This is a genomic window from Pseudomonas sp. B14(2017), assembly GCF_002113255.1.
Taxonomy (GTDB): domain Bacteria; phylum Pseudomonadota; class Gammaproteobacteria; order Pseudomonadales; family Pseudomonadaceae; genus Aquipseudomonas; species Aquipseudomonas putida_Z.
The window spans coordinates 113,550-160,467 of record NZ_NEJY01000019.1 but is presented as its reverse complement, the minus strand read 5'-3'; the positions used below and the strand labels follow the sequence as shown (position 1 = coordinate 160,467).

General features: G+C 58.7%; 53 protein-coding genes, 4 tRNA genes and 1 rRNA gene (1 of these 58 running past the window's edge). 56 read left to right on the top strand and 2 right to left on the bottom strand.

The window, feature by feature from the left end:
* The first annotated feature begins 7 nt into the window (after nt 1-7).
* The 51 genes from rrf (at nt 8) to bfr (ending at nt 36,922) form a co-directional block, all read left to right on the top strand.
* Nucleotides 8-123, top strand: a 5S ribosomal RNA gene (gene rrf, locus CAG34_RS20390).
* A gap of 289 nt (nt 124-412) precedes the next feature.
* On the top strand, nt 413-1,372 hold the full coding sequence (gene birA / locus CAG34_RS20385) for a bifunctional biotin--[acetyl-CoA-carboxylase] ligase/biotin operon repressor BirA (RefSeq protein ID WP_085592057.1): 960 nt from the start codon (nt 413-415) through the stop codon (nt 1,370-1,372).
* Entirely contained in the window at nt 1,362-2,111 is a 750-nt protein-coding gene (locus tag CAG34_RS20380; protein WP_085592043.1) for a pantothenate kinase, read from the top strand. Before birA ends, CAG34_RS20380 begins: the two co-directional genes overlap by 11 nt.
* 7 nt (nt 2,112-2,118) lie before the next feature.
* Nucleotides 2,119-2,544: a hypothetical protein gene (locus CAG34_RS20375; protein ID WP_025337487.1), complete on the top strand. Its 426-nt coding sequence runs from the start codon at nt 2,119-2,121 to the stop codon at nt 2,542-2,544.
* Between the two features lie 152 nt (nt 2,545-2,696).
* Nucleotides 2,697-2,780, top strand: a tRNA-Tyr gene (locus CAG34_RS20370).
* Nucleotides 2,781-2,804: 24 nt separating this feature from the next.
* Nucleotides 2,805-2,878 (top strand) — tRNA-Gly (locus CAG34_RS20365).
* 29 nt (nt 2,879-2,907) lie between these two features.
* A tRNA-Thr gene (locus CAG34_RS20360) sits at nt 2,908-2,983 on the top strand.
* 78 nt (nt 2,984-3,061) lie between these two features.
* Complete coding sequence (gene tuf / locus CAG34_RS20355) at nt 3,062-4,255, top strand: elongation factor Tu (RefSeq protein WP_013970626.1); 1,194 nt, start codon at nt 3,062-3,064, stop codon at nt 4,253-4,255.
* Nucleotides 4,256-4,309: 54 nt separating this feature from the next.
* Nucleotides 4,310-4,385 (top strand) — tRNA-Trp (locus CAG34_RS20350).
* Between the two features lie 44 nt (nt 4,386-4,429).
* Entirely contained in the window at nt 4,430-4,798 is a 369-nt protein-coding gene (gene secE, locus CAG34_RS20345) for a preprotein translocase subunit SecE (protein WP_003257081.1), read from the top strand.
* A 9-nt stretch (nt 4,799-4,807) separates the two neighbouring features.
* The gene (nusG, locus tag CAG34_RS20340; protein WP_003255501.1) at nt 4,808-5,341 is read left to right on the top strand and encodes a transcription termination/antitermination protein NusG; all 534 of its coding nucleotides are present in this window, start codon (nt 4,808-4,810) and stop codon (nt 5,339-5,341) included.
* 119 nt (nt 5,342-5,460) lie between these two features.
* Nucleotides 5,461-5,892, top strand: a complete 432-nt coding sequence (gene rplK, locus CAG34_RS20335; protein ID WP_003255500.1) for a 50S ribosomal protein L11 — start codon at nt 5,461-5,463, stop codon at nt 5,890-5,892.
* On the top strand, nt 5,892-6,587 hold the full coding sequence (gene rplA / locus CAG34_RS20330) for a 50S ribosomal protein L1 (protein ID WP_013970629.1): 696 nt from the start codon (nt 5,892-5,894) through the stop codon (nt 6,585-6,587). Before rplK ends, rplA begins: the two co-directional genes overlap by 1 nt.
* A gap of 197 nt (nt 6,588-6,784) precedes the next feature.
* Entirely contained in the window at nt 6,785-7,285 is a 501-nt protein-coding gene (rplJ, locus tag CAG34_RS20325) for a 50S ribosomal protein L10 (protein ID WP_003257082.1), read from the top strand.
* A 78-nt stretch (nt 7,286-7,363) separates the two neighbouring features.
* Nucleotides 7,364-7,735, top strand: coding sequence for a 50S ribosomal protein L7/L12 (gene rplL, locus CAG34_RS20320; RefSeq protein ID WP_013970630.1), 372 nt, complete (start codon nt 7,364-7,366; stop codon nt 7,733-7,735).
* Nucleotides 7,736-7,955: 220 nt separating this feature from the next.
* Nucleotides 7,956-12,029 (top strand): DNA-directed RNA polymerase subunit beta, encoded by a 4,074-nt coding sequence (gene rpoB, locus CAG34_RS20315; RefSeq protein WP_013970631.1) that lies wholly within the window; start codon nt 7,956-7,958, stop codon nt 12,027-12,029.
* A 64-nt stretch (nt 12,030-12,093) separates the two neighbouring features.
* Nucleotides 12,094-16,293, top strand: a complete 4,200-nt coding sequence (rpoC, locus tag CAG34_RS20310; RefSeq protein ID WP_075044428.1) for a DNA-directed RNA polymerase subunit beta' — start codon at nt 12,094-12,096, stop codon at nt 16,291-16,293.
* Between the two features lie 211 nt (nt 16,294-16,504).
* Entirely contained in the window at nt 16,505-16,876 is a 372-nt protein-coding gene (rpsL, locus tag CAG34_RS20305) for a 30S ribosomal protein S12 (RefSeq protein ID WP_003255492.1), read from the top strand.
* A gap of 106 nt (nt 16,877-16,982) precedes the next feature.
* Nucleotides 16,983-17,453, top strand: coding sequence for a 30S ribosomal protein S7 (rpsG, locus tag CAG34_RS20300; RefSeq protein ID WP_003246741.1), 471 nt, complete (start codon nt 16,983-16,985; stop codon nt 17,451-17,453).
* 30 nt (nt 17,454-17,483) lie between these two features.
* The gene (fusA, locus tag CAG34_RS20295) at nt 17,484-19,631 is read left to right on the top strand and encodes an elongation factor G (protein ID WP_025337489.1); all 2,148 of its coding nucleotides are present in this window, start codon (nt 17,484-17,486) and stop codon (nt 19,629-19,631) included.
* A gap of 27 nt (nt 19,632-19,658) precedes the next feature.
* Nucleotides 19,659-20,852, top strand: coding sequence for an elongation factor Tu (gene tuf, locus CAG34_RS20290; RefSeq protein WP_013970626.1), 1,194 nt, complete (start codon nt 19,659-19,661; stop codon nt 20,850-20,852).
* 141 nt (nt 20,853-20,993) lie between these two features.
* A complete protein-coding gene (gene rpsJ / locus CAG34_RS20285) occupies nt 20,994-21,305 on the top strand; it encodes a 30S ribosomal protein S10 (RefSeq protein ID WP_003186070.1) in 312 nt (103 codons plus the stop codon).
* 80 nt (nt 21,306-21,385) lie between these two features.
* Nucleotides 21,386-22,021 (top strand): 50S ribosomal protein L3, encoded by a 636-nt coding sequence (rplC, locus tag CAG34_RS20280; protein WP_003257089.1) that lies wholly within the window; start codon nt 21,386-21,388, stop codon nt 22,019-22,021.
* A gap of 12 nt (nt 22,022-22,033) precedes the next feature.
* On the top strand, nt 22,034-22,636 hold the full coding sequence (gene rplD, locus CAG34_RS20275) for a 50S ribosomal protein L4 (protein ID WP_008089819.1): 603 nt from the start codon (nt 22,034-22,036) through the stop codon (nt 22,634-22,636).
* Nucleotides 22,633-22,932, top strand: a complete 300-nt coding sequence (gene rplW / locus CAG34_RS20270) for a 50S ribosomal protein L23 (RefSeq protein WP_003255484.1) — start codon at nt 22,633-22,635, stop codon at nt 22,930-22,932. The genes rplD and rplW overlap by 4 nt, the downstream gene beginning before the upstream one ends.
* A 14-nt stretch (nt 22,933-22,946) precedes the next feature.
* Nucleotides 22,947-23,771: a 50S ribosomal protein L2 gene (rplB, locus tag CAG34_RS20265; RefSeq protein ID WP_015268750.1), complete on the top strand. Its 825-nt coding sequence runs from the start codon at nt 22,947-22,949 to the stop codon at nt 23,769-23,771.
* Nucleotides 23,772-23,787: 16 nt separating this feature from the next.
* Nucleotides 23,788-24,063, top strand: a complete 276-nt coding sequence (gene rpsS, locus CAG34_RS20260) for a 30S ribosomal protein S19 (RefSeq protein WP_003255482.1) — start codon at nt 23,788-23,790, stop codon at nt 24,061-24,063.
* 11 nt (nt 24,064-24,074) lie between these two features.
* Nucleotides 24,075-24,407 (top strand): 50S ribosomal protein L22, encoded by a 333-nt coding sequence (gene rplV, locus CAG34_RS20255; RefSeq protein ID WP_003103908.1) that lies wholly within the window; start codon nt 24,075-24,077, stop codon nt 24,405-24,407.
* Between the two features lie 13 nt (nt 24,408-24,420).
* Nucleotides 24,421-25,107 (top strand): 30S ribosomal protein S3, encoded by a 687-nt coding sequence (rpsC, locus tag CAG34_RS20250; RefSeq protein ID WP_003255481.1) that lies wholly within the window; start codon nt 24,421-24,423, stop codon nt 25,105-25,107.
* A 12-nt stretch (nt 25,108-25,119) separates the two neighbouring features.
* Nucleotides 25,120-25,533 carry a 50S ribosomal protein L16 gene (rplP, locus tag CAG34_RS20245; protein WP_003255479.1) on the top strand — a complete coding sequence of 138 codons (414 nt, stop codon included), beginning with the start codon at nt 25,120-25,122 and terminating at the stop codon, nt 25,531-25,533.
* Entirely contained in the window at nt 25,533-25,724 is a 192-nt protein-coding gene (gene rpmC, locus CAG34_RS20240) for a 50S ribosomal protein L29 (RefSeq protein ID WP_002555481.1), read from the top strand. Before rplP ends, rpmC begins: the two co-directional genes overlap by 1 nt.
* Nucleotides 25,725-25,726: 2 nt before the next feature.
* Nucleotides 25,727-25,993: a 30S ribosomal protein S17 gene (rpsQ, locus tag CAG34_RS20235; RefSeq protein WP_003255478.1), complete on the top strand. Its 267-nt coding sequence runs from the start codon at nt 25,727-25,729 to the stop codon at nt 25,991-25,993.
* Between the two features lie 23 nt (nt 25,994-26,016).
* Nucleotides 26,017-26,385: a 50S ribosomal protein L14 gene (gene rplN / locus CAG34_RS20230; RefSeq protein ID WP_002555479.1), complete on the top strand. Its 369-nt coding sequence runs from the start codon at nt 26,017-26,019 to the stop codon at nt 26,383-26,385.
* Nucleotides 26,386-26,396: 11 nt separating this feature from the next.
* Nucleotides 26,397-26,711, top strand: a complete 315-nt coding sequence (gene rplX / locus CAG34_RS20225) for a 50S ribosomal protein L24 (RefSeq protein ID WP_016715319.1) — start codon at nt 26,397-26,399, stop codon at nt 26,709-26,711.
* 20 nt (nt 26,712-26,731) lie between these two features.
* On the top strand, nt 26,732-27,271 hold the full coding sequence (gene rplE / locus CAG34_RS20220; protein ID WP_003257095.1) for a 50S ribosomal protein L5: 540 nt from the start codon (nt 26,732-26,734) through the stop codon (nt 27,269-27,271).
* Nucleotides 27,272-27,284: 13 nt separating this feature from the next.
* Complete coding sequence (gene rpsN, locus CAG34_RS20215; protein ID WP_013970638.1) at nt 27,285-27,590, top strand: 30S ribosomal protein S14; 306 nt, start codon at nt 27,285-27,287, stop codon at nt 27,588-27,590.
* A gap of 209 nt (nt 27,591-27,799) precedes the next feature.
* Nucleotides 27,800-28,192, top strand: a complete 393-nt coding sequence (gene rpsH / locus CAG34_RS20210) for a 30S ribosomal protein S8 (RefSeq protein WP_009681971.1) — start codon at nt 27,800-27,802, stop codon at nt 28,190-28,192.
* 12 nt (nt 28,193-28,204) lie between these two features.
* Nucleotides 28,205-28,738, top strand: coding sequence for a 50S ribosomal protein L6 (gene rplF / locus CAG34_RS20205; protein WP_009681972.1), 534 nt, complete (start codon nt 28,205-28,207; stop codon nt 28,736-28,738).
* 10 nt (nt 28,739-28,748) lie between these two features.
* On the top strand, nt 28,749-29,099 hold the full coding sequence (rplR, locus tag CAG34_RS20200) for a 50S ribosomal protein L18 (protein WP_009397496.1): 351 nt from the start codon (nt 28,749-28,751) through the stop codon (nt 29,097-29,099).
* Nucleotides 29,100-29,102: 3 nt separating this feature from the next.
* Complete coding sequence (gene rpsE, locus CAG34_RS20195; RefSeq protein WP_003255465.1) at nt 29,103-29,603, top strand: 30S ribosomal protein S5; 501 nt, start codon at nt 29,103-29,105, stop codon at nt 29,601-29,603.
* Between the two features lie 2 nt (nt 29,604-29,605).
* Entirely contained in the window at nt 29,606-29,782 is a 177-nt protein-coding gene (gene rpmD, locus CAG34_RS20190; protein ID WP_003255463.1) for a 50S ribosomal protein L30, read from the top strand.
* A 3-nt stretch (nt 29,783-29,785) separates the two neighbouring features.
* On the top strand, nt 29,786-30,220 hold the full coding sequence (gene rplO / locus CAG34_RS20185; protein WP_003257107.1) for a 50S ribosomal protein L15: 435 nt from the start codon (nt 29,786-29,788) through the stop codon (nt 30,218-30,220).
* Complete coding sequence (gene secY / locus CAG34_RS20180; protein ID WP_003257108.1) at nt 30,221-31,552, top strand: preprotein translocase subunit SecY; 1,332 nt, start codon at nt 30,221-30,223, stop codon at nt 31,550-31,552.
* Between the two features lie 28 nt (nt 31,553-31,580).
* Nucleotides 31,581-31,697 carry a 50S ribosomal protein L36 gene (gene rpmJ / locus CAG34_RS20175; protein ID WP_002555468.1) on the top strand — a complete coding sequence of 39 codons (117 nt, stop codon included), beginning with the start codon at nt 31,581-31,583 and terminating at the stop codon, nt 31,695-31,697.
* 131 nt (nt 31,698-31,828) lie between these two features.
* Nucleotides 31,829-32,185 carry a 30S ribosomal protein S13 gene (gene rpsM, locus CAG34_RS20170; RefSeq protein ID WP_003257112.1) on the top strand — a complete coding sequence of 119 codons (357 nt, stop codon included), beginning with the start codon at nt 31,829-31,831 and terminating at the stop codon, nt 32,183-32,185.
* Between the two features lie 18 nt (nt 32,186-32,203).
* On the top strand, nt 32,204-32,593 hold the full coding sequence (rpsK, locus tag CAG34_RS20165) for a 30S ribosomal protein S11 (RefSeq protein WP_003255454.1): 390 nt from the start codon (nt 32,204-32,206) through the stop codon (nt 32,591-32,593).
* A 15-nt stretch (nt 32,594-32,608) separates the two neighbouring features.
* Nucleotides 32,609-33,229 (top strand): 30S ribosomal protein S4, encoded by a 621-nt coding sequence (rpsD, locus tag CAG34_RS20160; protein ID WP_003257114.1) that lies wholly within the window; start codon nt 32,609-32,611, stop codon nt 33,227-33,229.
* A gap of 22 nt (nt 33,230-33,251) precedes the next feature.
* Nucleotides 33,252-34,253, top strand: coding sequence for a DNA-directed RNA polymerase subunit alpha (gene rpoA / locus CAG34_RS20155; RefSeq protein WP_003255452.1), 1,002 nt, complete (start codon nt 33,252-33,254; stop codon nt 34,251-34,253).
* 42 nt (nt 34,254-34,295) lie between these two features.
* On the top strand, nt 34,296-34,682 hold the full coding sequence (gene rplQ / locus CAG34_RS20150) for a 50S ribosomal protein L17 (protein ID WP_003255451.1): 387 nt from the start codon (nt 34,296-34,298) through the stop codon (nt 34,680-34,682).
* A 172-nt stretch (nt 34,683-34,854) separates the two neighbouring features.
* Nucleotides 34,855-36,294, top strand: a complete 1,440-nt coding sequence (locus CAG34_RS20145) for a catalase (protein WP_085592041.1) — start codon at nt 34,855-34,857, stop codon at nt 36,292-36,294.
* 163 nt (nt 36,295-36,457) lie between these two features.
* Nucleotides 36,458-36,922: a bacterioferritin gene (gene bfr, locus CAG34_RS20140; RefSeq protein WP_003257116.1), complete on the top strand. Its 465-nt coding sequence runs from the start codon at nt 36,458-36,460 to the stop codon at nt 36,920-36,922.
* A 115-nt stretch (nt 36,923-37,037) separates the two neighbouring features.
* Here bfr and uvrA read toward each other — a convergent pair whose 3' ends face one another.
* Nucleotides 37,038-39,872, bottom strand: coding sequence for an excinuclease ABC subunit UvrA (gene uvrA, locus CAG34_RS20135; RefSeq protein ID WP_025337492.1), 2,835 nt, complete (start codon nt 39,870-39,872; stop codon nt 37,038-37,040).
* Nucleotides 39,873-40,001: 129 nt separating this feature from the next.
* Between uvrA and CAG34_RS20130 the strand changes: the two genes are divergently transcribed.
* Nucleotides 40,002-41,396, top strand: a complete 1,395-nt coding sequence (locus CAG34_RS20130; protein ID WP_015268752.1) for an MFS transporter — start codon at nt 40,002-40,004, stop codon at nt 41,394-41,396.
* A 9-nt stretch (nt 41,397-41,405) separates the two neighbouring features.
* On the top strand, nt 41,406-41,948 hold the full coding sequence (locus CAG34_RS20125; protein ID WP_021783897.1) for a single-stranded DNA-binding protein: 543 nt from the start codon (nt 41,406-41,408) through the stop codon (nt 41,946-41,948).
* Nucleotides 41,949-42,282: 334 nt separating this feature from the next.
* Here CAG34_RS20125 and CAG34_RS20120 read toward each other — a convergent pair whose 3' ends face one another.
* Complete coding sequence (locus tag CAG34_RS20120) at nt 42,283-43,665, bottom strand: PLP-dependent aminotransferase family protein (RefSeq protein ID WP_085592039.1); 1,383 nt, start codon at nt 43,663-43,665, stop codon at nt 42,283-42,285.
* Between the two features lie 199 nt (nt 43,666-43,864).
* Here CAG34_RS20120 and CAG34_RS20115 point away from each other — a divergent pair, with 199 nt between their 5' ends.
* From CAG34_RS20115 to fdnG, 3 genes are all read left to right on the top strand, one after another.
* Nucleotides 43,865-44,650: a TSUP family transporter gene (locus tag CAG34_RS20115; RefSeq protein WP_085592055.1), complete on the top strand. Its 786-nt coding sequence runs from the start codon at nt 43,865-43,867 to the stop codon at nt 44,648-44,650.
* 21 nt (nt 44,651-44,671) lie between these two features.
* On the top strand, nt 44,672-45,433 hold the full coding sequence (locus CAG34_RS20110) for an SDR family NAD(P)-dependent oxidoreductase (RefSeq protein ID WP_085592037.1): 762 nt from the start codon (nt 44,672-44,674) through the stop codon (nt 45,431-45,433).
* Nucleotides 45,434-45,705: 272 nt separating this feature from the next.
* Nucleotides 45,706-46,918 carry the beginning of a formate dehydrogenase-N subunit alpha gene (fdnG, locus tag CAG34_RS20100; RefSeq protein WP_143516518.1) on the top strand. Its footprint extends 1,856 nt past the window's final position, so only the first 1,213 of its 3,069 coding nucleotides appear in the window; the start codon lies at nt 45,706-45,708; the stop codon falls past the right edge of the window.

Here is a 46,918-nt window from a genome sequence, read left to right as displayed (position 1 = left end):
AGAATTTCTTGACGACCATAGAGCATTGGAACCACCTGATCCCATCCCGAACTCAGCAGTGAAACGATGCATCGCCGATGGTAGTGTGGGGTTTCCCCATGTGAGAGTAGGTCATCGTCAAGATTCATTTCGCAAAACCCCTATCTGCGCATGCAGGTAGGGGTTTTGTCTTTCTGGCCTAAACCCCAGACCTGCACAACCCTCCTCTGTGGGAGCGGGTTCACCCGCGAACACCGGCATAGCCGGTGCCATCCACCGCGTCGCCCGCTTCGCGGCTAAAGCCGCTCCCGCAGGTATGGCGCGGGTCCAGGGTATGCTGTGGAAGTGGCCTTCACCCCGCCGGCAGCCCTTTTCCTATGCAAGCCAACAGCCCATAGCTATCATGCCTGCCTTATTCCAAGTCGAGACTGGCATGCTGAAGTTGTTGAATCTCCTCAAGGATGGTCGGTTCCATTCCGGAGAAGCTCTGGGGTCGGCCCTCGGGGTAAGTCGCAGCGCCGTTTGGAAGCAGCTGCAGCACCTGGAGAGCGAACTGAACCTCACCATTCACAAGGTTCGTGGGCGCGGCTATCAGTTGGCGGCGCCACTGGCTTTGCTCGATGCGCAAGCGATTGCCGGGTTTGCCGAAGGCGAGCAGTGGCCCGTTTTCATCCACGAAACCATCGACTCGACAAATGCCGAAGGCCTGCGGCTCGCCGGGGAAGGGCAGACCGCTCCATTTCTGGTCCTGGCCGAGCGCCAGAGCGCCGGCCGTGGTCGTCGCGGTCGGCAGTGGGTCAGCCCGTTTGCCGAAAACCTCTATTACAGCCTGGTACTCCGTGTGGATGGCGGCATGCGCCAGCTCGAGGGCTTGAGCCTGGTGGTGGGGTTGGCGGTAATGCGTACCCTGCAGGCGTTTGGGGTTAAGGATGTGGGGCTCAAATGGCCCAACGATGTCCTCGTTCGCGGGCAGAAGATCACCGGTATCCTCCTGGAGTTGGTGGGTGACCCGGCAGATGTCTGTCATGTGGTGCTGGGTATCGGCATCAATGTGAACATGCAGGTCAACGATCAGGTCGACCAGGTGTGGACCTCGATGCGCCGCGAAGTAGGGGCGGCAGTCGACCGTAACCGGCTGGTAGCGTTGCTCAGTCAGCAATTGCAGCACGAATTGGCACGGCATCGTCGCTACGGGTTTGCCGCATTCCAGGAAGAATGGGAGCAGGCGCACCTCTGGCAGGGGCGCAATGTTTCTCTGGTTGCCGGTAGCACGCGTATTGATGGCGTGGTTCTTGGCGTCGACGGGCAGGGCGGCTTGCGCCTTGAGGTGGGCGGGGTGGAAAAGAGCTTCAGTGGTGGTGAGCTCAGTTTGAGGTTGCGTGATGATTCTTGAGCTCGATTGCGGTAACAGCTTCATCAAGTGGCGGGTAATCCACGTCGCTGATGCAGCGATTGAAAGCGGCGGTATCGTCGACTCCGATCAGGCGCTGGTGGCCGAAGTGGCTGCGCTGGCTTCGGTACGTCTGACCGGCTGCCGCATTGTAAGTGTGCGCAGTGAGGAAGAAACCGATGCGCTTTGCGCGCTGATTGCCCAGGCATTTGCCGTGCAAGCGCGCGTGGCGCACCCCGCCCAGGAAATGGCGGGTGTGCGCAATGGCTATGACGACTACCAGCGCCTGGGCATGGACCGTTGGTTGGCGGCGCTGGGAGCATTTCACCTGGCCAAGGGCGCTTGCCTGGTCATTGACCTGGGCACCGCTGCCAAAGCGGATTTCGTTGCGGCGGACGGTGAGCACCTGGGTGGCTACATCTGCCCGGGTATGCCATTGATGCGTAGCCAGTTGCGTACTCACACCCGGCGTATCCGTTATGACGATGCCTCGGCCGAGCGTGCATTGGCCAGCCTGGCGCCAGGTCGCTCGACGGTCGAGGCGGTCGAGCGCGGTTGCGTGTTGATGCTCCAGGGTTTTGCGCGTACCCAGCTCGAGCAGGCGCGTGTGTTGTGGGGGGGCGATTTCACGGTGTTCCTCACAGGTGGCGATGCGCCGCTGGTTAGGGAGGCCGTGCCCCAGGCGCGTGTCGTGCCTGACCTGGTTTTCGTAGGCCTGGCTATGGCCTGCCCATTGGATTGAGGTGCCTATGCGTTGGTTGTTTCTGCTGTTACTGGTGCTCAACGTCTTCTATTACGTGTGGCACCAGCAGGAAGCCCCGCTGAAGGTCAAGGAAGTCGCGCCCCTGTCGCTGTACAAGGGGAATCAGCAAGAAATCCGCCTGTTGCGCGAAACGGGGGTGTCGGCGCCACCCAAGCGCCGGGATGAGTGCCTGGTGGTCGGTGGCGTGATGGGGCAGGGCCAGCTCGATGCACTGCGTCAGCGCCTGTTGAGCCTGGATATTGCCACGCTGCCGGTGGTGGGGCAGCTGCCAGGGGCGGATGGTCGTTGGCTCAAGGTTGCCCCGGAAAGCGAGCGTTTGCTGGACCAAACCGTGCTCGCGACTCTTTCCAACGATTTCAAAGACTTAAAACACAAAATTATTTTCTGCCAGGGTATTGCAACTGGCGAATAGCTTGATAGAATGGCGCCCGCTTCACAGGGAACACCACTCAGGTGGCAGAACTGGAAGCGGTGTCAAAGCAGCTAAGTTTCAGATTTGATTGAAAAAATTTGAAAAAACGCTTGACACTAGGACGGCAGACAAATAGAATGCCGGCCACATCTGGAGGGATTCCCGAGCGGTCAAAGGGGACGGACTGTAAATCCGTTGCGAGAGCTTCGAAGGTTCGAATCCTTCTCCCTCCACCAGTTTTAGCGAGAGCCGCAAGCTCCGCGGGTATAGTTTAGTGGTAGAACCTCAGCCTTCCAAGCTGATGATGCGGGTTCGATTCCCGCTACCCGCTCCAAGTTTGCTGGATTTTGCACAAAGTGTTTCGCTCTTGTAGCTCAGTTGGTAGAGCACACCCTTGGTAAGGGTGAGGTCAGCGGTTCAAGTCCGCTCAAGAGCTCCATATAAACAAGGCAGATATGAAAATATCTGCCTTTGTTTTATCAGCGCAAGACTATTTCTTCTGCGGAGGATTGTATCGATGGCTAAGGAAAAGTTTGATCGTTCCCTTCCCCACGTTAACGTCGGCACTATCGGCCACGTTGACCACGGTAAGACCACTCTGACCGCAGCTCTGACTCGCGTCTGCTCCGAAGTTTTCGGTTCGGCAGTCGTTGAGTTCGACAAGATCGACTCGGCTCCGGAAGAAAAAGCGCGCGGTATCACCATCAACACCGCTCACGTCGAGTACAACTCGAACATTCGTCACTACGCTCACGTTGACTGCCCAGGTCACGCTGACTACGTGAAGAACATGATCACCGGTGCTGCCCAGATGGACGGCGCGATCCTGGTTTGCTCGGCCGCCGATGGTCCGATGCCACAAACCCGTGAGCACATCCTGCTGTCCCGTCAGGTAGGCGTTCCTTACATCGTGGTCTTCCTGAACAAGGCTGACCTGGTAGACGACGCTGAGCTGCTGGAACTGGTCGAGATGGAAGTTCGCGACCTGCTGTCCACCTACGACTTCCCAGGCGACGACACCCCGATCATCATCGGTTCGGCTCGTATGGCCCTGGAAGGCAAAGACGACAACGAAATGGGTACTACCGCTGTCAAGAAGCTGGTAGAAACTCTGGATGCCTACATCCCTGAGCCAGTTCGTGCCGTTGATCAGCCGTTCCTGATGCCGATCGAAGACGTATTCTCGATCTCGGGTCGTGGTACCGTTGTTACCGGTCGTATCGAGCGTGGTATCGTCCGCGTTCAGGATCCGCTGGAAATCGTTGGTCTGCGTGACACCACCACCACCACCTGCACCGGTGTTGAGATGTTCCGCAAGCTGCTGGACGAAGGTCGTGCTGGCGAGAACTGCGGCGTTCTGCTGCGTGGTACCAAGCGTGACGACGTTGAGCGTGGCCAGGTTCTGGTCAAGCCAGGTTCGGTCAAGCCGCACACCAAGTTCACCGCAGAAGTCTATGTTCTGTCGAAGGAAGAAGGCGGTCGTCACACTCCGTTCTTCAAAGGCTACCGTCCTCAGTTCTACTTCCGTACCACTGACGTGACCGGTAACTGCGAACTGCCGGAAGGCGTTGAAATGGTAATGCCAGGTGACAACATTCAGATGACTGTCACCCTGATCAAGACCATCGCAATGGAAGACGGTCTGCGCTTCGCTATCCGTGAAGGCGGTCGTACCGTCGGCGCCGGCGTCGTAGCAAAAATTATTGAATAAGTAGTTGATTTACTTGATCAGGCTGGTATAATGGCCGGCCTGATACAGCGTTACAGGTCAGTAGCTCAATTGGCAGAGCGACGGTCTCCAAAACCGTAGGTTGGGGGTTCGATTCCCTCCTGACCTGCCATTTCACCTCGGTGTGATGGCTTTCTTCTCACAGGATCCTCCTCGATGACTCCCAAAACTGAAGCCCAAGAATCGCGTTTTGATCTGTTCAAGTGGCTGGCTGTAGTGGCTTTGGTGGTTGTCGGCGTAGTGGGTAACCAGTATTACTCCGCCTCCCCGATCCTGTATCGCGTCCTTGCACTTCTCGTCCTGGCTGCTGTCGCGGGCTTTGTAGCTCTGCAGACTGCGAAGGGCAAGTCGTTCTTTGCGCTGGCGAAGGAAGCTCGTACCGAGATTCGTAAAGTCGTGTGGCCGACCCGCCAGGAAACCACCCAGACCACGCTGATTGTCGTGGCTGTCGTGCTGGTTATGGCACTGCTGCTGTGGGGTCTTGATTCCCTGCTCGGCTGGGCGGTCTCCTTGATCGTTGGCTAAAGGTGTCCCGTGGCTAAGCGTTGGTATGTTGTGCATGCTTACTCGGGTTACGAGAAGCATGTAATGCGCTCCCTGATCGAGCGCGTCAAGCTGGCTGGCATGGAAGACGGTTTCGGCGAGATCCTGGTCCCGACCGAAGAAGTCGTCGAAATGCGCAACGGCCAGAAGCGCAAGAGTGAGCGTAAATTCTTCCCTGGCTATGTACTGGTCCAGATGGAGATGAACGAAGGGACTTGGCACTTGGTCAAGGACACCCCTCGTGTGATGGGCTTTATTGGTGGCACCGCAGACAAGCCTGCGCCGATCACCGATAAAGAAGCAGAGGCTATCCTGCGTCGCGTTGCCGACGGTAGCGACAAGCCGAAGCCGAAGACGCTGTTCGAGCCGGGTGAAGTGGTTCGAGTCATTGACGGTCCGTTCGCTGACTTCAATGGTAGTGTCGAAGAGGTTAACTACGAAAAGAGTCGCCTGCAGGTAGCGGTGCTCATTTTCGGTCGCTCTACTCCGGTGGAGCTCGAGTTCAGCCAGGTCGAAAAGGTCTAGGCGGACGAAGCATCCCATACCCCGCAGCCCTGTGTGCTGCGGGGTTTTGTCGTCACTGGGATAAAACGCAAGTCATCCGGGGAGCCAACAGGCGTTCGTACCCGATTTTGGAGTAGCTCATGGCTAAGAAGATTCAGGCTTACATCAAGCTGCAAGTTAAGGCCGGCCAGGCCAACCCAAGCCCACCCGTTGGTCCAGCACTGGGTCAACACGGTGTGAACATCATGGAATTCTGCAAGGCCTTCAACGCCCGTACCCAGGGTCAAGAAGCCGGCCTGCCGACTCCTGTGATCATCACTGTCTACAGCGACCGTAGCTTCACCTTCGAGACCAAGAGCACCCCTGCCTCGGTTCTGCTGAAGAAAGCTGCTGGCCTGACCAGTGGTTCGGCTCGCCCGAACACCGTTAAAGTCGGTACCGTTACCCGTGCTCAGCTGGAAGACATCGCCAAAGCTAAACAGGCTGATCTGACTGCCGCTGACCTGGACGCTGCTGTACGCACCATCGCTGGCTCTGCCCGCAGCATGGGCCTGAACGTGGAGGGTGTGTAATGGCTAAGCTGACCAAACGCCAAAAGGCAATCGCCGAGAAAATCGAAGCAGGCAAGGCCTACAACTTCGAAGAAGCGGCCACTCTGCTGGCTTCGCTGCCGGCTGCCAAGTTCGTAGAATCCTACGACATCGCCGTTAACCTCGGTGTTGACCCGCGTAAATCCGACCAGGTCGTACGCAGCGCTACCGTGCTGCCGCACGGCACTGGCAAGACCGTTCGCGTTGCTGTCTTCACCCAGGGTCCAGCTGCTGAAGCCGCTCTGGCTGCCGGCGCTGACCGCGTAGGCATGGACGATCTGGCTGCCGAAATGAAAGGCGGCGACCTGAACTATGACGTCGTTATCGCATCGCCTGATGCCATGCGCGTTGTAGGTCAGCTGGGTCAGGTTCTGGGTCCTCGCGGCCTGATGCCTAACCCGAAAGTTGGTACCGTGACCCCAGACGTAGCCGGCGCCGTCAAGAACGCCAAGGCTGGTCAGGTTCGCTACCGTACCGACAAGAACGGTATCATCCACACCTCCGTTGGCAAGGTCGGCTTCGAAGCCGGCAAGCTGAAGGAAAACGTTGAAGCCCTGATCGCTGATCTGAAGCGTATCAAGCCAGCTTCCTCGAAAGGTATCTACGTCAAGCGCGTTACCCTGAGCACCACCATGGGCCCAGGTCTGGTCATCGATCAGAGCTCGCTGAACGTGTAAGAACATGGTGGCGCGACCTGTCGCGCCACCAGCAAAAATTGGGGTCCCTGCCTGGCGGGGGCTATCCAAGACCGTAGGCGGCGCAAGCCTTAAAACACCAGCCCACGCAGATGGTGCTCCCGATTCGTTACCGAATCAGACACCAAAACGACATCCGGCTCCGGCCAGATGAAACGGTAAAAACCAGGAGTAAACCCGTGGCAATTAAACTCGAAGACAAGAAGGCCATCGTCGCTGAAGTCAACGAGGCTGCCAAAGTCGCTCTGTCCGCTGTCGTGGCTGATGCCCGTGGTGTGACTGTAGGCGCAATGACCGGACTCCGTAAAGAGGCCCGCGAAGCTGGCGTTTACGTACGTGTCGTACGTAACACCCTGCTGAAGCGCGCTGTTGAAGGCACCGAATTCTCGATCCTCAACGACGCGTTCAAAGGCCCGACCCTGATTGCTTTCTCCAACGAACACCCGGGCGCTGCTGCTCGTCTGTTCAAAGAGTTCGCCAAGGGTCAGGACAAGTTCGAGATCAAGGCAGCTGCGTTTGACGGCAAGTTCCTTGCCGCTAACCAGATCGACGTGCTGGCAACCCTGCCAACTCGCGACGAGGCTATCGCACAGCTGATGAGCGTAATCCAAGGTGCAACCAGCAAGCTGGCTCGTACCCTGGCAGCTCTGCGCGACCAGAAAGAAGCTGCTGCTGCCTAAGGCACGCGCAACTCTTTCAAAATCATACGTTTAATTTGATGGCTGCGTAGGCTGTCACCCCAATACAGGATTGAAGTCATGTCTCTGACTAACGAGCAAATCATCGAAGCAATCGGCCAGAAAACTGTTCTGGAAATTGTTGAACTGATCAAAGCGATGGAAGAAACCTTCGGCGTTACCGCTGCTGCCGCTGTTGCCGCTGGCCCAGCCGCTGGCGCTGCTGCCGCTGTTGAAGAACAGACCGAGTTCAACGTCGTTCTGACCGAAGCTGGCGACAAGAAAGTAAACGTGATCAAGGCCGTTCGTGAACTGACCGGTCTGGGCCTGAAAGAAGCCAAAGAGAAAGTCGACGGCGCTCCTCAGGTTATCGCTGAAGGCGTTTCGAAAGAAGCCGCTGAAGACGCGAAGAAGAAGCTGGAAGAAGCTGGCGCTAAAGTCGAGCTGAAGTAATCTCGACCTTGCGACTCCAGTCCGAGCGTTGAGCGAAGGGCTGATGGCTGGTGGCTTATGCCACCGGCCTTTTTCCGTTATTGGTGGCCGGTCAGGCCGGCCCCGATAACAAGCTGCAAGACACCCATGTGGGTGGCGCAAACCAAGGGGTTTGCACGATTTTCTGGCTGCTCCCGCCGGGAGAAGCCAAACAAGCAGGTGACCAAGCTGGGGAACGCTGATGGCTTACTCATACACTGAGAAAAAACGTATCCGCAAGGACTTTAGCAAGTTGCCGGACGTCATGGATGTGCCTTACCTCCTGGCCATCCAGCTGGATTCGTATCGCGAATTCCTGCAAGCGGGAGCATCCAAGGATCAGTTCCGCGACGTCGGCCTGCACGCGGCCTTCAAATCGGTATTCCCGATCATCAGCTACTCCGGCAATGCTGCCCTGGAGTACGTAGGCTATCGCCTGGGCGAACCCGCCTTCGATGTGAAGGAATGTGTCCTGCGTGGCGTGACCTTCGCGGTCCCACTGCGGGTCAAGGTGCGCCTGATCATCTTCGACAAGGAATCGTCGAACAAAGCGATCAAGGACATCAAAGAGCAAGAAGTCTACATGGGTGAAATCCCCCTGATGACTGAGAACGGTACCTTCGTTATCAACGGTACCGAGCGTGTGATCGTTTCCCAGCTGCACCGTTCGCCTGGTGTGTTCTTCGACCACGACCGTGGCAAGACTCACAGCTCCGGCAAGCTGCTGTACTCCGCTCGCATCATCCCTTACCGCGGCTCCTGGCTGGACTTCGAGTTCGACCCGAAGGACTGCGTGTTCGTACGTATCGACCGTCGCCGCAAACTGCCGGCCTCGGTGCTGCTGCGTGCCCTGGGTTACAGCACTGAAGAAGTGCTGAACACCTTCTACACCACCAACGTGTTCCACATTTCCGGCGAGAAACTCAGCCTGGAACTGGTACCGCAGCGTCTGCGTGGTGAGGTTGCAGTCATGGATATCCATGACGAAACCGGCAAAGTCATCGTCGAGCAGGGCCGCCGTATTACCGCGCGCCACATCAACCAGCTCGAGAAGGCCGGCGTCAAGCAGCTGGACGTTCCTATGGAATACGTCCTGGGCCGCACTACCGCCAAGGCCATCGTGCATCCGGCTACCGGCGAGATCCTGGCCGAATGCAACACCGAGATGACCACCGAACTGCTGATCAAGGTCGCCAAGGCACAGGTTGTCCGTATCGAGACCCTGTACACCAACGACATCGATTGCGGTCCGTTCATCTCCGATACCCTGAAGATCGACACCACCAGCAACCAGCTGGAAGCCCTGGTCGAGATCTACCGCATGATGCGTCCTGGCGAGCCGCCAACCAAGGATGCTGCCGAGACCCTGTTCAACAACCTGTTCTTCAGCGCCGAGCGTTACGACCTGTCCGCCGTTGGCCGCATGAAGTTCAACCGTCGTATCGGTCGTACCGAGATCGAAGGTTCGGGCGTGCTGAGCAAGGAAGATATCGTCGAGGTTCTGAAGACCCTGGTCGACATCCGTAACGGCAAAGGCATCGTCGACGACATCGACCACCTGGGTAACCGTCGCGTACGTTGCGTCGGCGAGATGGCCGAGAACCAGTTCCGCGTTGGCCTGGTGCGTGTCGAGCGCGCGGTCAAGGAACGCCTGTCGATGGCGGAAAGCGAAGGCCTGATGCCGCAAGACCTGATCAACGCCAAGCCGGTTGCGGCGGCGGTGAAAGAGTTCTTCGGTTCCAGCCAGCTGTCCCAGTTCATGGACCAGAACAACCCACTCTCCGAGATTACCCACAAGCGCCGCGTCTCCGCACTCGGCCCAGGTGGTCTGACCCGTGAGCGTGCCGGCTTCGAAGTCCGTGACGTACACCCGACCCACTACGGCCGTGTGTGCCCGATCGAGACCCCTGAAGGTCCGAACATCGGTCTGATCAACTCCCTGGCTGCCTATGCCCGCACCAACCAGTACGGTTTCCTGGAAAGCCCGTACCGTGTGGTGAAGGAAGGTGTGGTCAGCGACGACATCGTGTTCCTGTCGGCCATTGAAGAAGCGGATCACGTCATCGCCCAGGCTTCGGCCGCGATGAACGAGAAGAAGCAACTGATCGATGAGCTGGTAGCTGTTCGTCACCTGAACGAATTCACCGTCAAGGCGCCGGAAGACGTCACCCTGATGGACGTTTCGCCGAAGCAGGTTGTTTCCGTCGCTGCGTCGCTGATTCCGTTCCTCGAGCACGACGACGCCAACCGTGCATTGATGGGTTCGAACATGCAGCGTCAGGCTGTACCGACCCTGCGCGCCGACAAGCCGCTGGTAGGTACCGGCATGGAGCGCAACGTTGCCCGTGACTCCGGTGTCTGCGTGGTTGCTCGCCGCGGTGGCGTGATCGACTCGGTCGACGCCAGCCGTATCGTTGTTCGCGTTGCTGACGACGAAGTTGAAACCGGCGAAGCAGGTGTGGATATCTACAACCTGACCAAGTACACCCGTTCGAACCAGAACACCTGCATCAACCAGCGTCCGCTGGTGAGCAAGGGTGACAAGGTTCAGCGTGGCGACATCATGGCCGACGGCCCGTCCACCGACATGGGTGAACTGGCACTGGGTCAGAACATGCGCATCGCGTTCATGGCGTGGAACGGCTTCAACTTCGAAGACTCCATCTGCCTGTCCGAGCGTGTGGTCCAGGAAGACCGCTTCACCACCATCCACATCCAGGAACTGACCTGTGTGGCGCGTGACACCAAGCTTGGCCCAGAGGAAATCACTGCGGACATCCCGAACGTGGGTGAAGCTGCACTGAACAAGCTGGACGAAGCCGGTATCGTCTACGTGGGTGCCGAAGTCGGCGCTGGCGACATCCTGGTCGGCAAGGTAACGCCAAAAGGCGAAACCCAGCTGACTCCGGAAGAAAAACTGCTGCGCGCAATCTTCGGTGAGAAGGCCAGCGACGTTAAGGACACCTCCCTGCGCGTGCCAACCGGCACCAAGGGTACCGTCATCGACGTACAGGTCTTCACCCGTGATGGCGTCGAGCGCGACAGCCGCGCCCTGGCCATCGAGAAGATGCAGCTGGACGAGATCCGCAAGGACCTCAACGAAGAGTTCCGCATCGTCGAAGGTGCAACCTTCGAGCGTCTGCGTTCTGCCCTGAACGGCCAGGTGGTCGACGGTGGCGCGGGCCTGAAGAAAGGCACCGTGATCACTGACGAAGTACTGGACGGTCTGGAGCACGGCCAGTGGTTCAAACTGCGCATGGCCGAAGATGCACTGAACGAGCAGCTGGAAAAGGCTCAGCAGTACATCGTCGATCGTCGCCGTCTGCTGGACGACAAGTTCGAAGACAAGAAGCGCAAGCTGCAGCAGGGTGATGACCTGGCACCGGGCGTACTAAAGATCGTCAAGGTTTACCTGGCAATCCGCCGTCGCATCCAGCCGGGTGACAAGATGGCCGGTCGTCACGGTAACAAGGGTGTCGTCTCGGTAATCATGCCGGTCGAAGACATGCCGCACGACGCCAACGGTACTCCGGTCGATGTCGTACTGAACCCGCTGGGTGTACCTTCGCGTATGAACGTCGGTCAGATCCTCGAAACCCACCTGGGCCTGGCGGCCAAAGGTCTGGGCGAGAAGATCGACCGCATGATCGAAGAGCAGCGCAAGGCCGCTGAACTGCGCGTGTTCCTGACCGAGGTCTACAACGAGATCGGCGGTCGTCAGGAAAACCTGGACGAGTTCACCGACGAAGAGATCCTGGCCCTGGCCCACAACCTGAAGAAGGGCGTGCCAATGGCTACCCCGGTCTTCGACGGTGCCAAGGAGCGCGAGATCAAGGCCATGCTGAAGCTGGCCGACCTGCCAGAGAGCGGCCAGATGGTGCTGTTCGATGGCCGTACCGGCAACAAGTTCGAGCGTCCTGTGACCGTTGGTTACATGTACATGCTCAAGCTGAACCACTTGGTGGACGACAAGATGCACGCGCGTTCCACTGGTTCCTACAGCCTGGTTACCCAGCAGCCGCTGGGTGGTAAGGCGCAGTTCGGTGGTCAGCGTTTCGGGGAGATGGAAGTGTGGGCGCTGGAAGCATACGGCGCGGCATACACCCTGCAAGAAATGCTCACAGTGAAGTCGGACGACGTGAACGGCCGTACCAAGATGTACAAGAACATCGTGGATGGCGATCACCGTATGGAGCCGGGCATGCCCGAGTCCTTCAACGTGTTGATCAAAGAGATCCGTTCGCTCGGTATCGATATCGATCTGGAAACCGAATAACACGTGACGCGAAGGGGAGTGGGGCAGGTAATGCCCGCTCCCTGCTCCGCCAGGAGGAAAGGCCTTGAAAGACCTACTGAATTTGCTGAAAAACCAGGGTCAAGTCGAAGAGTTCGACGCCATCCGCATCGGTCTGGCGTCGCCTGAAATGATCCGTTCGTGGTCGTTCGGTGAAGTTAAGAAGCCGGAAACCATCAACTACCGTACGTTCAAGCCTGAGCGTGACGGCCTGTTCTGCGCCAAGATCTTTGGCCCAGTCAAGGACTACGAGTGCCTGTGCGGCAAGTACAAGCGCCTCAAGCACCGCGGCGTGATCTGCGAGAAGTGTGGCGTTGAAGTTGCCCTGGCAAAAGTTCGTCGTGAGCGCATGGCGCACATCGAACTGGCCTCGCCGGTTGCCCACATCTGGTTCCTGAAGTCGCTGCCGTCCCGTATCGGCCTGCTGATGGACATGACCCTGCGTGACATCGAGCGCGTGCTCTACTTCGAGAGCTACGTCGTTATCGACCCGGGCATGACCACCCTGGAAAAAGGCCAGCTGCTGAACGACGAGCAGTACTTCGAAGCGCTGGAAGAGTTCGGTGATGACTTCGACGCCCGCATGGGTGCCGAGGCTGTCCGCGAGCTGCTGCACGCTATCGACCTGGAGCACGAGATTGGTCGCCTGCGCGAAGAGATTCCGCAGACCAACTCGGAAACCAAGATCAAGAAGCTGTCCAAGCGCCTGAAGCTGATGGAAGCGTTCCAGGGTTCGGGCAACCTGCCTGAGTGGATGGTCCTGACCGTCCTGCCAGTGCTGCCGCCGGACCTGCGTCCGCTGGTACCGCTGGATGGCGGCCGCTTCGCGACCTCCGACCTGAACGACCTGTATCGTCGGGTGATCAACCGTAACAACCGTCTGAAGCGCCTGCTGGATCTGTCGGCGCCGGACATCATCGTGCGCAACGAAAAGCGCATGCTGCAGGAAGCGGTCGACGCCCTGCTGGACAACGGCCGTCGCGGTCGCGCCATCACTGGCTCGAACAAGCGTCCGCTGAAGTCCCTGGCCGACATGATCAAAGGTAAGCAAGGTCGCTTCCGTCAGAACCTGCTCGGTAAGCGTGTGGACTACTCTGGCCGTTCGGTAATTACCGTAGGCCCGACCCTGCGTCTGCACCAGTGCGGTCTGCCGAAGAAGATGGCCCTCGAGCTGTTCAAGCCGTTCATTTTCGGCAAGCTGGAAATGCGTGGTCTGGCGACCACCATCAAGGCTGCCAAGAAGATGGTCGAGCGCGAGCTGCCAGAGGTGTGGGACGTGCTCGCGGAGGTGATCCGCGAACACCCCGTGCTGCTCAACCGTGCACCGACCCTGCACCGTCTGGGTATCCAGGCATTTGAACCGGTTCTGATCGAAGGTAAGGCTATCCAGCTGCACCCGCTGGTCTGTGCCGCGTACAACGCCGACTTCGACGGTGACCAGATGGCCGTTCACGTGCCGCTGACCCTGGAAGCCCAGCTCGAAGCGCGCGCGCTGATGATGTCGACCAACAACATCCTGTCGCCAGCCAACGGTGAGCCAATCATCGTTCCGTCGCAGGACGTGGTACTGGGTCTGTACTACATGACCCGTGAGGCCATCAACGCCAAGGGCGAAGGTCGCGTGTTCGCCGACCTGCAGGAAGTCGACCGCGTATTCCGCGCCGGCGAGGCTGCCCTGCACGCGAAAATCAAGGTTCGTATCAACGAAACCGTGAAAGAGCGTGACGGTTCCGTGGTCAAGAACACCCGCATCGTCGACACCACCGTCGGCCGTGCGCTGCTGTTCCAGGTTGTACCGGCAGGCCTGCCGTACGACGTGGTCAACCAGCCGATGAAGAAGAAGGCGATCTCCAAGCTGATCAACCAGTGCTACCGCGTGGTTGGTCTGAAAGAGACCGTAATCTTCGCTGACCAGCTGATGTACACCGGTTTCGCGTACTCGACCATTTCCGGCGTTTCGATCGGTGTTAACGACTTCGTTATCCCGGACGAGAAAGCTCGCATCATCGGTACCGCTACCGACGAAGTGAAGGAAATCGAGAGCCAGTACGCCTCCGGCCTGGTAACCCAGGGCGAGAAGTACAACAAGGTCATCGACTTGTGGTCGAAGGCGAACGACGAAGTGTCCAAGGCGATGATGGCCAACCTCTCGAAAGAGAAGGTCATTGACCGCGAAGGCAAGGAAGTCGAGCAAGAGTCCTTCAACTCGATGTACATGATGGCTGACTCCGGTGCGCGGGGTTCCGCAGCCCAGATCCGTCAGCTGGCCGGTATGCGTGGCCTGATGGCCAAGCCGGACGGCTCCATCATCGAGACGCCGATCACTGCGAACTTCCGTGAAGGTCTGAGCGTTCTGCAGTACTTCATTTCGACCCACGGTGCTCGTAAGGGTCTGGCGGATACCGCACTGAAGACTGCGAACTCCGGTTACCTGACTCGTCGTCTGGTAGACGTTGCCCAGGATCTGGTGGTTACCGAGATCGACTGCGGTACCGACCAGGGTCTGCTGATGACTCCGCACATCGAAGGCGGCGACGTTGTAGAGCCGCTGGGTGAGCGTGTACTGGGTCGTGTTATCGCCCGTGACGTGTTCAAGCCAGGCACCGAGGACGTCATCGTTCCGGCCGGTACCCTGGTCGACGAGAAGTGGGTCGAGTTCATCGAGCTGAACAGCATCGACGAAGTGATCGTGCGTTCGCCGATCAACTGCGAAACCCGCTACGGCATTTGCGCCAAGTGCTACGGCCGTGACCTGGCTCGCGGTCACCAGGTGAACATCGGTGAAGCTGTCGGCGTTATCGCCGCCCAGTCGATCGGTGAGCCGGGTACCCAGCTGACCATGCGTACGTTCCACATCGGTGGTGCTGCAAGCCGTACTTCGGCTGCCGACAGCGTCCAGGTGAAGAACGGCGGTATGGTGCGTCTGCACAACCTCAAGCAGGTTGAGCGTGCCGATGGCAACCTGGTTGCCGTATCGCGTTCGGGTGAGTTGGCCATCGCCGACGAATTTGGCCGTGAGCGTGAGCGTTACAAGCTGCCTTACGGTGCGGTGATTTCGGTCAAGGAAGGTGACAAGGTCGAAGCTGGCGCCATCGTCGCCAAGTGGGACCCGCACACCCACCCGATCGTTACCGAGCTGAAAGGTACCGTGACCTTCGTGGGCATGGAAGAAAACATCACCATCAAGCGTCAGACCGATGAGCTGACCGGCTTGACCAACATTGAAGTACTGGACGTCAAGGATCGCCCTGCCGCAGGCAAGGAAATCCGTCCGGCAATCAAGATGGTCGACGCCGCTGGCAAGGACCTGTACCTGCCAGGTACCGACGTACCTGCCCAGTACTTCCTGCCGGCTAACGCCCTCGTCGGCGTGGCTGACGGTGCTCAGATCGGTGTTGGTGACGTTATCGCGCGTATCCCGCAAGAAACGTCGAAGACCCGTGACATCACCGGTGGTCTGCCGCGTGTTGCCGACCTGTTCGAAGCGCGCCGTCCGAAAGAGGCCTCGATTCTGGCTGAAGTCAGCGGCACCATCGCGTTCGGCAAGGAGACCAAAGGCAAGCGTCGTCTGGTCATCACCCCGACCGACGGTAGCGATCCGTACGAAGAGCTGATTCCGAAGTGGCGCCACCTGAACGTCTTCGAAGGCGAACAGGTAAACCGCGGCGAAGTTATCTCCGACGGCCCGAGCGATCCGCACGACATCCTGCGTCTGCTGGGTGTGAGCGCGCTGGCGAAGTACATCGTCAACGAGATCCAGGACGTTTATCGTCTGCAAGGCGTTAAGATCAACGACAAGCACATCGAGACCATCCTGCGTCAGATGCTGCGCAAGGTCGAGATCTCCGAGTCGGGCGATTCCAGCTTCATCAAGGGCGACCAGATGGAACTGACCCAGGTACTGGTAGAGAACGAGCGTCTCGCCGCCGAGGACAAGTTCATCTCCAAGTTCACCCGCGTGCTGCTGGGTATCACCAAGGCCTCGCTGTCGACCGAGTCGTTCATCTCCGCGGCTTCCTTCCAGGAAACCACCCGCGTACTGACCGAAGCGGCGGTAACCGGCAAGCGCGACTACCTGCGCGGCCTGAAAGAGAACGTGGTCGTGGGTCGTCTGATCCCGGCCGGTACTGGTCTGGCCTACCACAGCGAGCGTAAGCGTCGCCGTGATGCCGACAAGCCGCTGCGTGTGAGCGCCAGTGAGGTGGAAGCCGCACTGACCGAAGCGCTGAACTCCAGCGGTAATTAAGTACAGGGCAGGGCCCCGGCAAGCCCCGAGCGATCAGCGGCGACATGAAATGTTGCCGATGATCGGGCGGGGAGGGCCGGGGCCTCGTCTTGACTGGGTGCAAGATCCTCTTTAGACTTTTGTACCCTTAAATTTGGTGAGGCTCCGTCTCGCCAATTTTTGGCTTTCTTGCAAGACAATAGAGTCGCAAGACAATCAGTGGAGCTAGTAGATGGCAACTATCAACCAGCTGGTACGTCAGCCGCGTAAGCGTTCGGTCGAGAAGTCCGACGTTCCTGCGCTGCAGAACTGCCCGCAGCGTCGTGGCGTGTGCACCCGCGTGTACACCACCACGCCGAAAAAACCTAACTCGGCACTGCGTAAAGTATGCCGTGTGCGTCTGACCAACGGTTTCGAGGTTTCCTCGTACATCGGTGGTGAAGGCCACAACCTGCAAGAGCACAGCGTCGTCCTGATCCGTGGCGGCCGTGTAAAAGACTTGCCAGGTGTTCGTTACCACACCGTTCGCGGCTCTCTGGATACTTCGGGCGTTAAAGGCCGTAACCAGGGTCGTTCGAAGTACGGTACCAAGCGTCCGAAGTAATCGGTCGTTTGCAGACATCCATTTTTTTGAGTCGATAAGAGTAAGGTCGGGCGTAGGTCGAATGACCTGGTCCCGGGCTAACCTGAAGACCGTTTGAGGGCTTATCATGCCAAGACGTCGTGTAGCAGCAAAACGTGAGATCCTTGACGATCCGAAGTACGGATCCCAGATCCTCGCCAAGTTCATGAACCACGTGATGGAAAGCGGCAAGAAGGCCGTAGCCGAGCGCATCGTTTACGGTGCCCTGGATACCGTCAAAGCACGCAAGAACAGCGACCCCCTGGAAATCTTCGAGAAAGCTCTCGACGCCATCGCTCCGCTGGTCGAAGTTAAGTCCCGCCGTGTCGGCGGTGCCACTTACCAGGTTCCGGTTGAAGTTCGTCCATCCCGTCGTAACGCTCTGGCAATGCGCTGGCTCGTAGACTACGCCCGCAAGCGCGGCGAGAAGTCGATGGCTCTGCGCCTGGCCGGCGAGCTGCTGGATGCTGCTGAGGGCAAGGGTGCTGCAGTCAAGAAGCGTGAAGACGTGCACCGTATGGCCGAGGCCAACAAAGCGTTCTCGCACTACCGCTTCTAATTCAAGCATCAATCATTTTGCGAGGGCTTTATGGCTCGTACTACAGCAATTAACCGCTACCGTAACATCGGTATCTGCGCCCACGTTGACGCGGGCAAGACTACCACTACCGAGCGGATCCTGTTCTACACAGGTCTGAGCCACAAGATGGGCGAGGTGCACGACGGCGCCGCGACCACCGACTGGATGGTGCAGGAGCAGGAGCGCGGTATCACCATTACCTCCGCTGCCGTTACCACCTTCTGGAAAGGTTCCCGTGGTCAGTACGACAACTACCGCGTAAACGTCATCGATACCCCCGGCCACGTTGACTTCACCATTGAAGTAGAGCGTTCGCTGCGTGTACTCGACGGCGCGGTCGTTGTGTTCTGCGGTACCTCCGGCGTTGAGCCGCAGTCCGAAACCGTATGGCGTCAGGCCAACAAGTACGGCGTTCCACGTGTTGTATACGTGAACAAGATGGACCGTGCTGGTGCCAACTTCCTGCGCGTTGTCGGCCAGATCAAGAACCGCCTGGGTCACACCCCGGTTCCGGTCCAGCTGGCTATCGGTGCAGAAGACGACTTCCAGGGTCAGGTCGACCTGATCAAGATGAAAGCCATCTACTGGAACGAAGACGACAAGGGCACCACCTACCGCGAGGAAGAAATTCCTGCGGATATGGTCGAGCTGGCTAACGAGTGGCGCAACAACATGGTTGAAGCCGCCGCCGAAGCCAACGAAGAGCTGATGAACAAGTACCTTGAAGAAGGTGAGCTGACCGTCGAGGAAATCAAGGCAGGCCTGCGCGCGCGCACCCTGGCCAGCGAGATCGTTCCGGCTGTCTGCGGTTCGTCGTTCAAGAACAAGGGCGTTCCCCTGGTTCTCGATGCCGTGATCGACTTCCTGCCTGCTCCGACCGAAATCCCGGCGATCAAGGGTATCCACCCTGACCTGATCGACGTGCCGAAGGACGAAGTCAAGCCTGAGCAGTTCGACGAGCGTCACGCTGACGACAACGAGCCGTTCTCGGCTCTGGCGTTCAAGATTGCCACCGACCCGTTCGTTGGTACTCTGACCTTCGTTCGCGTTTACTCGGGCTTCCTGACCTCCGGTGACTCCGTCATCAACTCGGTCAAGGGCAAGAAAGAGCGCGTTGGTCGTATGGTGCAGATGCACGCCAACCAGCGTGAAGAGATCAAAGAAGTACGTGCGGGCGACATCGCCGCTCTGATCGGCATGAAGGACGTCACCACTGGTGACACCCTGTGCAACGCCGACAAGCCGATCATCCTCGAGCGTATGGACTTCCCAGAGCCTGTGATTTCGCTCTCCGTAGAGCCGAAAACCAAGGCTGACCAGGAGAAGATGGGTATCGCACTGGGCAAGCTGGCTCAGGAAGACCCGTCGTTCCGCGTCAAGACCGACGAAGAAACTGGTCAGACCATCATCTCCGGTATGGGTGAGCTGCACCTGGACATCCTCGTTGACCGCATGAAGCGCGAGTTCAACGTCGAAGCCAACATCGGCAAGCCGCAGGTTTCGTACCGCGAGAAGATCACCAAGTCCAACGTCGAGATCGAAGGCAAGTTCGTTCGTCAGTCGGGCGGTCGTGGTCAGTTCGGTCACTGCTGGATCCGTTTCTCGGAGCCGGATCAGGACGACAAGGGCAACATCACCGAAGGTCTGGTGTTTGCCAACGAAGTCGTTGGTGGTGTGATTCCTAAGGAATACATCCCTGCGATCCAGAAGGGTATCGAAGAGCAGATGAAGAACGGCGTTGTTGCCGGCTATCCTCTGATCGGCCTGAAGGCCGCGGTATTCGACGGTTCGTACCACGACGTCGACTCCAACGAAATGGCGTTCAAGATTGCTGCTTCGATGGCAACCAAGCAACTGGCCCAGAAAGGCGGTGGCGTGGTTCTCGAGCCGATCATGAAGGTCGAAGTTGTAACCCCGGAAGACTACCTGGGTGACGTGATGGGTGACCTGAACCGTCGTCGTGGTCTGGTCCAGGGTATGGATGAGTCGGTCTCTGGCCGTGTCGTCCGCGCTGAAGTTCCGCTCGGAGAAATGTTCGGTTACGCAACCGACGTTCGTTCCATGTCTCAGGGTCGCGCAAGCTACTCCATGGAATTCTCCAAATACGCCGAAGCTCCGTCGAACATCGTCGAAGCACTCGTTAAAAAACAAGGCTAATCCCCTTTAGGCAAGAGGTTCACTGTCGTGGCTAAAGAAAAATTTGATCGTTCCCTTCCCCACGTTAACGTCGGCACCATCGGCCACGTTGACCACGGTAAGACCACTCTGACCGCAGCTCTGACTCGCGTCTGCTCCGAAGTTTTCGGTTCGGCAGTCGTTGAGTTCGACAAGATCGACTCGGCTCCGGAAGAAAAAGCGCGCGGTATCACCATCAACACCGCTCACGTCGAGTACAACTCGAACATTCGTCACTACGCTCACGTTGACTGCCCAGGTCACGCTGACTACGTGAAGAACATGATCACCGGTGCTGCCCAGATGGACGGCGCGATCCTGGTTTGCTCGGCCGCCGATGGTCCGATGCCACAAACCCGTGAGCACATCCTGCTGTCCCGTCAGGTAGGCGTTCCTTACATCGTGGTCTTCCTGAACAAGGCTGACCTGGTAGACGACGCCGAGCTGCTGGAACTGGTCGAGATGGAAGTTCGCGACCTGCTGTCCACCTACGACTTCCCAGGCGACGACACCCCGATCATCATCGGTTCGGCTCGTATGGCCCTGGAAGGCAAAGACGACAACGAAATGGGTACTACCGCTGTCAAGAAGCTGGTAGAAACTCTGGATGCCTACATCCCTGAGCCAGTTCGTGCCGTTGATCAGCCGTTCCTGATGCCGATCGAAGACGTATTCTCGATCTCGGGTCGTGGTACCGTTGTTACCGGTCGTATCGAGCGTGGTATCGTCCGCGTTCAGGATCCGCTGGAAATCGTTGGTCTGCGTGACACCACCACCACCACCTGCACCGGTGTTGAGATGTTCCGCAAGCTGCTGGACGAAGGTCGTGCTGGCGAGAACTGCGGCGTTCTGCTGCGTGGTACCAAGCGTGACGACGTTGAGCGTGGCCAGGTTCTGGTCAAGCCAGGTTCGGTCAAGCCGCACACCAAGTTCACCGCAGAAGTCTACGTTCTGTCGAAGGAAGAAGGCGGTCGTCACACTCCGTTCTTCAAAGGCTACCGTCCTCAGTTCTACTTCCGTACCACTGACGTGACCGGTAACTGCGAACTGCCGGAAGGCGTTGAAATGGTAATGCCAGGTGACAACATTCAGATGACTGTCACCCTGATCAAGACCATCGCAATGGAAGACGGTCTGCGCTTCGCTATCCGTGAAGGCGGTCGTACCGTCGGCGCCGGCGTCGTAGCCAAAATCATCGAGTAATCACTCGACCGATTGAAAAAACCCCCGCTCAGCGGGGGTTTTTTTTATTGGGTTGACACTAAATTGGGGCGTCTATAGAATCACGCCTCCTTTTAGCGGGCGTAGTGCGTCCGTTGGGAACAGCCTGGAGTCTGAAATCCAATGCAAAATCAGCAAATCCGTATCAGGTTGAAGGCTTTCGACCATCGCCTGATCGACCAATCCACCCAGGAAATCGTGGAAACCGCGAAACGTACTGGTGCACAAGTGCGTGGTCCAATTCCACTGCCTACCCGCAAAGAGCGTTTCACCGTTCTGGTCTCCCCGCACGTCAACAAAGACGCGCGTGACCAGTACGAGATTCGCACTCATAAGCGTGTTCTGGACATCGTCCAGCCAACGGATAAAACCGTTGACGCGCTGATGAAGCTTGATCTGGCGGCAGGTGTGGAAGTACAGATCAGCCTCGGCTAAGACTTCGGTCTGGTCGTGTAACGCTCTGAAATGGGCGGCCATAGCGGGTGAAAGCCCCGTACACTCATGAGGTTTACAACATGACTATTGGTGTAATCGGTCGCAAGTGCGGTATGACCCGCATTTTCACCGAAGAAGGTGTCTCCATTCCGGTCACGGTCATCGAGATCGAGCCGAATCGTGTCACCCAGTTCAAAACTGAAGAAACCGATGGCTACCGTGCAGTGCAAGTCACTGTCGGCGAGCGTCGTGCTTCGCGTGTGACTGCCGCTCAGGCAGGTCACTTCGCCAAGGCCAACGTTGCCGCTGGTCGCGGTGTCTGGGAGTTCCGTCTTGAAGAAGGCGATTTCCAGGCTGGCGATCTGATCAAAGCTGAACTCTTCACTGCAGGCCAGCTGGTAGACGTTACTGGTCAGTCCAAAGGTAAAGGCTTCGCCGGTACCATCAAGCGCTGGAACTTCCGTGGCCAGGACAACACCCACGGTAACTCCGTGTCGCACCGTGTCCCAGGTTCCATCGGCCAGTGCCAGACTCCTGGTCGTGTGTTCAAGGGCAAGAAAATGTCCGGTCACATGGGCGCCGAGCGCGTGACTGTTCAGTCCCTGGAAGTAGTTCGCGTAGACGCTGAGCGCAACCTGCTGCTGGTCAAGGGTGCCGTTCCAGGCGCTACTGGCGGCGACGTGGTTGTACGTCCAGCTGTCAAGGCTCGCGGTTAAGGGGAAACTGACATGCAACTCAATGTAAATGACGCTCAGGCGATCGAAGTTTCCGAACTGACTTTCGGTGGCGAATTCAACGAGACGCTGGTACACCAAGCAGTCGTGGCCTACATGGCCGGCGGCCGTCAGGGCACCAAGCAGCAGAAGACCCGTTCCGACGTGGCTGGTGGCGGTAAGCGCCCATGGCGTCAGAAGGGTACTGGCCGTGCTCGTGCTGGTACCACTCGTGGTCCGATCTGGCGTGGCGGTGGTGTAACCTTCGCAGCTCGCCCTCAAGATCACTCGCAGAAGCTCAACAAGAAGATGTATCGCGCAGCCCTGCGCTCCATCCTCGCTGAGCTGGTGCGTAGCGACCGTCTGGTCGTGGTTCAGGACTTCGCTGTTGAAGCACCGAAAACCAAAGATCTGCTGAACAAGCTGAACGGCATGGGTCTGAACGACGTACTGATCGTTTCCGACGCTGTTGATCAGAACCTGTACCTGGCTGCTCGCAACCTGCCGCACGTCGACGTACGTGACGTACAAGGTTCCGACCCGGTCAGTCTGATCGCATACGAGAAAGTGTTGATCACTGTCTCGGCCGTGAAGAAATTCGAGGAGCTGCTGGGATGAACCAGGAACGCGTATTCAAAGTCCTCCTTGGTCCGCACGTTTCCGAGAAGGCTACCGTTCTGGCTGAGAAAAAAGGCCAGTTCGTATTCAAGGTTGCTACCGATGCAACCAAGCTGGAAATCAAGAAAGCTGTCGAAGGCCTGTTCAACGTAAAAGTTGAAAACGTGTCGACTGTTAACGTTCTGGGTAAAACCAAGCGTACCGCACGTGGTCTGGGCAAGCGTAATGACTGGAAGAAGGCGATCGTCTCCCTTCAGCCAGGCCAAGATCTCGATTTCAGCAGCAGTGCTGAGTAAGGAAGGGGTGCATCATGGCAATCGTTAAATGCAAACCGACTTCCCCTGGCCGCCGTTTCGTGGTCAAGGTGGTCAACCAGGAGCTGCACAAAGGCGCTCCTCACGCACCGCTGATCGAGAAGAAATCGAAGTCTGGTGGTCGTAACAACAATGGCCGCATCACCACTCGTCACGTTGGTGGTGGTCATAAGCAGCATTACCGTCTGGTCGACTTCCGTCGCAACGACAAAGATGGCATCCCAGCCACTGTCGAGCGTATCGAATACGACCCGAACCGTACTGCTCACATCGCCCTGCTGTGCTACGCAGACGGTGAGCGTCGCTACATCATCGCCCCTAAAGGCGTGAGCGCTGGCGACCAGCTGATCGCAGGTGCCCTGGCCCCAATCAAGGCCGGTAACTCCCTGCAGCTGCGCAACATCCCAGTAGGTAGCACCATTCACGGCATCGAACTGAAGCCGGGTAAAGGTGCTCAGATCGCTCGTTCCGCTGGTGCTTCGGCTCAGCTGATCGCTCGTGAAGGCGTCTACGTGACTCTGCGTCTGCGTTCCGGTGAGATGCGTAAAGTACTGGCTGAGTGCCGTGCGACCCTGGGCGAAGTCTCGAACTCCGAGCACAGCCTGCGTTCGCTGGGTAAAGCTGGTGCCAAACGCTGGCGCGGCGTTCGCCCAACCGTTCGTGGTGTTGCCATGAACCCGGTTGACCACCCACATGGTGGTGGTGAAGGTCGTACCTCCGGTGGTCGTCATCCGGTATCGCCATGGGGCTTCCCAACCAAGGGTGCGAAGACCCGTGGTAATAAGCGTACCGACAACATGATCGTCCGTCGTCGCAAGTAACTAGAGGGATACGACAGTGCCACGTTCTCTGAAAAAAGGTCCTTTTATCGATCTTCACCTGCTGAAGAAGGTCGAAGTGGCGGTGGAGAAGAACGATCGCAAGCCAGTTAAAACCTGGTCGCGCCGTTCGATGATCCTGCCACAAATGGTCGGTCTGACCATCGCGGTACACAACGGTCGTCAACATGTCCCAGTTCTGGTGAACGAAGACATGGTCGGCCACAAACTGGGCGAGTTCGCCGGTACCCGCACCTATCGCGGGCACGTGGCTGACAAGAAAGCCAAGCGTTAAGGGGTAAGGAAATGGAAGTAGCCGCTAAGTTGTCGGGCGCTCGCATCTCCGCCCAGAAAGCCCGCTTGGTCGCCGACCAGATCCGCGGGAAGAAGGTGGGCGAAGCGCTCAACCTGTTGGCCTTCAGCAGCAAAAAAGCCGCTGAAATCATGAAGAAAGTCCTCGAGTCGGCCGTTGCCAACGCCGAACACAACGAAGGCGCAGACGTTGATGACCTGAAGGTCTCCACCGTCTTCGTCAACGAAGGGCGTTCGCTGAAGCGCATCATGCCACGTGCCAAAGGCCGTGCTGATCGCATCGTCAAGCGGTCTTGCCATATCACTGTCAAGGTTGCGGACAAGTAACGGAGTCGATCAGATGGGTCAGAAAGTACATCCCACTGGCATTCGCCTGGGAATCGTCAAGGAGCACACCTCCGTCTGGTACGCAGACGGTGCTACTTACGCAGATTACCTGTTGAAGGATCTGAAAACGCGTGAGTACCTCCAGGACAAACTAAAAAGCGCGTCCGTAAGCCGTATCGATATTCATCGTCCGGCTCAAACTGCACGCATCACCATCCACACCGCTCGTCCCGGTATCGTTATCGGTAAGAAAGGTGAAGATGTCGAGAAGCTGCGTCAGGACCTGACCAAGCAGATGGGTGTGCCTGTGCACATCAACATCGAAGAGATCCGCAAGCCGGAACTCGACGCTATGCTGGTTGCGCAGAGCGTAGCTCAGCAGCTGGAACGCCGCGTAATGTTCCGTCGCGCCATGAAGCGCGCCGTACAGAACGCCATGCGTATTGGTGCCAAGGGCATCAAGATCCAGGTGAGCGGTCGTCTCGGCGGTGCTGAGATTGCTCGTACCGAGTGGTATCGCGAAGGTCGTGTGCCTCTGCACACCCTGCGTGCCGATATCGACTACAACACCTACGAAGCTCACACCACTTACGGTGTGATCGGTGTGAAGGTTTGGATCTTCAAAGGCGAAGTTATTGGTGGTCGCCAAGAAGAACTGAAACCACAAGCACCAGCGCCTCGTAAAAAAGCTGCTAAGTAAGGGGTACGCCAAATGTTGCAACCAAAGCGTACAAAATTCCGCAAGCAGATGACTGGCCACAACCGTGGTCTGGCACTGCGCGGTAGCAAAGTCAGCTTCGGCGAATTCGCCCTGAAAGCTGTTGCTCGCGGTCGCCTCACCGCTCGCCAGATCGAGTCCGCACGTCGTGCGCTGACCCGTCACGTAAAACGTGGCGGTAAGATCTGGATCCGTGTGTTCCCGGACAAGCCGATCTCCAAGAAGCCTCTCGAGGTTCGTATGGGTAAAGGTAAGGGTTCCGTGGAATACTGGGTTGCCCAGATTCAGCCAGGCAAGGTCCTGTATGAAATCGAGGGTGTTTCTGAAGAGCTGGCGCGCGAAGCTTTCGCCCTGGCTGCTGCAAAGCTGCCTCTCGCCACCTCCTTTGTTAAGCGGACGGTGATGTGATGAAAGCGAATGAACTTCGTGAAAAATCGGCACAGCAACTGAATGAGCAACTGCTCGGCTTGCTGCGCGACCAGTTCAATCTGCGTATGCAGAAAGCAACTGGCCAGTTGGGGCAGTCGCACCTGCTCTCGCAAGTTAAGCGTGACATCGCTCGCGTGAAAACTGTGCTCAACCAGCAGGCAGGTAAGTGATCATGGCTGAAGCTGAAAAAACCGTCCGTACGCTGACTGGCCGTGTCGTCAGCGACAAAATGGACAAGACCATCACCGTTCTGATCGAGCGTCGCGTAAAGCACCCGATCTACGGTAAATACGTTAAGCGTTCGACTAAGCTGCACGCGCACGACGAAGCCAACCAGTGCAAGATCGGCGACAAGGTTTCCATCCGTGAAACCCGTCCGCTGGCCAAGACCAAGTCCTGGGCACTGGTTGAAGTCCTCGAACGCGCTGTTGAAGTCTAAGGGCTAGGGGTCGGAGAAATTTTATGATTCAGACTCAATCCATGCTCGATGTGGCCGATAACAGCGGCGCTCGTCGCGTCATGTGCATCAAGGTGCTCGGCGGTTCGCACCGCCGTTACGCCGGCATCGGTGACATCATCAAGGTAACCGTCAAGGAAGCAATTCCGCGCGGTAAGGTCAAGAAAGGCCAAGTGATGACTGCTGTTGTCGTGCGCACCCGTCACGGTGTTCGTCGCGCTGACGGTTCCATCATTCGTTTCGACGGCAACGCTGCTGTTCTGCTGAACAACAAGCAAGAGCCGATCGGCACTCGCATCTTCGGGCCAGTGACCCGTGAACTTCGTACTGAGAAGTTCATGAAGATCGTCTCGCTCGCCCCTGAAGTGCTGTAAGGAGATCCGACATGCAAAAGATTCGTCGTGACGACGAGATCATCGTGATCGCCGGCAAAGACAAAGGTAAGCGCGGTAAGGTGCTGAAGGTTCTGGCTGATGACCGTCTGGTCGTTGGTGGTGTGAACCTGGTCAAGCGTCATACCAAGCCTAACCCGATGGCGGGCGTACAGGGCGGTATCGTCGAAAAAGAAGCGCCTCTGCACGCTTCCAACGTTGCCATCTTCAACGGCGAAACCAACAAGGCTGACCGCGTTGGTTTCAAAGTAGAAGACGGTAAAAAAATTCGTGTCTTCAAGTCGACCCAAAAAGCGGTTGATGCTTGAACACTGCTAGGTAGAAGACCATGGCACGACTGAAAGAGATTTACCGGAACGAAATCGCTCCTAAGCTTAAGGAAGAACTTAAGCTGTCGAACGTGATGGAAGTTCCGCGCGTTACCAAGATCACCCTGAACATGGGTCTGGGCGAAGCGATCGGCGACAAGAAAGTCATCGAGCACGCTGTTGCCGACCTGGAAAAGATCACCGGTCAAAAGCCGGTCGTGACTTTCGCTCGTAAATCCATCGCGGGCTTCAAAGTCCGTGAAGGCTGGCCGATCGGTGTCAAGGTGACCCTGCGTCGCGACAAGATGTACGAATTCCTGGACCGCCTGCTGGCGATCTCCCTGCCTCGGGTTCGCGACTTCCGCGGCCTGAATGCCAAGTCCTTCGATGGCCGTGGCAACTACAGCATGGGCGTGAAAGAGCAGATCATCTTCCCGGAAATCGACTACGACAAGATCGATGCTCTGCGCGGTTTGGACATCACCCTGACCACCACTGCTCGTTCGGACGACGAAGGCCGCGCTCTGCTGCGTGCTTTCAAGTTCCCGTTCCGCAACTGATTGGAGTAGGAAAATGGCCAAGAAGAGCATGAAAAACCGCGAGCTGAAGCGTCAGCTCACGGTAGCCAAGTACGCCAAAAAGCGTGCCGAGCTGAAAGCGACCATCGTCAACCTGAACGCCTCTCCTGAAGAGCGTTTCGCTGCCGTTGTCGCCCTGCAGAAGCAGCCACGTGATGCCTCCGCTTCGCGTCTGCGCAACCGTTGCCGCCTGACCGGTCGTCCTCACGGTGTATACCGTAAGTTCGGCCTGGGCCGTAACATGCTGCGTCAAGCTGCAATGCGCGGTGACGTACCAGGTCTGGTCAAGGCCTCCTGGTAATCGCTGCAGGCTGGATCCCGGCGGAAGGGGAGCAATCTTCCGACCGCCGGTGACCTCGCCAACAAACAAGCCCCTATATGGGGCTTGTTTCGTTTCTACCTTGTGTCTAGAATGACCGGCTCACCTGAGCCTGGGTTTTTTGCCCTGTCCGCTCGGGTGGTTGTGATAGCCGCAAGGCTAATAATTCTTGTATCAGGAGCATCTAGCCCATGAGTATGCAGGACCCGTTAGCGGACATGCTAACTCGCATCCGTAATGCCCAGATGGCTGAAAAGTCCGTCGTAAGCATGCCTTCCTCCACCCTGAAGGTCGCGGTTGCCAAAGTTCTGAAAGACGAAGGTTACATCGCCGGCTACCAGGTAACTGGTGAGGCCAAGCCTTCCCTGTCGATCGAACTGAAGTACTTCGAAGGCCGTCCGGTCATCGAGGAACTGAAGCGCTCCAGCCGTCCAGGCCTGCGCCAGTACAAGTCCGTCGCAGAGCTGCCGAAAGTACGTGGCGGTCTGGGCGTGTCTATCGTCTCCACCAACAAAGGTGTGATGACTGATCGCGCTGCACGCGCTGCCGGTGTCGGCGGCGAAGTTCTGTGCACAGTGTTCTAAGGGGAGATAGGCATGTCTCGCGTCGCTAAGAACCCCGTTAAGCTGCCAGCAGGCGTCGAAGTCAAATTCGCCGGCCAGCAGCTTTCGGTGAAGGGTGCCAAAGGCACTCTCGAACTGAACGTTCACTCGTCTGTTGAAGTTACCGAAGAGTCTGGCGAGCTGCGTTTCGTCGCTCGCAACGGTGACCAGCAAGCTCGCGCCATGGCCGGTACCACCCGCGCTCTGGTGAACAACATGGTCCAGGGCGTAAGCCAAGGCTTCGAGCGCAAGCTCCAGCTGGTCGGTGTTGGTTACAAGGCACAGGCCAAGGGCACCGTCCTGAACCTGGCCCTGGGCTTCTCGCACCCAGTGGACTACGAACTGCCAGCCGGTATCACCGCTGAAACCCCAAGCCAGACCGACATCCTGATCAAGGGTATCGACAAGCAGCTGGTGGGTCAGGTGGCCGCTGAAATCCGCGACTTCCGTCCGCCAGAGCCTTACAAAGGCAAGGGTGTGCGTTACGCGGACGAAGTAGTCCGTCGTAAAGAAGCCAAGAAGAAGTAGGGCCTAGCAAATGACCGACAAAAAAGTTACTCGACTGCGTCGCGCTCGCAAAGCACGTCTCAAGATGCACGAACTCGAAGTCGTGCGCCTGTGCGTGTTCCGCTCCTCGCAGCACATCTACGCCCAGGTCATTTCGGCCGACGGCAGCAAGGTTCTGGCAAGCGCCTCGACCTTGGACAAAGAACTGCGTGATGGCGCCACTGGCAACATCGACGCGGCCACTAAGGTTGGCAAGCTGGTAGCTGAGCGTGCGAAAGCCGCCGGTGTATCTCAAGTTGCCTTTGACCGTTCCGGCTTCAAGTACCATGGCCGCGTCAAAGCGCTGGCTGATGCTGCTCGTGAAGGCGGGCTGGAGTTCTAAGTTATGGCAAATAACGATCAAAAGCGCGACGAAGGCTACATCGAGAAGCTGGTTCAAGTTAACCGCGTTGCCAAAACCGTAAAAGGCGGCCGTATCTTCACCTTCACCGCGCTGACCGTGGTAGGTGATGGTAAGGGCCGTGTTGGCTTCGGCCGTGGCAAGTCGCGCGAAGTACCAGCCGCGATCCAGAAAGCCATGGAAGCTGCTCGCCGCAACATGATCCAGGTTGACCTGAAGGGCACCACCCTGCAGTACGCCACCAAGGCTGCCCACGGCGCCTCGAAGGTTTACATGCAGCCTGCCTCGGAAGGTACCGGTATCATCGCCGGTGGCGCAATGCGTGCTGTCCTGGAAGTTGCTGGTGTTCAGAACGTTCTGGCCAAGTGCTACGGTTCGACCAACCCGGTGAACGTGGTTTACGCCACCTTCAAGGGTCTGAAAGCCATGCAATCTCCTGAATCCATTGCTGCCAAGCGCGGCAAGAGCGTCGAGGAGATCTTCTGATCATGGCAACCGTAAAAGTAACGCTGATCAAGAGCGTCTCGGGCCGTCTGCCTAACCACAAGCTGTGCGTTAAGGGCCTGGGTCTGCGTCGCATCGGTCACACTGTAGAAGTCCAGGATACTCCCGAAAACCGCGGGATGATCAACAAGGCTTACTACATGCTGAAGGTCGAGGGTTAATCGATGAAACTCAATGATCTGAGTCCAGCGCCGGGTTCCCGTCGCGAGAAGCATCGTCCAGGTCGTGGTATCGGTAGCGGTCTGGGTAAGACCGGCGGCCGTGGCCACAAAGGTCAGACTTCCCGTTCGGGTGGTTCGATCGCTCCTGGCTTCGAAGGCGGTCAACAGCCGCTGCACCGTCGTCTGCCGAAGTTCGGCTTCGTTTCCCTGAAAGCCATGGACCGCGCCGAAGTGCGTCTGTCCGAGCTGGCCAAGGTGGAAGGCGACGTGATCTCCGTGCAATCCCTGAAGGATGCCAACGTGATCGGCCAGAACGTACAGCGCGTGAAAATCATGCTGTCTGGCGAAGTCACTCGCGCAGTCACCATCAAGGGTATCGCAGCCACCAAGGGTGCGCGTGCGGCTATCGAAGCAGCTGGCGGCAAGTTCGAGGAATAAATGGCTAAGCAAGGTGCTCTCTCTTCGCTCGGTAAGGGCGGGATGTCGGAACTCTGGGCTCGTCTGCGCTTTCTGTTCATGGCGATCATCGTCTATCGGATAGGTGCGCATATCCCGGTTCCTGGCATCAATCCAGACCGTCTGGCGGATCTGTTTCGGCAGAATGAGGGGACCATTCTTAGCTTGTTCAACATGTTTTCCGGTGGCGCGCTCGAGCGCATGAGCATCTTTGCACTGGGGATCATGCCGTACATCTCGGCATCGATCATCATGCAGCTGATGACGGCGGTCAGCCCGCAACTGGAGCAGTTGAAGAAGGAAGGTGAAGCTGGCCGTCGCAAGATCAGCCAGTACACCCGCTACGGCACCGTTATCCTGGCACTGGTTCAAGCCATTGGCATGTCCATTGGCCTGGCCAACCAGGGCGTGGCGTTTTCTGTAGGCCTGGGCTTCCATGTCGTCGCCGTCTCCACCTTCGTGGCGGGCGCGATGTTCATGATGTGGCTGGGCGAGCAGATCACCGAGCGCGGTGTGGGCAACGGTATCTCGATGTTGATCTTCGCGGGTATCGTTGCCGGTCTTCCGAGAGCAATCGGGCAGTCTTTCGAGTCTGCACGCACAGGCGATATCAACATTTTCGCCCTGGTCGCTATCGGTTTGCTGGCAGTAGCGATTATCGGCTTCGTGGTGTTCATTGAGCGTGGTCAGCGTCGTATCGCCGTTCACTACGCCAAGCGTCAGCAGGGCCGCAAGGTCTTCGCTGCGCAGACCAGCCACTTGCCGCTGAAGGTGAACATGGCGGGGGTTATCCCGGCCATTTTCGCGAGCAGCATTCTGCTGTTCCCGGCTTCGCTGGGTGCCTGGTTCGGTCAGTCCGAAGGTATGGGCTGGCTGCAGGACATCTCGCAGTCGATCGCTCCTGGTCAGCCGTTGAACATTCTGCTGTTTAGTGCAGGGATCATTTTCTTCTGCTTCTTCTACACAGCGCTGATGTTCAACCCGAAAGACGTAGCGGAAAACCTGAAGAAGTCCGGTGCCTTTATTCCGGGTATCCGTCCTGGTGAGCAGTCGGCACGCTACATTGATGGCGTTCTGACCCGTCTGACCATGTTCGGTGCTCTTTACATGATGGCCGTCTGCCTTCTGCCCCAGTTCCTGGTGGTGGCAGCAAATGTGCCGTTCTACCTTGGCGGGACCTCGTTGCTGATTGTGGTAGTGGTTGTGATGGACTTCATGTCCCAAGTACAATCGCACCTCGTTTCGCACCAGTACGAATCCCTGATGAAGAAAGCCAACCTGAAAGGCTACGGTGGCAGCGGTCTGCTGCGCTGATACGCCCCTAAGGTTCGAGGAGTCGGTAATGAAAGTTCGTGCATCGGTGAAAAAGCTGTGCCGTAACTGCAAGATCATCCGTCGCGAAGGCGTCGTACGAGTGATCTGCAGCGCGGAACCGCGTCACAAACAGCGCCAAGGCTGAGTGTGATCTGCGCTTCAAACCCAGCAGCTAGTGTGCTGCTGGGTTGATTATTCGTTTCTACAGCGATATTATCTCGCGCCCTATTTCTTGGCTTCCGGGGCGTAGGTAGCTGTCAATTGGAGTCCCACTGAATGGCCCGTATTGCAGGCGTCAACATTCCAGATAACAAGCATGCTGTTATCTCGCTGACCTACATCTATGGTGTCGGTCGCACAACTGCACAGAAGATCTGTGCAGACGCTGGTGTAAACCCAGCCGCTAAGATCAAGGATCTGAGCGACGAGCAAATCGAAACCCTGCGTGGCGAAGTCGCGAAGTTCACCACCGAAGGTGACCTGCGTCGTGACATCAACATGAAGATCAAGCGCTTGATGGACCTGGGTTGCTACCGCGGCCTGCGTCATCGTAAAGGTCTGCCGGTTCGCGGTCAGCGCACCAAGACCAACGCACGCACCCGTAAGGGCCCGCGTAAGCCGATCCGCAAGTAATCGCCCAGGAATATAGACATGGCAAAACCTGCTGCTCGTCCTCGTAAGAAAGTCAAAAAGACAGTGGTTGATGGCATCGCCCACATCCATGCCTCTTTCAACAACACCATCGTGACCATCACCGACCGTCAGGGCAACGCTTTGTCCTGGGCGACCTCCGGTGGTTCGGGTTTCCGTGGTTCGCGCAAATCCACCCCGTTCGCAGCCCAGATCGCTGCTGAGCGTGCTGGTCAAGCTGCGCTGGAATACGGTCTGAAGAACCTCGACGTAAACGTCAAGGGTCCAGGTCCAGGTCGTGAGTCCGCCGTTCGTGCACTGAACAGCTGCGGCTACAAGATCGCCAGCATCACCGACGTGACGCCAATCCCGCACAACGGGTGCCGTCCGCCGAAGAAGCGTCGCGTGTAATCAGGAGACAGATAAATGGCACGTTACATTGGTCCAAAATGCAAACTGTCTCGTCGTGAAGGCACTGACCTGTTCCTGAAGAGCGGCGTTCGCGCTCTGGAATCGAAGTGCAACATCGAAGCAGCCCCAGGTATCCACGGCCAGCGCCGTGGCCGTCAGTCCGACTACGGTACCCAGCTGCGCGAGAAGCAAAAAGTTCGTCGTATCTACGGTGTTCTGGAGCGTCAGTTCCGCGGTTACTACCAGGCTGCAGCCTCGAAAAAAGGCGCAACCGGTGAGAACCTGCTGCAACTGCTCGAGTGCCGTCTGGATAACGTCGTCTACCGTATGGGCTTCGGCTCGACTCGTTCCGAGTCCCGTCAGCTGGTTTCGCACAAAGCGATCAGCGTCAACGGTAAGACTGTAAACATTCCATCCTACCAAGTTCGTCCGGGTGACGTGGTCGCGGTTCGCGAGAAGTCGCTGAACCAGCTGCGCATTGTTCAAGCCCTTGAACTGTGCGCCCAGCGTGGCCGCGTTGAGTGGGTTGACGTGGATGCTGCTAAAAAGTCGGGCGTTTTCAAGAACGTTCCTGCTCGCAGCGACCTGTCTGCCGACATCAACGAGAACCTGATTGTCGAGCTCTACTCCAAGTAAGGGCTAGAAAATAGGTGCATCCATGCAGATTTCGGTAAATGAGTTCCTGACTCCCCGCCACATTGATGTGCAGGTAGTCAGTCCGACCCGCGCCAAGATTACGCTCGAGCCTCTCGAGCGTGGTTTCGGCCATACCCTGGGCAACGCGCTGCGCCGCATCCTGTTGTCCTCCATGCCTGGCTGTGCAGTAGTCGAGGCCGAGATCGACGGCGTACTCCACGAGTACTCCGCGATCGAAGGTGTTCAGGAAGACGTCATTGAAATCCTGTTGAACCTGAAAGGCCTGGCTATCAAACTGCACGGTCGTGACGAAGTTACGCTGACCTTGTCGAAAAAGGGTTCGGGGGTGGTTACCGCTGCCGATATTCAGCTGGATCACGATGTCGAGATCGTCAACCCCGATCACGTAATCGCGAACCTGGCGTCGAACGGCGCCCTGAACATGAAGCTCACTGTAGCTCGTGGTCGTGGTTACGAGCCGGCCGACTCCCGTCAAACCGACGAAGACGAAAGCCGTAGCATTGGCCGTCTGCAGTTGGACGCTTCGTTCAGCCCGGTGCGTCGTATCGCCTATGTGGTCGAGAACGCCCGTGTTGAACAGCGTACCAACCTGGACAAGCTGGTCATTGATCTGGAAACCAACGGCACCCTGGACCCTGAAGAGGCTATCCGCCGCGCTGCGACCATCCTGCAACAGCAGCTGGCCGCGTTCGTCGACCTCAAAGGTGACAGCGAGCCTGTCGTAGTCGAGCAGGAAGACGAGATCGATCCGATCCTGCTGCGTCCGGTTGACGACCTGGAACTGACTGTACGTTCGGCCAACTGCCTCAAGGCGGAGAACATCTACTACATCGGCGACCTGATTCAGCGTACCGAAGTAGAGCTGTTGAAGACTCCTAACCTGGGCAAGAAGTCCCTGACTGAAATCAAGGACGTCCTGGCCTCTCGTGGTCTGTCTCTCGGCATGCGCCTCGACAACTGGCCGCCTGCAAGTCTTAAGAAAGACGACAAGGCGACCGCCTGATCGTCGTAATCACCGAACGTAGTGTTTGGTAAGGAATGAATCATGCGTCATCGTAAAAGTGGACGTCACCTGAGCCGTACCAGCTCTCACCGCAAGGCTATGTTCCAGAACATGGCAGTGTCGCTGATCGAGCACGAGCTGATCAAAACCACCCTGCCGAAAGCCAAGGAACTGCGCCGCGTTGCCGAGCCGCTGATTACCCTGGCCAAGGAAGACAGCGTAGCTAACCGCCGTCTGGCCTTCGATCGTACCCGTTCGAAGTCCGCTGTTGGCAAGCTGTTCAACGACCTGGGCAAGCGTTACGCCACCCGTCAGGGCGGCTACCTGCGCATCCTGAAGTGCGGTTTCCGCGCTGGCGACAACGCTCCTATGGCGTACGTCGAGCTGGTTGATCGTCCGGTCGGCGGTGCTGTAGAAGCTGCTGAGTAAGACGTTCTGTCTGCTACAAAGAACCGGGCCTAGTGCCCGGTTTTTTGTTTCAAGATGTATTGTTTATTTCTATTGATGCAAGTCATGTAATGCATTTGTTCTTGTAACCTTGCTCGTCAATACTCTCTCCAGAGCCGATTAGCCGGCGCTTGAAGACCGATAAGGAGAGCCCATGAGCAAGATTCTCACCACCGCCAGCGGTGCACCTGTAGCAGACAACCAGAATTCCCGTTCCGCCGGCCCGCGCGGCCCGCTGCTGCTCGACGACTTCCACCTGATCGAGAAGCTCGCCCACTTCAACCGCGAGAACATTCCTGAGCGCCGCGTACACGCAAAAGGCTCGGGCGCCTACGGCACCTTTACCGTCACCCGCGATATCACCGATTACACCAGTGCCAAGTTGTTTGAACAGGTTGGCAAGCAGACCGAAACCTTCCTGCGCTTCTCCACCGTTGGTGGTGAGCGTGGCTCCGCTGATACCGAGCGCGATCCCCGTGGTTTTGCCGTCAAGTTCTACACCGAGGAAGGCAACTGGGACATCGTCGGCAACAACACGCCGGTGTTCTTCATCCGCGATCCACTGAAGTTTCCGGACTTTATCCACACCCAGAAGCGTCACCCGCAATCCAACTTGAAGAACGCTCAGATGATGTGGGACTTCTGGTCGCACTCTCCCGAGGCACTGCATCAGGTCACCATTCTGTTCTCCGATCGTGGCATTCCGGACGGCTACCGCCACATGCACGGCTTCGGTAGCCATACCTACAGCCTGATCAATGCCCAGGGTGAACGCACCTGGGTCAAATGGCACTTCAAGACCCAGCAAGGCATCAAGAACCTCGCACCGGCAGATGCCGCGCGCCTGGCAGGTACAGACCCGGACTACGCCCAGCGCGACCTGTTCGAAGCCATCGAGCGGGGCGATTACCCACGCTGGTCCGTATGCATCCAAGTGATGAGCGAAGCCGAGGCTGCCAGCCGCGACGAAAACCCCTTCGACGTTACCAAGACCTGGTCGCAGAAGGTCTACCCGCTGATTGAAGTGGGCGTGCTGGAGCTCAACCGTAATCCGCTCAACTACTTTGCCGAGGTCGAGCAGGCTGCGTTTGGCCCGAGCAACATGGTGCCGGGTGTTGGCCTGTCGCCGGACCGCATGCTGCAAGGGCGGGTATTCGCCTACGCCGACGCGCACCGCTACCGGGTGGGTACCAATCACCAGCAGCTGCCGGTGAATGCACCACGCTGCCCGGTCAACAGCTACCAGCGTGATGGTTCCATGGCGGCTGGCAGTTACGGCAGCGCGCCGAACTATGAGCCCAACAGCTACAGCGATGCACCGAAGCAGTCGCCACGCCACGCCGAGCCTGCGCTTGCCCTGAATGGTTCCGCAGACCGTTACGACCACCGCGAAGACACCGACTACTACAGCCACGCAGGCGCGCTGTTCCGCCTGATGAACGATGAGCAGAAAGCCCTGCTGATAAACAACATTGCCGGCACCATGGCAGGCGTCAGCGAAGACGTGGTCCAGCGTCAGTTGCAATACTTCTTCAAGGCCGATCCGGCCTATGGCGAAGGGGTTGCCAAGGCCTTGGGCATCAATCTCGCCTAAGTCGAAGTGATAAGAAGAACCGCCCTCATTTGGGCGGTTTTTCAATGAATATCACTACTGTTTAACCGATTTTTTGCTTCTAATTGCGCGGTTTTCAGTGACCGCAGGCAAAAGCTGGTTCACACTATGTGGCATAGACGTTTTCACATGGAGAAGCAGGGCGATGCAAGGTCACCCGGACGTAATCAACTACCTCGTTACGCTGCTGAAGGGCGAACTGGCGGCGCGTGACCAGTACTTCATTCACTCGCGTATGTACGAAGACTGGGGCCTGTCCAAGCTCTACGAGCGCATCAACCACGAAATGGAAGAAGAGACGCAGCACGCAGATGCCCTGATGCGTCGCATCCTCATGCTCGAAGGCACCCCTGACATGCGCGCGGACGACCTGGAAGTGGGCAGCACCGTGCCGGAAATGATCGAGGCTGACCTCAAGCTCGAGTACAAGGTACGCGGCGCGCTGTGCAAAGGCATCGAGCTGTGCGAGCTGCACAAGGACTACATCAGCCGCGACATCCTGCGCGCTCAGTTGGCTGATACCGAAGAAGATCACACCTACTGGCTGGAGAAGCAGCAGGGGCTGATCAAGGCCATTGGCCTCGAGAATTACCTGCAGTCGCAGATGTAAAAGCCTGGGGCTGCTTTGCAGCCCTATCGCGACACAAGGCCGCTCCCACAGGGAAATGCATTACTCCTGTGGGAGCGGCCTTGTGTCGCGATAGGGCGCAAAGCGCCCCAGGGCCTTACGCCCGATCCCGCTCCAGCAACGGTTTCAGGTAGTGCCCGGTGTACGACTGTTTCATCGTACTCAGTTCTTCTGGCGTACCGCAGGCAATGATCTGCCCACCTTTCGAGCCACCCTCCGGCCCCAGATCCACCAGCCAGTCCGCGGTCTTGATCACATCCAGGTTGTGCTCGATCACCACCACGGTATTGCCGTGGTCGCGCAGGCGATGCAGCACGTCCAGCAACTGCTGGATATCGGCAAAGTGCAGGCCCGTGGTCGGCTCATCGAGGATGTACAGGGTCTTGCCGGTGTCACGCTTGGACAGTTCGCGCGATAGCTTGACTCGCTGGGCCTCACCACCCGACAGGGTTGTCGCCGACTGCCCCAGCTTGATGTACGACAGCCCCACATCCATCAACGTCTGCAGCTTGCGCGCCAGCGCCGGCACTGCGTCGAAGAACTCGCGGGCATCCTCGATGGTCATCTCCAGCACCTCGTGGATGTTCTTGCCCTTGTACTTGATCTCCAGGGTTTCGCGGTTGTAGCGCTTGCTCTTGCACACGTCGCACGGCACGTAGATGTCCGGCAGGAAGTGCATCTCCACCTTGATCAGGCCATCCCCCTGGCAGGCCTCGCAACGGCCCCCCTTGACGTTGAACGAGAAACGCCCCGGACCATAGCCGCGCGAACGCGATTCCGGCACACCGGAGAACAGCTCGCGGATCGGCGTGAAGATGCCGGTGTAGGTCGCCGGGTTCGAGCGAGGAGTGCGGCCGATCGGGCTCTGGTCGATATCCACCACCTTGTCCAGGTGCTGCAGGCCATCCATGCTGGCATGCGGCGCCGCTTCCAGGCTGCTTGCGCCATTCAGGGCGGTGGCGGCCAGTGGGAACAGGGTGTTGTTGATCAGCGTCGACTTGCCCGAGCCGGACACCCCGGTCACGCAGGTCAGCAGGCCGATCGGGACTTCCAGGTCGACGTTTTGCAGGTTGTTGCCACGCGCGCCCTTGAGCTTGAGTTGCAGCTTCTTGTTGCGCGGCGTGCGCTTGGCCGGCACGACAATCTTCTTGCGCCCGGACAGGTACTTGCCGGTCAGCGAGTCGGGGTGCTCCATGACCTCCTGCGGCGAGCCCTCGGCGACGATCTGCCCACCGTGCACCCCGGCTCCCGGGCCGATGTCCACCACGTAGTCGGCCAGGCGGATGGCGTCCTCGTCGTGTTCCACCACGATCACCGTGTTGCCCAGGTCGCGCAGGTGGTTGAGGGTGGCCAGCAGGCGGTCATTGTCACGCTGATGAAGGCCGATGGACGGCTCATCGAGGATGTACATCACTCCCACCAGGCCAGCGCCGATCTGGCTGGCCAGGCGGATACGCTGCGCTTCGCCACCGGACAGGGTATCGGCGCTGCGGTCCAGGGTGAGATAGTCGAGACCGACGTTGACCAGGAACTGCAGGCGCTCGCAGATTTCCTTGAGGATCTTCGCCGCAATCTCGCCACGGCGACCGGTCAGGGTCAGCTCGCCGAAATAGTTGCTGGCTTCACCGATCGGCAGATTGGTCACCGCCGGCAGGGTTTTTTCGCCCACCCACACGTGCCGCGCCTCACGGCGCAGGCGGGTGCCGCGGCAATCCGGGCAGGGCTGGGTGCCGAGGAATTTGGCCAGTTCTTCGCGCACGGTGGCCGACTCGGTCTCGCGGTAGCGACGCTCCAGGTTCGGCACGATGCCTTCGAACGGGTGCGAGCGCTTGACGATGTCGCCACGGTCGTTGAGGTACTTGAAGTCGACGCTCTGCTTGCCGCTGCCCTGAAGGATCACCTTCTGGTGCTCGGCCGAAAGCTGGCCGAATGGTTCCTCCAGGCTGAAGCCGTAATGCGCGGCCAGCGAGCCGAGCATCTGGAAGTAGTACACGTTGCGCCGGTCCCAGCCGCGGATCGCGCCTTCGGCCAAGGTGAGCTCGGCATTGACCAGGCGCTTGGTGTCGAAGAACTGCTTCACCCCCAGGCCATCGCAGGTCGGGCAGGCGCCGGCGGGGTTGTTGAAGGAGAACAGCTTCGGCTCCAGCTCGCTGATGGCATGACCACAGACCGGGCAGGCGAAACGCGCGGAGAAGATCGTCTCTTCGCCTTGTTCGTCATCCATCGGTGCCACCAGGGCGATGCCGTCGGCCAGCTTGAGTGCGGTCTCGAACGACTCGGCCAGGCGCTGTTGCAGGTCGGCGCGGACCTTGAAACGGTCCACCACCACATCGATGCTGTGTTTTTTCTGCTTGTCCAGCTTGGGCAGTTCGTCGAGTTCGTAGAGCTTGCCGTTGACCCGGGCGCGCACAAAGCCCTGGGCGCGCAGCTCGTCGAACACTGCCAGGTGCTCGCCCTTGCGCTCGCGCACCACCGGCGCCAGCAGCATCAGCTTGCTGCCTTCCGGGCGCTCCAGCACCAGGTCGACCATCTGGCTGATCGTTTGCGCCTCCAGCGGGATATCGTGATCCGGGCAGCGTGGGGTGCCGACACGGGCGTACAGCAGGCGCAGATAGTCGTAGATTTCGGTGATGGTGCCGACCGTGGAGCGGGGGTTGTGCGAGGTCGACTTCTGCTCGATGGAAATGGCTGGCGACAGGCCTTCGATGGTATCGACGTCGGGCTTTTCCATCATCGACAGGAACTGCCGGGCGTAGGCCGACAGCGATTCCACATAGCGGCGCTGGCCTTCGGCGTACAGGGTGTCGAACGCCAGGGACGACTTGCCGGAACCGGACAGACCGGTGATCACGATCAGCTTGTCCCGGGGCAGGGTCAGGTCGATGTTCTTCAGGTTGTGGGTACGTGCCCCACGAATCAGGATCTTGTCCACTGCGGCCTCGCTCGGCGGGCATAAACAAGGAAGTATACGGCGCCCTGCCAGTACGCGGCAAAGCGTCGCGTAGATGCCGTCAAGCTGTCGGACTGATAGAATCGCCGCCGGTTCACACGAGGTTAATCCATGCACGACACCCACAACGAGCGCATGAGTGGCGGCGAAACCCGCGCCGCTGGCGGCCTGGCCCTGGTCTTTGCCTTTCGTATGCTGGGCATGTTCATGGTCTTGCCGGTGCTGGCCACCTACGGCATGGACCTGGCCGGTGCCACGCCTGCGCTGATCGGCCTGGCCATTGGTGCCTATGGCCTGACGCAGGCCGTATTGCAGATCCCGTTCGGGATGATTTCCGATCGCATCGGCCGCCGGCCGGTGATTTACCTGGGGCTGGTCATCTTTGCCCTGGGTAGTGTATTGGCGGCCCAGGCCGACTCCATCTGGGGAGTGATCGCCGGGCGTATCCTGCAGGGCGCCGGGGCGATTTCCGCTGCGGTCATGGCGCTGCTGTCCGACCTCACTCGCGAGCAGCACCGGACCAAGGCCATGGCCATGATCGGCATGAGCATCGGCCTGTCGTTTGCTGTCGCCATGGTCGTTGGCCCATTGCTGACTCGTGCCTTTGGCTTGTCAGGATTGTTCCTCGCCACGGCAGGACTTGCCCTGGTCGGCATCCTGCTGATCGCCTTTGTGGTGCCCAATACCCACAGCATCCTGCAGCACCGTGAGTCGGGTGTGGCGCGCCAGGCCATCGGCCCGACCCTGCGCCATCCGGACCTTCTGCGCCTGGATGTGGGCATCTTCATCCTCCATGCCATCCTCATGGCCAGCTTCGTCGCATTGCCACTGGCCTTTGTCGAGCGCGGCGGCCTGCCGAAGGAGCAGCACTGGTGGGTGTACCTGACTGCGTTGTTCATCTCATTTTTTGCAATGGTCCCGTTCATCATCTATGGCGAAAAAAAGCGCAAGATGAAACGCGTGCTGGCCGGGGCGGTCAGTGTGTTGCTGCTGGTGGAGGTGTTCTTCTGGCAGTGGGCTGACGGTTTGCGCGGACTGGTGATCGGCACCGTGGTATTCTTTACTGCATTCAACCTGCTGGAGGCATCGCTGCCTTCGCTGGTGAGCAAGGTGTCGCCTGCAGGTGGCAAGGGGACGGCAATGGGGGTCTACTCCACCAGCCAGTTCCTCGGCGCTGCCCTGGGAGGAATCCTTGGTGGCTGGTTGTTCCAGCACGGCGGGCTGAACATGGTGTTCCTCGGTTGTGCGGTACTGTGTGCCATCTGGTTGGTCGTCGCCTTGCGCATGAACGAGCCGCCCTATGTGACCAGCCTGCGCATGCCGCTGACGCCAGAGGCAGTCCGGGAAGCCGGCCTGACCGAGCGCCTGATGGCTGTGCCAGGTGTGACCGACGCCGTCGTGGTGGCGGAAGAAGCCGCCATCTATATCAAACTGGATACGAAAATTTTGGACCGTACGACCCTCGAGCGCCTGGTGAACCCGGCCTCTTCGGCGTGCGAAGCCTAGGAGAACGTTATGGCCCGTGGGGTTAACAAAGTCATTCTGGTCGGCACCTGTGGCCAGGATCCCGAAGTCCGCTACCTGCCCAACGGTAACGCCGTGACCAACCTGAGCCTGGCTACCAGCGAGCAGTGGACCGACAAGCAGTCGGGCCAGAAGGTCGAGCGTACCGAGTGGCACCGTGTGTCGCTGTTCGGCAAGGTTGCCGAAATCGCCGGCGAATACCTGCGCAAGGGTTCGCAGTGCTACATCGAAGGCAAGCTGCAGACTCGCGAGTGGGAAAAAGACGGCATCAAGCGTTACACCACCGAGATCATCGTCGACATCAACGGCACCATGCAGCTGCTCGGCGGTCGTCCGCAGGGCCAGCAGCAGGGCGGTGACCCGTACAACCAGGGTGGCGGCAACTACGGTGGCGGCCAGCAGCAGTACAACCAGGCCCCGCCACGTCAACAGGCCCAGCGCCCGCAACAGGCCCCTCAGCGCCCGGCACCGCAGCAGCCAGCCCCGCAGCCGGCGGCTGACTTCGACAGCTTCGATGACGATATTCCGTTCTGATCAGAGCGGTTTAGCGTCTAGCAGGGCCAGAAACCCAGGGCAGAGTTGCCCTGGGTTTTTTCATTTGTGGGGAATGCCAGAAGAGAAGGTGAGGGCTGCCAGGTGCTCAATCTCCCGGCGAGCACATCACCGGTTGCTAATTTTCAGCATTTGGTGATGAAGCTTTTTCATGGGCAATGGCACGTACCCTGTGGGAGCGGGCAAGCCCGCGAAGCAGGCGACGCGATGGATGGCACCGGCTACGCCGGTGTTCGCGGGCATGCCCGCTCCCACAGGTTGCGTGGGTTTCTGCTACGGCGCAATCCTGTGAGGGCGGGTGCAGCCAGCCAGCGCTTCAATAAAACAACCGCGGCTCCGGCGAGTCCAGCAAGCTGACCAGCTTGGTCAGGGCAAAGCCCAGTTCCTGGCGGCTGGGGGCCATCAGGGCGATGCGCACGCCGCAGCTGGCGTGGCTGCGTTCTGGCAGGAACTGGCTGCCACTGACTACCGTGACGCCGTTGTTACGCGCCAAGTTGGCGAATTCGTCGCTGGTCCACGGCTCGGGCAACTCCAGCCAGATGTGGAAGCTGTTGGGCTGGCTGCGGATCTTGTACTTGCCAAGGATCTCCCGGGCCATTTGCTGGCGCGCGGCCGCCTCCTCCTGTTGTTCCCGCACCAGCTGGTCGGCCATGCCGCTGTTGATCAGGTTGCTGGCCAGTTGCGCCATCAACGGTGATGGCATCCAGACGCTGCTGCGTACCATCGACGAAAGCCGCGAGAGGGTTTGCGGTGGGGCATACAGGTAACCGATGCGCAGTGCCGGCAGCACACTTTTGGACAGGCTGGTGAGGTACACCGAGCGTTCGGGCGCATACGCCGCCAGTGGCTGGTAATCCGGTGCGGGTTCAAGGAAGCCGTAGATATCGTCATCGACGATGAACAGGTCGAACTCGCGGGCGATCTCTGCGATGGCCTGGCGCCGTGCGTGGGGCATGATCGAGTTGGTGGGGTTCTGGTGGGTGGTGACACACACCAACAGGGAAGGGCGATGCTCCAGGCAGGCCGCGCGCAATGCCTCGGGAATCAGGCCATGCTCGTCCATGGCCACGCCACGCAGGCGTCGGCCCATGCTGTGGGCCAGGGAGATGATGCCTGGGTAGCAGAACGACTCGCACAGCACCACATCGTCGCTCTTCGACAGGCTGCTGATGGCCACCAATAGTCCATGCTGGGCGCCAGAGGTCAGTACAACCTGTTGCCAGCGCGCATCAGGCAGCCAGCGCCGAATCCAGGCTGCACCTGCTTGTTTGTGGGAGGTGTGACCACCTTCTGTCACATAGTCGAGTACCTGTCCCAGGTCCGCAGAGGTGGCCAGCTCGCTGATCGCCGCACCCAGCCACTCACTCATGTGGGCGTCGTTGGGTTTGATGATCGAGAGATCGATCTGGCTGCTTTCGCCAGTAACTGGTGTGGGCACCGACGGGGCGGATAACCGCTGTCGCAACTGCCTGACAAATGTGCCACGGCCCACCTCTCCAACCACCAGGCCGCGCTTGGCCGCTTCGTCGTAGGCTCTTCCAACGGTGCCGGGGGTTACATTCAGTGCCTCGGCAAGGTCTTTGAGGGTGGGCAAGCGATCGCCTGCTGCAAGCCGACCACTTTCGATGTCCTGTTCAAGGGCATTAGCGATCATCAGGTAAACCGGCTGGGTTTGATCGCCGTATTGAGGGACCCACATGGAAATGGCACCAGATTCTGCAATTGCGCGCAGCCTAACATGAAAGCCAGGATGCGGGTAATGATGGTAATTCTCGTACTTGAGTCGATTGAATTGGATATTGCATCGATGCAATTCATGTAATTACAATCATCGAGCTGATTGGGACATGCACACTTGCGTTGTGCTTGGCAGGACACTCCACTGGATGGACTTCGCTATGGAAATTCTGGGCGCTTTCTGGGCGGAACACTGGTTGCTGGCGGTGCTCATGCTTGGCGCTATCGCTTTCGTTGCCGGCTTCGTAGACAGCATTGCCGGTGGCGGCGGGTTGTTCCTGGTGCCGGGCTTTCTGCTGGTCGGCATGCCGCCGCAGGTTGCCCTCGGCCAGGAAAAACTGGTCAGTACCCTTGGCACACTGGCAGCCATCCGCAACTTCCTGGCCAACAGCAAGATGGTCTGGAAGGTAGCGCTGGTCGGCGTGCCATTCTCGCTGCTCGGTGCCTACCTGGGGGCGCACCTGATCGTGTCGATCTCCCAGGAAACCGTGGGCAAGATCATCCTGGCGCTGATCCCCTTCGGCATCCTCATCTTCCTCACCCCCAAGGACCGCCCGGTCGAGGAGCGCGAACTGTCATCGCGCATGCTGTTCACCGTGGTCCCACTGACCTGCCTGGCCATCGGTTTCTATGACGGCTTCTTCGGCCCCGGTACCGGCAGCATGTTCATCATTGCTTTCCATTACCTGCTGCGCATGGACCTGGTCTCCAGCTCGGCCAACTCCAAAACCTTCAATTTCGCGTCCAACATCGGCGCCCTGATGGCCTTCGTCATTGCCGGCAAGGTCGTCTACCTGCTGGCGTTGCCGCTGGTGGCCTGCAACATCCTCGGTAACCACCTGGGCAGCGCACTGGCCCTGCGCAAGGGCAACGAAGTGGTGCGCAAGGCGCTGGTGTTCTCGATGCTCTGCCTGTTCACCAGCCTGGGCGTGAAGTACCTGGCCTGACCCTTCCATAGGAGACAACTGATGAAAACCGCATTCGTAACTGGCGCCTCCTCGGGCTTTGGCCGCGCCATCTGCCGTACCTTGATCGGCAAAGGCTACCGCGTGATCGGTGGCGCCCGGCGCATGGACAAGCTGCAAGCGCTGGAGGCCGAGCTGGGCGTCAATTTCATTCCGCTGGCGCTGGACGTCACCGACCCGGTGTCGCTCGAGACGGCGGTCGAGCAGATTCGTGATGCTTCGCTGCAGATCGACCTGCTGGTCAACAATGCCGGGCTGGCGCTGGGCGTGGACCGTGCCCAGGCCAGCAGTGCGGAAAACTGGCAGCGGATGATCGACACCAACATCACCGGCCTGGCCATGGTCACCCACAAGATCCTGCCGCAGATGGTGGAAGCCGACAGCGGCATGATCATCAACATCGGCTCGATCGCCGGCACCTACCCCTACCCGGGCGGTAATGTGTATGGCGCCAGCAAGGCCTTTGTCCGCCAGTTCAGCCTCAACCTGCGCGCCGACCTGGCGGGCACCCGAGTGCGAGTGAGCAACATCGAGCCAGGGCTGTGCTCGGGGACCGATTTCTCGGTGGTGCGCCTGAACGGCAACCTGGATGCCGTGCAGGCGCTATATCGGGATGTGGAGGCCATCCTGCCCGAGGACATCGCGGCCACGGTGGCCTGGATTGCCGAGCAGCCGGCGCATGTGAACATCAATACCATCGAGATCATGCCGGTGGCCCAGAGCAGTGCGGCGCTGAACGTGGTGCGCAACCTGCCGGCTTGCTGATCGGCCGGTGGTGGATGGCACCGGCGTTGCCGGTGTTCGCGGGCACGCCCGCTCCCACAGGAATAGCGCCCTGCTTCGGGCATGTGCAGTAACTGTGGGAGCGGGTTTACCCGCGAATCAGGCAACACAGCGCCCTCAGCTGACCCATGTCATCGCACCTTCTCGATTCTTGGCTAGTCTTAACTGCTGGCGGCCATCAATTGGCCGCCACCGTGACTACCAAGAGGCGCCGGCCATGTTCCGTGCGTCCACCACCTGATCAGGAGTGCACGATGGACCTGAACCGTCGGCAGTTCTTCAAGGTCGCCGCCGTCGGCCTTGGAGGCTCGAGCCTTGCGGCGTTGGGCATGGCCCCGACACCAGCATTCGCCGAGCAGGTGCGTCACTTCAAGCTGGCGCATACCAAAGAAACCCGTAACACATGCCCCTACTGCTCGGTCGGCTGCGGCCTGATCATGTACAGCCAGGGCGATGCGGGCAAGAACGTCAAACAGAACATCATCCATATCGAAGGTGACGCCGACCACCCGGTCAACCGCGGCACCCTCTGCCCGAAAGGCGCTGGCCTGCTGGACTTCATCCACAGCCCGAGCCGCCTGCAGTACCCCGAGGTACGCAAGCCGGGCAGCAAGGAGTGGGTGCGGGTCAGCTGGGACGAGGCGCTCGATCGCGTCGCCGACCTTATGAAGCAGGACCGCGACGCCAACTTCATCGAAAAGAACGCCCAGGGGCAAACGGTCAACCGCTGGCTCACCACCGGTTTTCTCGCTGCTTCCGCCGCCTCCAGCGAGGCTGGCTACCTGACCCACAAGGTCGTCCGCGCAACAGGCATGCTGGGGTTCGATAACCAGGCTCGTGTCTGACATGGCCCGACGGTGGCAAGTCTTGCCCCGACGTACGGCCGTGGCGCCATGACCAACCACTGGTCCGATATCGCCAACGCGAATCTGGTCCTGGTGATGGGTGGCAACGCAGCAGAAGCGCATCCGTGCGGCTTCAAGTGGGTGACCGAGGCCAAGGCGCACAACAAGGCGCGGCTGATCGTGGTCGACCCGCGGTTTACCCGTACCGCTTCGGTGGCGGATTACTACGCACCGATCCGTACCGGTACCGACATCGCCTTCATGGGCGGGCTGATCAATTACCTGCTGAGCAACGACAAGATCCAGCACGAGTACGTGCGCAACTACACCGACGTGTCGTTCATCGTCAAAGAGAACTATGGCTTCGAGGATGGCCTGTTCAGCGGCTACGACGAGGCCAAGCGCGTGTATGCCGACAAGTCCGGCTGGGGTTACGAGCTGGGTGAGGACGGTTTTGCCAAGGTCGACCCGACCCTGCAGCACCCGCGCTGCGTGTTCCAGCTGATGAAGCAGCACTACAGCCGCTATACCCCGGAACTGGCGAGCATGACCTGTGGCATGCCGCAGGACGCCATGTTGAAGATCTGGGAAGAGATCGCTACCTGCTCGGTACCGGGCAAGA

Coding starts and splice junctions, on each gene's coding strand:
- fusA (WP_025337489.1), top strand. CDS start 17,484: ATGGCTCGTACTACAGCAATTAACCGCTACCGTAACATCGGTATCTGC.
- CAG34_RS20115 (WP_085592055.1), top strand. CDS start 43,865: ATGGAAATTCTGGGCGCTTTCTGGGCGGAACACTGGTTGCTGGCGGTG.
- rpsE (WP_003255465.1), top strand. CDS start 29,103: ATGGCAAATAACGATCAAAAGCGCGACGAAGGCTACATCGAGAAGCTG.
- rplB (WP_015268750.1), top strand. CDS start 22,947: ATGGCAATCGTTAAATGCAAACCGACTTCCCCTGGCCGCCGTTTCGTG.
- rpmJ (WP_002555468.1), top strand. CDS start 31,581: ATGAAAGTTCGTGCATCGGTGAAAAAGCTGTGCCGTAACTGCAAGATC.
- tuf (WP_013970626.1), top strand. CDS start 3,062: ATGGCTAAGGAAAAGTTTGATCGTTCCCTTCCCCACGTTAACGTCGGC.
- rpsM (WP_003257112.1), top strand. CDS start 31,829: ATGGCCCGTATTGCAGGCGTCAACATTCCAGATAACAAGCATGCTGTT.
- rpsL (WP_003255492.1), top strand. CDS start 16,505: ATGGCAACTATCAACCAGCTGGTACGTCAGCCGCGTAAGCGTTCGGTC.
- rplV (WP_003103908.1), top strand. CDS start 24,075: ATGGAAGTAGCCGCTAAGTTGTCGGGCGCTCGCATCTCCGCCCAGAAA.
- rpmC (WP_002555481.1), top strand. CDS start 25,533: ATGAAAGCGAATGAACTTCGTGAAAAATCGGCACAGCAACTGAATGAG.
- CAG34_RS20110 (WP_085592037.1), top strand. CDS start 44,672: ATGAAAACCGCATTCGTAACTGGCGCCTCCTCGGGCTTTGGCCGCGCC.
- rplW (WP_003255484.1), top strand. CDS start 22,633: ATGAACCAGGAACGCGTATTCAAAGTCCTCCTTGGTCCGCACGTTTCC.
- rplC (WP_003257089.1), top strand. CDS start 21,386: ATGACTATTGGTGTAATCGGTCGCAAGTGCGGTATGACCCGCATTTTC.
- rplX (WP_016715319.1), top strand. CDS start 26,397: ATGCAAAAGATTCGTCGTGACGACGAGATCATCGTGATCGCCGGCAAA.
- CAG34_RS20120 (WP_085592039.1), bottom strand. CDS start 43,665: ATGTGGGTCCCTCAATACGGCGATCAAACCCAGCCGGTTTACCTGATG.
- rplP (WP_003255479.1), top strand. CDS start 25,120: ATGTTGCAACCAAAGCGTACAAAATTCCGCAAGCAGATGACTGGCCAC.
- rpsD (WP_003257114.1), top strand. CDS start 32,609: ATGGCACGTTACATTGGTCCAAAATGCAAACTGTCTCGTCGTGAAGGC.
- CAG34_RS20375 (WP_025337487.1), top strand. CDS start 2,119: ATGCGTTGGTTGTTTCTGCTGTTACTGGTGCTCAACGTCTTCTATTAC.
- CAG34_RS20125 (WP_021783897.1), top strand. CDS start 41,406: ATGGCCCGTGGGGTTAACAAAGTCATTCTGGTCGGCACCTGTGGCCAG.
- secY (WP_003257108.1), top strand. CDS start 30,221: ATGGCTAAGCAAGGTGCTCTCTCTTCGCTCGGTAAGGGCGGGATGTCG.
- rplQ (WP_003255451.1), top strand. CDS start 34,296: ATGCGTCATCGTAAAAGTGGACGTCACCTGAGCCGTACCAGCTCTCAC.
- rplD (WP_008089819.1), top strand. CDS start 22,034: ATGCAACTCAATGTAAATGACGCTCAGGCGATCGAAGTTTCCGAACTG.
- rpoA (WP_003255452.1), top strand. CDS start 33,252: ATGCAGATTTCGGTAAATGAGTTCCTGACTCCCCGCCACATTGATGTG.
- rplK (WP_003255500.1), top strand. CDS start 5,461: ATGGCTAAGAAGATTCAGGCTTACATCAAGCTGCAAGTTAAGGCCGGC.
- rplF (WP_009681972.1), top strand. CDS start 28,205: ATGTCTCGCGTCGCTAAGAACCCCGTTAAGCTGCCAGCAGGCGTCGAA.
- rpsC (WP_003255481.1), top strand. CDS start 24,421: ATGGGTCAGAAAGTACATCCCACTGGCATTCGCCTGGGAATCGTCAAG.
- rplA (WP_013970629.1), top strand. CDS start 5,892: ATGGCTAAGCTGACCAAACGCCAAAAGGCAATCGCCGAGAAAATCGAA.
- rplE (WP_003257095.1), top strand. CDS start 26,732: ATGGCACGACTGAAAGAGATTTACCGGAACGAAATCGCTCCTAAGCTT.
- rpsK (WP_003255454.1), top strand. CDS start 32,204: ATGGCAAAACCTGCTGCTCGTCCTCGTAAGAAAGTCAAAAAGACAGTG.
- bfr (WP_003257116.1), top strand. CDS start 36,458: ATGCAAGGTCACCCGGACGTAATCAACTACCTCGTTACGCTGCTGAAG.
- CAG34_RS20130 (WP_015268752.1), top strand. CDS start 40,002: ATGCACGACACCCACAACGAGCGCATGAGTGGCGGCGAAACCCGCGCC.
- rpmD (WP_003255463.1), top strand. CDS start 29,606: ATGGCAACCGTAAAAGTAACGCTGATCAAGAGCGTCTCGGGCCGTCTG.
- rpsG (WP_003246741.1), top strand. CDS start 16,983: ATGCCAAGACGTCGTGTAGCAGCAAAACGTGAGATCCTTGACGATCCG.
- rplO (WP_003257107.1), top strand. CDS start 29,786: ATGAAACTCAATGATCTGAGTCCAGCGCCGGGTTCCCGTCGCGAGAAG.
- rpsH (WP_009681971.1), top strand. CDS start 27,800: ATGAGTATGCAGGACCCGTTAGCGGACATGCTAACTCGCATCCGTAAT.
- birA (WP_085592057.1), top strand. CDS start 413: ATGCTGAAGTTGTTGAATCTCCTCAAGGATGGTCGGTTCCATTCCGGA.
- rplN (WP_002555479.1), top strand. CDS start 26,017: ATGATTCAGACTCAATCCATGCTCGATGTGGCCGATAACAGCGGCGCT.
- CAG34_RS20380 (WP_085592043.1), top strand. CDS start 1,362: ATGATTCTTGAGCTCGATTGCGGTAACAGCTTCATCAAGTGGCGGGTA.
- secE (WP_003257081.1), top strand. CDS start 4,430: ATGACTCCCAAAACTGAAGCCCAAGAATCGCGTTTTGATCTGTTCAAG.
- rpsJ (WP_003186070.1), top strand. CDS start 20,994: ATGCAAAATCAGCAAATCCGTATCAGGTTGAAGGCTTTCGACCATCGC.
- CAG34_RS20145 (WP_085592041.1), top strand. CDS start 34,855: ATGAGCAAGATTCTCACCACCGCCAGCGGTGCACCTGTAGCAGACAAC.
- rpsQ (WP_003255478.1), top strand. CDS start 25,727: ATGGCTGAAGCTGAAAAAACCGTCCGTACGCTGACTGGCCGTGTCGTC.
- rpoB (WP_013970631.1), top strand. CDS start 7,956: ATGGCTTACTCATACACTGAGAAAAAACGTATCCGCAAGGACTTTAGC.
- rplR (WP_009397496.1), top strand. CDS start 28,749: ATGACCGACAAAAAAGTTACTCGACTGCGTCGCGCTCGCAAAGCACGT.
- rpsN (WP_013970638.1), top strand. CDS start 27,285: ATGGCCAAGAAGAGCATGAAAAACCGCGAGCTGAAGCGTCAGCTCACG.
- rplL (WP_013970630.1), top strand. CDS start 7,364: ATGTCTCTGACTAACGAGCAAATCATCGAAGCAATCGGCCAGAAAACT.